Source organism: Pseudomonas syringae group sp. 26L6, from assembly GCF_032587815.1.
Taxonomy (GTDB): Bacteria; Pseudomonadota; Gammaproteobacteria; order Pseudomonadales; family Pseudomonadaceae; genus Aquipseudomonas; species Aquipseudomonas amygdali.
The window spans coordinates 229,568-285,567 of the sequence record NZ_JAWHPJ010000018.1; the positions used below are offsets into that span (position 1 = coordinate 229,568).

At 59.1% G+C, this 56,000-nt stretch carries 57 protein-coding genes (2 of these 57 running past the window's edge); 38 read left to right on the top strand and 19 right to left on the bottom strand.

Going from position 1 to position 56,000, the window contains the following annotated elements:
• Window positions 1–1,826 carry the 5' portion of a DNA primase gene (gene dnaG, locus RYA97_RS08660; protein WP_057403173.1) on the bottom strand. The gene continues 130 nt to the left of window position 1, outside the view, so the window shows 1,826 of its 1,956 coding nt (coding positions 1–1,826); it begins with the start codon at window positions 1,824–1,826; its stop codon lies off the left edge, out of view.
• Window positions 1,827–2,334: 508 nt separating this feature from the next.
• On the bottom strand, window positions 2,335–2,550 hold the full coding sequence (gene rpsU / locus RYA97_RS08665) for a 30S ribosomal protein S21 (protein ID WP_002551877.1): 216 nt from the start codon (window positions 2,548–2,550) through the stop codon (window positions 2,335–2,337).
• 198 nt (window positions 2,551–2,748) lie between these two features.
• On the opposite strand from rpsU, the gene tsaD reads away from it, so the two are divergent.
• Entirely contained in the window at window positions 2,749–3,774 is a 1,026-nt protein-coding gene (gene tsaD / locus RYA97_RS08670) for a tRNA (adenosine(37)-N6)-threonylcarbamoyltransferase complex transferase subunit TsaD (RefSeq protein WP_316892125.1), read from the top strand.
• A 35-nt stretch (window positions 3,775–3,809) separates the two neighbouring features.
• Here tsaD and plsY read toward each other — a convergent pair whose 3' ends face one another.
• The gene (gene plsY / locus RYA97_RS08675; RefSeq protein ID WP_316892127.1) at window positions 3,810–4,379 is read right to left on the bottom strand and encodes a glycerol-3-phosphate 1-O-acyltransferase PlsY; all 570 of its coding nucleotides are present in this window, start codon (window positions 4,377–4,379) and stop codon (window positions 3,810–3,812) included.
• 74 nt (window positions 4,380–4,453) lie between these two features.
• On the opposite strand from plsY, the gene folB reads away from it, so the two are divergent.
• Both folB and folK read left to right on the top strand, forming a co-directional pair.
• The gene (gene folB / locus RYA97_RS08680) at window positions 4,454–4,807 is read left to right on the top strand and encodes a dihydroneopterin aldolase (RefSeq protein WP_003316242.1); all 354 of its coding nucleotides are present in this window, start codon (window positions 4,454–4,456) and stop codon (window positions 4,805–4,807) included.
• Window positions 4,798–5,322, top strand: coding sequence for a 2-amino-4-hydroxy-6-hydroxymethyldihydropteridine diphosphokinase (folK, locus tag RYA97_RS08685; protein WP_316886426.1), 525 nt, complete (start codon window positions 4,798–4,800; stop codon window positions 5,320–5,322). Before folB ends, folK begins: the two co-directional genes overlap by 10 nt.
• Before the next feature lie 96 nt (window positions 5,323–5,418).
• Here the strand turns inward: folK and RYA97_RS08690 are convergent, their stop codons facing one another.
• The 11 genes from RYA97_RS08690 to RYA97_RS08740 form a co-directional block, all read right to left on the bottom strand.
• Window positions 5,419–6,648, bottom strand: a complete 1,230-nt coding sequence (locus RYA97_RS08690; protein ID WP_316892130.1) for a multifunctional CCA addition/repair protein — start codon at window positions 6,646–6,648, stop codon at window positions 5,419–5,421.
• 97 nt (window positions 6,649–6,745) lie between these two features.
• The gene (locus tag RYA97_RS08695; protein ID WP_002551883.1) at window positions 6,746–8,308 is read right to left on the bottom strand and encodes a SpoVR family protein; all 1,563 of its coding nucleotides are present in this window, start codon (window positions 8,306–8,308) and stop codon (window positions 6,746–6,748) included.
• Window positions 8,305–9,576, bottom strand: coding sequence for a YeaH/YhbH family protein (locus RYA97_RS08700; RefSeq protein ID WP_002551884.1), 1,272 nt, complete (start codon window positions 9,574–9,576; stop codon window positions 8,305–8,307). Before RYA97_RS08700 ends, RYA97_RS08695 begins: the two co-directional genes overlap by 4 nt.
• A gap of 121 nt (window positions 9,577–9,697) precedes the next feature.
• Window positions 9,698–11,620 carry a PrkA family serine protein kinase gene (locus tag RYA97_RS08705; protein WP_002551885.1) on the bottom strand — a complete coding sequence of 641 codons (1,923 nt, stop codon included), beginning with the start codon at window positions 11,618–11,620 and terminating at the stop codon, window positions 9,698–9,700.
• A gap of 284 nt (window positions 11,621–11,904) precedes the next feature.
• Window positions 11,905–12,225, bottom strand: a complete 321-nt coding sequence (gene glpE / locus RYA97_RS08710) for a thiosulfate sulfurtransferase GlpE (protein WP_316886427.1) — start codon at window positions 12,223–12,225, stop codon at window positions 11,905–11,907.
• Window positions 12,222–13,118 (bottom strand): symmetrical bis(5'-nucleosyl)-tetraphosphatase, encoded by an 897-nt coding sequence (locus RYA97_RS08715; protein WP_316892133.1) that lies wholly within the window; start codon window positions 13,116–13,118, stop codon window positions 12,222–12,224. The genes glpE and RYA97_RS08715 overlap by 4 nt, the downstream gene beginning before the upstream one ends.
• Window positions 13,118–13,498 carry a Co2+/Mg2+ efflux protein ApaG gene (gene apaG, locus RYA97_RS08720; protein WP_316892135.1) on the bottom strand — a complete coding sequence of 127 codons (381 nt, stop codon included), beginning with the start codon at window positions 13,496–13,498 and terminating at the stop codon, window positions 13,118–13,120. Before apaG ends, RYA97_RS08715 begins: the two co-directional genes overlap by 1 nt.
• A gap of 113 nt (window positions 13,499–13,611) precedes the next feature.
• Window positions 13,612–14,418, bottom strand: coding sequence for a 16S rRNA (adenine(1518)-N(6)/adenine(1519)-N(6))-dimethyltransferase RsmA (rsmA, locus tag RYA97_RS08725; protein WP_004660123.1), 807 nt, complete (start codon window positions 14,416–14,418; stop codon window positions 13,612–13,614).
• On the bottom strand, window positions 14,415–15,404 hold the full coding sequence (gene pdxA / locus RYA97_RS08730; RefSeq protein ID WP_005744001.1) for a 4-hydroxythreonine-4-phosphate dehydrogenase PdxA: 990 nt from the start codon (window positions 15,402–15,404) through the stop codon (window positions 14,415–14,417). Before pdxA ends, rsmA begins: the two co-directional genes overlap by 4 nt.
• Window positions 15,401–16,723 (bottom strand): peptidylprolyl isomerase, encoded by a 1,323-nt coding sequence (locus RYA97_RS08735; protein WP_002551891.1) that lies wholly within the window; start codon window positions 16,721–16,723, stop codon window positions 15,401–15,403. Before RYA97_RS08735 ends, pdxA begins: the two co-directional genes overlap by 4 nt.
• Window positions 16,704–19,484, bottom strand: a complete 2,781-nt coding sequence (locus tag RYA97_RS08740) for an LPS-assembly protein LptD (RefSeq protein WP_002551892.1) — start codon at window positions 19,482–19,484, stop codon at window positions 16,704–16,706. The genes RYA97_RS08735 and RYA97_RS08740 overlap by 20 nt, the downstream gene beginning before the upstream one ends.
• Before the next feature lie 129 nt (window positions 19,485–19,613).
• Here RYA97_RS08740 and RYA97_RS08745 point away from each other — a divergent pair, with 129 nt between their 5' ends.
• From RYA97_RS08745 to RYA97_RS08755, 3 genes are all read left to right on the top strand, one after another.
• The gene (locus RYA97_RS08745) at window positions 19,614–20,639 is read left to right on the top strand and encodes an aminoglycoside phosphotransferase family protein (protein ID WP_054995949.1); all 1,026 of its coding nucleotides are present in this window, start codon (window positions 19,614–19,616) and stop codon (window positions 20,637–20,639) included.
• Window positions 20,640–20,703: 64 nt separating this feature from the next.
• Entirely contained in the window at window positions 20,704–21,375 is a 672-nt protein-coding gene (gene murU / locus RYA97_RS08750; protein ID WP_002551894.1) for an N-acetylmuramate alpha-1-phosphate uridylyltransferase MurU, read from the top strand.
• Complete coding sequence (locus RYA97_RS08755; RefSeq protein ID WP_004660130.1) at window positions 21,376–22,143, top strand: TerB family tellurite resistance protein; 768 nt, start codon at window positions 21,376–21,378, stop codon at window positions 22,141–22,143.
• Between the two features lie 32 nt (window positions 22,144–22,175).
• On the opposite strand, the gene RYA97_RS08760 is transcribed toward RYA97_RS08755, so the two are convergent.
• Window positions 22,176–23,162 (bottom strand): alpha/beta hydrolase family protein, encoded by a 987-nt coding sequence (locus RYA97_RS08760; RefSeq protein WP_316892138.1) that lies wholly within the window; start codon window positions 23,160–23,162, stop codon window positions 22,176–22,178.
• Window positions 23,163–23,276: 114 nt separating this feature from the next.
• Between RYA97_RS08760 and RYA97_RS08765 the strand changes: the two genes are divergently transcribed.
• The 9 genes from RYA97_RS08765 (at window position 23,277) to trpE (ending at window position 33,798) form a co-directional block, all read left to right on the top strand.
• Window positions 23,277–25,289 carry a transporter substrate-binding domain-containing protein gene (locus tag RYA97_RS08765; RefSeq protein ID WP_316892139.1) on the top strand — a complete coding sequence of 671 codons (2,013 nt, stop codon included), beginning with the start codon at window positions 23,277–23,279 and terminating at the stop codon, window positions 25,287–25,289.
• The gene (locus tag RYA97_RS08770) at window positions 25,286–25,915 is read left to right on the top strand and encodes a response regulator transcription factor (protein ID WP_004660136.1); all 630 of its coding nucleotides are present in this window, start codon (window positions 25,286–25,288) and stop codon (window positions 25,913–25,915) included. Before RYA97_RS08765 ends, RYA97_RS08770 begins: the two co-directional genes overlap by 4 nt.
• 315 nt (window positions 25,916–26,230) lie before the next feature.
• Window positions 26,231–27,355 carry an ABC transporter ATP-binding protein gene (locus tag RYA97_RS08775; protein WP_005733265.1) on the top strand — a complete coding sequence of 375 codons (1,125 nt, stop codon included), beginning with the start codon at window positions 26,231–26,233 and terminating at the stop codon, window positions 27,353–27,355.
• Window positions 27,356–27,437: 82 nt separating this feature from the next.
• On the top strand, window positions 27,438–28,472 hold the full coding sequence (locus RYA97_RS08780) for a polyamine ABC transporter substrate-binding protein (protein ID WP_002551900.1): 1,035 nt from the start codon (window positions 27,438–27,440) through the stop codon (window positions 28,470–28,472).
• A gap of 77 nt (window positions 28,473–28,549) precedes the next feature.
• The gene (locus RYA97_RS08785; protein WP_005743992.1) at window positions 28,550–29,797 is read left to right on the top strand and encodes an ABC transporter permease; all 1,248 of its coding nucleotides are present in this window, start codon (window positions 28,550–28,552) and stop codon (window positions 29,795–29,797) included.
• Window positions 29,798–29,808: 11 nt separating this feature from the next.
• Window positions 29,809–30,630 carry an ABC transporter permease gene (locus tag RYA97_RS08790; RefSeq protein ID WP_002551902.1) on the top strand — a complete coding sequence of 274 codons (822 nt, stop codon included), beginning with the start codon at window positions 29,809–29,811 and terminating at the stop codon, window positions 30,628–30,630.
• 126 nt (window positions 30,631–30,756) lie between these two features.
• Window positions 30,757–31,431: a ribulose-phosphate 3-epimerase gene (gene rpe, locus RYA97_RS08795; protein WP_005733270.1), complete on the top strand. Its 675-nt coding sequence runs from the start codon at window positions 30,757–30,759 to the stop codon at window positions 31,429–31,431.
• Window positions 31,428–32,246 (top strand): phosphoglycolate phosphatase, encoded by an 819-nt coding sequence (locus RYA97_RS08800; protein ID WP_004667099.1) that lies wholly within the window; start codon window positions 31,428–31,430, stop codon window positions 32,244–32,246. Before rpe ends, RYA97_RS08800 begins: the two co-directional genes overlap by 4 nt.
• Before the next feature lie 70 nt (window positions 32,247–32,316).
• Window positions 32,317–33,798: an anthranilate synthase component I gene (gene trpE, locus RYA97_RS08805; protein ID WP_316892141.1), complete on the top strand. Its 1,482-nt coding sequence runs from the start codon at window positions 32,317–32,319 to the stop codon at window positions 33,796–33,798.
• Window positions 33,799–34,304: 506 nt separating this feature from the next.
• Here trpE and estP read toward each other — a convergent pair.
• The 4 genes from estP to RYA97_RS08825 form a co-directional block, all read right to left on the bottom strand.
• Window positions 34,305–36,227, bottom strand: a complete 1,923-nt coding sequence (gene estP / locus RYA97_RS08810) for an esterase EstP (RefSeq protein WP_316892144.1) — start codon at window positions 36,225–36,227, stop codon at window positions 34,305–34,307.
• A 105-nt stretch (window positions 36,228–36,332) separates the two neighbouring features.
• Entirely contained in the window at window positions 36,333–36,575 is a 243-nt protein-coding gene (locus tag RYA97_RS08815; protein ID WP_003316268.1) for a pyocin activator PrtN family protein, read from the bottom strand.
• Between the two features lie 121 nt (window positions 36,576–36,696).
• Window positions 36,697–36,945 carry a DUF1654 domain-containing protein gene (locus RYA97_RS08820; RefSeq protein WP_054081685.1) on the bottom strand — a complete coding sequence of 83 codons (249 nt, stop codon included), beginning with the start codon at window positions 36,943–36,945 and terminating at the stop codon, window positions 36,697–36,699.
• A gap of 154 nt (window positions 36,946–37,099) precedes the next feature.
• Entirely contained in the window at window positions 37,100–37,711 is a 612-nt protein-coding gene (locus RYA97_RS08825) for a LexA family transcriptional regulator (RefSeq protein WP_316892272.1), read from the bottom strand.
• 189 nt (window positions 37,712–37,900) lie between these two features.
• Between RYA97_RS08825 and RYA97_RS08830 the strand changes: the two genes are divergently transcribed.
• The 23 genes from RYA97_RS08830 to RYA97_RS08940 all read left to right on the top strand — a co-directional run.
• Window positions 37,901–38,344 carry a hypothetical protein gene (locus tag RYA97_RS08830; protein WP_316892146.1) on the top strand — a complete coding sequence of 148 codons (444 nt, stop codon included), beginning with the start codon at window positions 37,901–37,903 and terminating at the stop codon, window positions 38,342–38,344.
• A gap of 272 nt (window positions 38,345–38,616) precedes the next feature.
• Window positions 38,617–38,811 carry a Com family DNA-binding transcriptional regulator gene (locus RYA97_RS08835; protein ID WP_316892148.1) on the top strand — a complete coding sequence of 65 codons (195 nt, stop codon included), beginning with the start codon at window positions 38,617–38,619 and terminating at the stop codon, window positions 38,809–38,811.
• 2 nt (window positions 38,812–38,813) lie between these two features.
• Window positions 38,814–39,986: a cellulase family glycosylhydrolase gene (locus tag RYA97_RS08840; RefSeq protein ID WP_044324306.1), complete on the top strand. Its 1,173-nt coding sequence runs from the start codon at window positions 38,814–38,816 to the stop codon at window positions 39,984–39,986.
• Between the two features lie 122 nt (window positions 39,987–40,108).
• Entirely contained in the window at window positions 40,109–40,498 is a 390-nt protein-coding gene (locus tag RYA97_RS08845) for a hypothetical protein (RefSeq protein WP_003411734.1), read from the top strand.
• A complete protein-coding gene (locus RYA97_RS08850; RefSeq protein WP_003372736.1) occupies window positions 40,479–40,817 on the top strand; it encodes a hypothetical protein in 339 nt (112 codons plus the stop codon). The genes RYA97_RS08845 and RYA97_RS08850 overlap by 20 nt, the downstream gene beginning before the upstream one ends.
• A gap of 46 nt (window positions 40,818–40,863) precedes the next feature.
• The gene (locus RYA97_RS08855) at window positions 40,864–41,454 is read left to right on the top strand and encodes a hypothetical protein (RefSeq protein WP_316892150.1); all 591 of its coding nucleotides are present in this window, start codon (window positions 40,864–40,866) and stop codon (window positions 41,452–41,454) included.
• The gene (locus tag RYA97_RS08860) at window positions 41,451–41,639 is read left to right on the top strand and encodes a DUF2635 domain-containing protein (protein ID WP_002551914.1); all 189 of its coding nucleotides are present in this window, start codon (window positions 41,451–41,453) and stop codon (window positions 41,637–41,639) included. Before RYA97_RS08855 ends, RYA97_RS08860 begins: the two co-directional genes overlap by 4 nt.
• Before the next feature lie 18 nt (window positions 41,640–41,657).
• A complete protein-coding gene (locus RYA97_RS08865; RefSeq protein ID WP_316892152.1) occupies window positions 41,658–43,154 on the top strand; it encodes a phage tail sheath subtilisin-like domain-containing protein in 1,497 nt (498 codons plus the stop codon).
• A gap of 60 nt (window positions 43,155–43,214) precedes the next feature.
• The gene (locus tag RYA97_RS08870; protein WP_003316279.1) at window positions 43,215–43,562 is read left to right on the top strand and encodes a phage tail tube protein; all 348 of its coding nucleotides are present in this window, start codon (window positions 43,215–43,217) and stop codon (window positions 43,560–43,562) included.
• Entirely contained in the window at window positions 43,559–43,855 is a 297-nt protein-coding gene (locus RYA97_RS08875) for a phage tail assembly protein (RefSeq protein ID WP_003316280.1), read from the top strand. The genes RYA97_RS08870 and RYA97_RS08875 overlap by 4 nt, the downstream gene beginning before the upstream one ends.
• A 130-nt stretch (window positions 43,856–43,985) precedes the next feature.
• The gene (locus RYA97_RS08880) at window positions 43,986–46,130 is read left to right on the top strand and encodes a phage tail tape measure protein (protein WP_316892154.1); all 2,145 of its coding nucleotides are present in this window, start codon (window positions 43,986–43,988) and stop codon (window positions 46,128–46,130) included.
• Window positions 46,127–47,512, top strand: a complete 1,386-nt coding sequence (locus tag RYA97_RS08885) for a DNA circularization protein (protein ID WP_016982697.1) — start codon at window positions 46,127–46,129, stop codon at window positions 47,510–47,512. The genes RYA97_RS08880 and RYA97_RS08885 overlap by 4 nt, the downstream gene beginning before the upstream one ends.
• A gap of 3 nt (window positions 47,513–47,515) precedes the next feature.
• Window positions 47,516–48,643: a phage baseplate assembly protein gene (locus RYA97_RS08890; RefSeq protein WP_316892155.1), complete on the top strand. Its 1,128-nt coding sequence runs from the start codon at window positions 47,516–47,518 to the stop codon at window positions 48,641–48,643.
• Window positions 48,640–49,152, top strand: coding sequence for a phage baseplate assembly protein V (locus tag RYA97_RS08895; protein ID WP_316892156.1), 513 nt, complete (start codon window positions 48,640–48,642; stop codon window positions 49,150–49,152). Before RYA97_RS08890 ends, RYA97_RS08895 begins: the two co-directional genes overlap by 4 nt.
• Window positions 49,149–49,547: a phage GP46 family protein gene (locus RYA97_RS08900; protein ID WP_004663819.1), complete on the top strand. Its 399-nt coding sequence runs from the start codon at window positions 49,149–49,151 to the stop codon at window positions 49,545–49,547. The genes RYA97_RS08895 and RYA97_RS08900 overlap by 4 nt, the downstream gene beginning before the upstream one ends.
• A complete protein-coding gene (locus RYA97_RS08905) occupies window positions 49,537–50,577 on the top strand; it encodes a baseplate J/gp47 family protein (RefSeq protein ID WP_003372716.1) in 1,041 nt (346 codons plus the stop codon). Before RYA97_RS08900 ends, RYA97_RS08905 begins: the two co-directional genes overlap by 11 nt.
• On the top strand, window positions 50,565–51,164 hold the full coding sequence (locus RYA97_RS08910; RefSeq protein ID WP_316892157.1) for a YmfQ family protein: 600 nt from the start codon (window positions 50,565–50,567) through the stop codon (window positions 51,162–51,164). The genes RYA97_RS08905 and RYA97_RS08910 overlap by 13 nt, the downstream gene beginning before the upstream one ends.
• Window positions 51,165–51,174: 10 nt before the next feature.
• Window positions 51,175–52,638, top strand: a complete 1,464-nt coding sequence (locus RYA97_RS08915) for a phage tail protein (RefSeq protein ID WP_316892159.1) — start codon at window positions 51,175–51,177, stop codon at window positions 52,636–52,638.
• A 7-nt stretch (window positions 52,639–52,645) separates the two neighbouring features.
• Window positions 52,646–53,212, top strand: a complete 567-nt coding sequence (locus RYA97_RS08920) for a tail fiber assembly protein (protein ID WP_316892161.1) — start codon at window positions 52,646–52,648, stop codon at window positions 53,210–53,212.
• 354 nt (window positions 53,213–53,566) lie between these two features.
• Window positions 53,567–54,064 carry a tail fiber assembly protein gene (locus tag RYA97_RS08925; RefSeq protein WP_003372704.1) on the top strand — a complete coding sequence of 166 codons (498 nt, stop codon included), beginning with the start codon at window positions 53,567–53,569 and terminating at the stop codon, window positions 54,062–54,064.
• A 242-nt stretch (window positions 54,065–54,306) separates the two neighbouring features.
• Window positions 54,307–54,852 carry a glycoside hydrolase family 19 protein gene (locus RYA97_RS08930; RefSeq protein ID WP_316892163.1) on the top strand — a complete coding sequence of 182 codons (546 nt, stop codon included), beginning with the start codon at window positions 54,307–54,309 and terminating at the stop codon, window positions 54,850–54,852.
• Complete coding sequence (locus RYA97_RS08935; protein WP_316892165.1) at window positions 54,849–55,358, top strand: lysis system i-spanin subunit Rz; 510 nt, start codon at window positions 54,849–54,851, stop codon at window positions 55,356–55,358. The genes RYA97_RS08930 and RYA97_RS08935 overlap by 4 nt, the downstream gene beginning before the upstream one ends.
• 409 nt (window positions 55,359–55,767) lie before the next feature.
• A protein-coding gene (locus RYA97_RS08940) for an aminodeoxychorismate/anthranilate synthase component II (protein WP_058408573.1) crosses the window boundary here: on the top strand, window positions 55,768–56,000 show its 5' portion. The gene runs 367 nt beyond the window's last position; the window shows 233 of its 600 coding nt (coding positions 1–233); its start codon is at window positions 55,768–55,770; its stop codon lies off the right edge, out of view.

A 56,000-nucleotide genomic window follows, 5' to 3' on the forward strand; every position in this document is an offset into this window, starting at 1 on the left:
CGTTGGCGAGCGGATAAGCTAGTTATAGTGTCGAAAAACTGTTGTTCAAGGTTGTCGGCCTCAATCAGCCATTCCTTTTCTGCCAGAGCGCGCAGCAAACGGCCCTGTTCAGTCCCGTGCCACCTCGCTATCAACTGTAACGACCGCAGGTTGGGATTCTTTTGCCTGGCTTCGATAAGGGCGACCAGCAGTTGCGCGTTAGATTGGTCTTCTGCAGCGAAATGGCTGGCATTTTCGACCTTTTCGGCCAGTTCAGGGTGATGCAGCAAGGTTCTCAGTGCGGCCTGCATGGGTGGCTCGACAGCGGTCGGTACACGCGGCGTTCGAGGTTCGAAGTCCTGACGCTTACCTTTTTTGCCCCAGGATTTGTTGTCCCATTTTTTTTGATTCTGACCGCCTGTTTTCTTTGGCGTCCATTCCTGCTGTGGCTCATAACCGCCTTGAGGCTGGTAATCGGCAAAGTCAGGCATGGCGTCGTAATCGACATAGGGGTCGTAGCTCGGTGGCGCATCCACCGGCGCGCTCTGTACCAACTGACTGACGGCCTCGCCGGTAAGCCCGGTAATTTCGGTCAGGCGTTGGCGCATCAGAATGCGCAGGTTCGCCCCAGGCACTTTATCGATGAGTGGCGCCGCGAGGGTGGCCATGTGCGCCTTGCCTTCCAGCGAGCGTGGGTCAGACTCTTTGGTCAGTTGCTCGAAAAAATAATCGGCCAGTGGCTGGGCGTGCTGATTGATGCGTGCCTTGAACGCGTCGGTGCCTTCGGAGCGCACTAGCGTGTCCGGGTCTTCGCCCTCGGGAAGAAACAAAAAGCGCGCCCGACGCCCGTCCTGCAGGTTCGACAGGGTGGCTTCCAGTGCCCGCCACGCGGCATTGCGCCCGGCCTGATCGCCGTCGAAGCAGAACAGCACGTTGGGCACGACCCGGAACAGTCGTTTCAAATGCTCTTCGCTGGTCGCGGTACCCAGCGTGGCCACGGCATTGCGCAAACCTTGCTGCGCCAGGGCGATGACGTCCATGTAGCCTTCAACGACGATGATTTCATCGAGGTTGCGATTGAATTTGCGGGCTTCGAACAGCCCGTACAGCTCCTGGCCCTTGTGGAAAACCGGTGTTTCCGGCGAGTTCAGGTATTTGGGCTTGTCATCACCCAGCACGCGCCCGCCAAAGGCGATGACGCGTCCGCGCGAGTCGCGTATCGGAAACATCACCCGGTCACGGAAGCGATCATAGCGTTTGCCGGTTTCGGCGTTCTCGATCAGCAGACCGGCATCGATCATGACCTTTTGCTGCAGTGAGTCGCTGCTCAGGTGCTTGTACAGGTTGTCCCAGCCTGGCGGAGCAAAGCCCAGGCCAAAGTCTCTGGCGATTTCACCGGACAGCCCGCGGCCTTTGAGGTAATCCACCGCTGCCTTGCGCGATGGATGGCTTTTCAACGCCTGGCGATAGAACTCGGCGGCGGCGGTCAGCAGTGGGTAGAGCGGGGAATCGGTTGGCTGGCGGGGCTTCTGGCCTTTTACGCCCTGTTCGCGAGGCACTTCCATGCCTGCTGCTTTGGCGAGGTCTTCGACAGCCTGGGGGAAATCCAGATTGTCGTGATCCATGATGAAGCCGAGCGCGTTGCCGCCAGCGCCGCAGCCGAAGCAGTAATAGAACTGTTTGTCCGGGCTGACGCTGAAAGAGGGTGTTTTTTCTTTGTGGAACGGGCAGCAGGCGGTGTAGTTCTTCCCGGCTTTCTTGAGCTGCACGCGCGAACTGACTATATCGACAATGTCGGTGCGGTTCAGAAGGTCGTCGATAAAGCTCTGGGGAATCAGCCCGGCCATGGCGTTCTCATCATTCAAGCGTGGTGCAAAAGTATCGGGAGACTCTACGAGCGTTCCGTCAGCCTGTCAGCCGTCTTTTTGAAGACGTGGGCAATCAACGGGCACGTCTTTGCATCCGATGGTCGGTGTGGGCCTGAAAGGGAAATAAACTTGAGCCTGCGGGCAGGTCATAAGGCTTCACGCTGGGTGTCCACCTGAGGGTGACAAAACCCGGATACATAAGCCTGGGTGCACGGAAGACGCTGCCTTGGCTGAGCTTCTTGCGAAGTCATCAAGGCATACTCGTCTTATCATCGACCGGTCTGCTGCCCGAGTGGGCATGGCCGATGTAGCCTGTGAACAGGCTGGACGTGCTTGATTGAATGTCTGAGTCGCATCGGCGGCCTGGACGAGGTCAATCAATCTAGCTAACGCGCAATCCAGTTAACGCAAAAAAGCGAAGCTGGAACTGCCGACAGCCCGGCTGGTTGGCCGGGCAAGGCAGAAGCTTGCGACGAAGGTCTGTAAATTAATACAGACGAACGGCGCGGCGCTGTTCGCGCTGGACTTTCTTGGCGTGGCGTTTGACAGCAGCTGCTGCCTTGCGCTTACGCTCCGAAGTCGGCTTCTCGTAAAATTCGCGGCTACGAACTTCAGCCAGAACACCGGCTTTTTCGCAGGAGCGCTTGAAACGACGCAGAGCTACGTCGAAGGGTTCGTTCTCTTTAACTTTGACGGCTGGCATCCAGAGCTACCTTCATTCATTACCGGGGTCAACGCTTAGTGCAAACACTGCACAAAAGTACGTCGGTTTTTAAGGGTTGCGGATGTTAACCCCTCATTGAGAGGAATGCAAAGCCTCTGATCGAAAACCGCTGGTCGGCACCTCGGTCGACGACTATTATGCGCGCCTTCAAATCTGCCCCCTACAAGGCGCAACCCCATGCTAGTACTGGGATTAGAAACCTCCTGCGACGAAACCGGTGTCGCGTTGTACGACAGCGAACGCGGTTTGCTCGCGGACGCATTATTCAGCCAGATCGACCTGCATCGCGCCTATGGCGGTGTGGTGCCGGAGCTCGCTTCGCGCGATCACGTCAAGCGCATGCTGCCGCTGATTCGCCAGACACTGGCCGAGGCGGACTGCGTGGCCACTGACATCGACGCCATTGCCTACACGGCCGGACCGGGTCTGGTAGGTGCATTGCTGGTCGGCGCCTCGTGCGCTCAGGCGCTGGCATTCGCCTGGGATATCCCGGCGTTGGGCGTTCACCACATGGAAGGCCATTTGCTGGCCCCGATGCTGGAAGAAAACCCGCCGCAGTTCCCGTTCGTCGCGTTGCTGGTGTCCGGTGGGCACACGCAACTGGTACGCGTCGATGGCATCGGTCAGTACGAACTGCTGGGCGAGACGCTGGACGATGCAGCAGGCGAGGCGTTCGACAAGACCGCCAAAATGATGGGCATGCAATACCCAGGCGGCCCGGAGATTTCCAAGGCGGCGATGCAGGGTGTGGCGGGGCGTTTTGTCTTTCCCCGGCCGATGACTGATCGTCCCGGGCTGGAATTCAGTTTCAGCGGGTTGAAAACTTCTGCGCTCAATACCTGGCAGCAATGTCAGGGCGCTGGAGACGACAGCGAGCAAACCCGCTGCGACATCGCTCTGGCGTTCCAGCAGGCGGTAGTGGAGACTTTGACCATCAAGTGCAAGCGTGCGCTCAAACAGACCGGCCTCAAGAGCCTGGTCATTGCGGGCGGCGTCAGCGCGAATAAGGCGCTGCGGGCTTCGCTGGAAAGCATGCTCGGCGGCCTGCGCGGCCATGTTTACTACGCAAGGCCCGAGTTCTGTACTGATAACGGCGCAATGATCGCCTTTGCGGGCTGTCAGCGTTTGCAGGCAGGGCAGAAGGAGGATTTGAGCATCAGCGTGCAGGCGCGTTGGCCCATGGAGCAGTTGCCGGGGCTGTGATGACAGGCGAGGGTGCGATGATTTCAGGTTGCCCTTCAGAAATGTCGTTCGCGCCCGGCGAGCAGGTCGCGTAGATTGCCGCGATGGCGCCAGACGATGAGCAGCGTCAATACGCTCATCGGCAACAGCGCATGAGGTTCTTGCCATGCCAGTAATGGCAGGGTCAGCGGTGTGGCAATCAGGGCGGCAAGCGAGCTGGTACGCGTCAGGTAAAGCGTCAGCAGCCAGGCCGCTATCGCCAGGGCGGCTGCGGGCAGGTACAGCCCCAGCAGCACGCCGGCGGCTGTTGCGACACCTTTGCCACCACGGAAGCGAAAGTACACTGGGAACAGGTGGCCCAGCACTGCGCAGACGCCGATCCAGCCCTGTTGCGCGATGTTCAGGTTCCAGGCGCTGGCGATCAGGATTGGCAGCAGGCCTTTGCAGAGGTCGCCAAGCAGGGTCAGGATGGCCAGTTTTTTTCCGGCCAGACGCAGCATGTTGGTAGCACCGGCATTGCCCGAGCCACTGGCGCGCGGGTCTGGCCTGCCGCTCAGGCGGCTGAGCAGAATGGCGAAGGACAGCGAGCCAAGCAGGTAGGCGAAGGTGGCCAGTAACCAAAACATGCGAACCATTCCGGGCGAGGATGCCCTGATTCTAACGGCGCATCGCGCCCTTGTCGTGCAGTGGAGAGTAGTGCTTGGACAGAGTTTTCATCGAGGGCCTTGAGGTCGATACGGTCATTGGCGCCTATGACTGGGAGCGCGGCATTCGTCAGTGCCTGCGTCTTGACCTCAGCTTCGCCTGGGACAATCGCCCCGCAGCTGCTGGGGATGATCTGAGCAAGGCCCTCGACTACGCCAGTGTTTCGACACGTATTCAGGCATTCGCCGAGCAGGCACAGTTCCAGCTGGTGGAGACCTTCGCCGAGCGACTGGCTGAAGTGCTGATGGGTGAATTCAATATTCCTTGGCTGCGCCTGAAACTGACCAAGCCGGGTGCTGTCGCGGCCGCTGCCGGTGTGGGCGTGGAGATCGAGCGCGGATGTCGCTGACGCGGATTTTCCTCGGCCTGGGGAGCAATATCGAGCGCGAGCGTCATCTACATGCCGGGCTGGATGCGCTGGATGGCTTTCTGACTGACCTCAGCTGCTCGCCGGTTTTTGAAAGCCATGCGGTGGGCATCAAGAGCGGGCCATTCTTCAATCTGGTGGTGTCGGCGTTGACCGATCTGCCGTTGATGGAGCTTGATCGCCGCCTGAAATTCATCGAGGCCGATAATGGCCGCTATGCCCCGGATCGCAAAGGGCTGCCGCTGGATATCGATGTGCTGTTGTATGGCGAGCAGGTCGGCAATTTCGACGGTTTGATTTTGCCGAGAGCGGAAATTCTGAAGAATGCCTTTGTGCTGTGCCCATTGGCATTGATTGCCCCTGAGCGTCTGCATCCGGGTGTGGGGATTGCCTTCAGCAAGCTCTGGGCTGACGCGCAGATCGATCAGCAGCTCTGGCCTGTGGCTTTTGAATGGCGCGGCTTGGGCCTTACGCCTGAGAGTCTGCTGCGTAGCTGAGTGGGTTCGTGGTTCTCGGGTGCTGAAGATCGGACGCAGAGCGTCCAGGGCTGTGCTCCCACGCTGGTGGGTGGGAGCGATAGTAGTCAGTTAGAGTCAGGCGACGTGCTCCGCCTTATAGATTTTCAGCGCCTTGAGGCGTTCGTTCTTTAGCGCGTCGCCCAGTTCCTTGCCCTTGAAGCCTTTCTCCAGCAGCGGCTGTACTGACACCGCTCGAGCGGCCTGTGCTGCACCGCGCAGGTAATCAGCCTGTGGATAACTGCGTTGTTCGAAGCCGTGACGTCCTCGCGCGTCCATCTCGCACGCCGCAATGAACTCTTCAAAACGCTGCGGGCGACGGTAGACGTCGAAACTTTGCAGCAGCTCCAGCAAAGTCGAGGGTTTCAGTTCCAGCGCCCGATGGCCGTGGGTGTGGTACTGGCCGACCAGTAGCGCCAGTTCCTGGCATTCCCTGGGTACCCGGAAACGCTCGTTGACCGCTTTAATCAGGCGCAGGCCGGTATGTTCATGGGCGATGTGCCTGGGCCATTCGGCTTCTGGCGTCAGCCCTTTGCCCAGATCGTGCAGCAGGCAGGCCCAGCGTACGGTCAGCGGGTGTTTGTGAATCGCAGATTGCTCTAGCACGCTGAGGACGTGTACGCCGGTGTCAATTTCCGGATGATGCGCAGCGGGCTGCGGCACGCCAAACAGCGCTTCAACCTCAGGCATCAGTTCCTTGAGTGCGCCGCAGTCGTGCAGTACCTGGATGAACACCTGAGGCTGCTCTTCCATGAGGGCGCGTGAGATTTCCTTCCAGCTTCGTTCGGCAGTCAGCGCCTTGAGTTCGCCGGATTCACTGAGCTGGCGCATCAGCCCCAAGGTCTCGGGTGCGATGGTGAAACCGTAACGTGCGTAGCGCGCTGCGAACCGGGCCACGCGCAAGACCCTAAGCGGATCTTCGGCGAATGCGGGGGAAACGTGGCGCAATATTCGCGCTTCAAGGTCTTTCTGACCGTTATACGGGTCGGTCAGGTTTCCGTCCTTGTCTTCGGCCATGGCATTGATCGTCAGGTCGCGCCGAATCAGGTCCTGCTCAAGCGTTACCTCGGGGCTTGCGTGAAAAACAAAGCCTCCATAGCCCACGCCGCTTTTGCGCTCGGTGCGCGCCAGCGCGTATTCCTCATTGGTCAGCGGGTGCAGAAACACCGGGAAGTCTGTGCCGACCGGGCGATAGCCCTTGACCAGCATGTCCTCAGTGCTCGCGCCGACCACGACCCAATCAATATCAGTGACAGGTTGACCCAAGAGGCGGTCGCGTACAGCACCGCCCACTTTATAAATCTGCATAAAAAGCCTCCGTAAGCGCGACAGGATAAACCTTGTGCCGTGCTTGCGGAGGCTAAAGCTGCATGAGCAGCCGTTTAAACAGCCTTTTCCCTAACGCCTAAAGATGGACGACCGCCATATCAAGCCGGGGATACTCACTGTCGGCATGCTCGCCTTTTGGAGGTACATGATGGGTCTTGACCACCTGATCGCCCTGCAGGGTTTCGAGATGGATATCAAAGCCCCACAGCCGGTGCAGGTGCTTGAGCACCTCGTCTGTCGAATCGCCCAGCGGTTTTCGGTTGTGCTGTTGGTGGCGCAGGGTCAGCGAGCGATCGCCTCGGCGGTCGATGCTGTAGATCTGCACGTTGGGCTCCCGATTGCCCAGGTTGTATTGCGCAGCGAGGATCTCGCGAATGGTCCGATAACCGTTTTCATCATGAATGGCAGGCACCAGCAGGTCTTCCTGCTGGTCGTCGTCCATGATGCTGAACAGCTTGAGGTCGCGAATCACCTTGGGCGACAAGTATTGGAGAATGAAGCTCTCGTCCTTGAAGCTGGTCATCGCAAACTTGATCGCCGTCAGCCAGTCGGTGCCGGCAATTTCCGGAAACCACTGCCGGTCCTCATCGGTAGGGTTTTCGCACATCCGGCGTATGTCCTGATACATGGCAAAGCCCAGCGCGTAGGGATTGATGCCGCTGTAGTAGGGGCTGTCAAAACCGGGCTGGAAAATCACGCTGGTGTGCGACTGCAGAAACTCCATCATGAAGCCGTCGGTGACCAGTCCTTCGTCGTACAGGTCGTTCATCAGCGTGTAATGCCAGAACGTTGCCCAGCCTTCGTTCATCACCTGGGTCTGGCGCTGTGGATAAAAGTACTGCGCGATCTTGCGCACAATGCGCACCACTTCGCGCTGCCAGGGCTCCAGCAGCGGCGCGTGTTTCTCGATGAAATAGAGAATGTTTTCCTGCGGCTCGGCAGGAAAGCGTGCGTTGTCCTCTTTGCTGTTTTTTTCGGCGTTCTTCGGAATAGTGCGCCAAAGATCGTTGATCTGGCGCTGAAGATGTTCTTCCCGATCCTTCTGACGCCGCCGTTCCTCTTCAGCGGAAATCGGATACGGACGCTTGTAGCGGTCCACGCCGTAGTTCATCAACGCGTGGCACGAGTCGAGCAAATCTTCCACGGCGTCGATGCCATGCCGCTCCTCGCATTGCATGATGTACTGCTTGGCGAACACCAGATAATCAATGATCGAGCTGGCGTCGGTCCAGGTGCGGAACAGGTAATTGCCCTTGAAGAAGCTGTTGTGGCCATAGCAGGCGTGCGCAACGACCAGCGCCTGCATGCAGATGGTGTTTTCTTCCATCAGGTAGGCAATGCACGGGTCCGAGTTGATCACAATCTCGTACGCCAGCCCCATCTGGCCACGCGAATAGGATTTTTCAGTGCTGAGAAAGTGCTTGCCGTATGACCAGTGATGGTAGCCCAGGGGCATGCCCACCGAGGCGTAGGCATCCATCATCTGTTCGGCAGTGATCACCTCAATCTGGTTGGGATAGGTGTCCAGAGCATACCGTTCGGCAATTCTGCCGATCTCACGGTCGTAGGCCCGGATCAGTTCAAATGTCCACTCTGACCCCGTGGAAAGGGGTTGGCGCTTCTGCTCTCTGGCGGTCATGACACTAACCTTCGCTGGAAGAGTTCGCGGAATACCGGATAAATATCACCGGCAGAGACCAGCTGCTGCTGGGCGAACGTGTCGGCGTAGTCTTCACCGATACGCTCGTATTCGTACCACAAGGCCTGGTGCTCACGCGGCGTGATCTCCACGTACGTGTAGTACTGCACGAAGGGCATGATCTGTTTGGTCAGGATTTCCCGGCAAATGGGCGAATCGTCGTTCCAGTTGTCTCCGTCCGAGGCCTGTGCCGCGTAAATATTCCAGTCGCTGCTTGGGTAGCGTTCGGCCATGATCTCCTGCATCAGTTTCAATGCGCTGGAAACGATGGTGCCGCCCGTTTCCCTAGAATAGAAAAACTCTTCTTCGTCCACTTCCCGGGCGCTGGTGTGGTGGCGAATGAACACAACGTCGATCTTGTCGTAATTACGCTTGAGAAACAGGTACAGCAGGATGAAGAAGCGCTTGGCGATGTCTTTGGTCGCCTGGGTCATGGATCCGGAGACGTCCATCAGGCAAAACATGACCGCTTTGGAGCTGGGGTTGGGTTGTTTGACCAACAGGTTGTACTTGAGGTCGAACGTGTCGAGGTACGGTACGCGACGAATACGTGCTTTCAGTCGATCGATTTCTACTTCCAGTTCCTGAATATCGCCGAAGTTGTCGGGCTCTTCGCGCTTCATACGCTCAAGCTCGACAGTTGCCTCTTTGAGTTTTGCCCGGCTGCTGCCGGACAGCGCAATGCGTCGCGCATGCGCCGAGCGCAGGGTACGGATGATGTTGATGCGTGAAGGGTTGCCTTCGTTGCTGATACCCGCGCGCACGGTCTTGAAGGTGTCGGTACCGGTCAGGTTGCGCTTGACCAGGTTCGGCAGCTCCAGGTCTTCGAACATGAATTCAAGAAACTCTTCCTGAGTAATCTGAAACGAGAACTCATCCATGCCTTCGCCGGAGTTGCCTGCCTTGCCAGGCCCTTTGCCGCCACCGCCGCCTTGAGGGCGAGCGATGTGCTCGCCTGTGGTGAACTCCTTGTTGCCTGGATGAACAACGGTCTGTTTGCCGCCACGACCGTGATGCAACACCGGTTCGTCAATGTCGCGTCCGGGAATACTGATCTGCTCGCCGTGTTCCATGTCAGTAATGGAGCGCCGGCTGACCGCTTCCTCCACTGCCTTTTTAATGTGGTCACGGTAACGCCGCAGAAACCGCTGCCGGTTTACCGTGCTCTTGTTCTTGCCGTTGAGACGTCGGTCGATCACATAGCTCATAGGCTCCTCCGGGGAGCTTCAAGTTGTAAGCTTCAAGCTGCAAGCGAGCGCGCCATCGATCCCGAAGCCGGGCCTCGATCGCTTTTCGCTTGCAGCTGATAGCTTGAAGCTTGCAGCTGCTTTATTGCGATTTCCGCACGCGCAGATACCATTCGGACAGCAGACGTACCTGCTTGTCCGTGTAGCCCCTCTCGACCATTCGTGTGACGAAGTCGTTGTGCTTCTGCTGATCCTCCTTGCTGGCCTTGGCATTGAAGCTGATGACGGGCAGGAGGTCCTCGGTGTTGGAGAACATTTTCTTCTCGATCACCACGCGCAGCTTCTCGTAGCTGAGCCAGGTCGGATTCTTGCCGTTGTTGTTGGCGCGGGCACGCAGCACGAAGTTGACGATTTCGTTGCGGAAGTCTTTCGGGTTGCTGATGCCGGCCGGTTTCTCGATCTTTTCCAGCTCCTCGTTCAAGGCCACGCGATTGAGAATCTCGCCGGTTTCCGGATCGCGGTATTCCTGATCCTGAATCCAGAAGTCTGCATACAGCACGTAGCGGTCGAAAATGTTCTGACCGTACTCGCTGTAGGATTCCAGGTACGCCGTCTGGATTTCCTTGCCGATGAACTCGATGTAGCGGGGTGCCAGGTATTCCTTGATGAAACGCAGGTAGCGTTCACGCGTCTCTGCCGGGAATTGCTCCTGTTCGATCTGCTGTTCCAGTACGTACAGCAGGTGCACCGGGTTGGCAGCAATTTCGTGTGGATCGAAGTTGAAGACCTTGGACAGAATCTTGAACGCGAAGCGGGTAGAGAGACCGTTCATGCCTTCGTCGACGCCCGCACTGTCGCGGTACTCCTGGATCGACTTGGCTTTGGGGTCGGTATCTTTCAGGTTTTCGCCGTCATACACGCGCATCTTGGAGTAGATGTTGGAGTTGTCAGGCTCTTTGAGGCGCGACAACGTGGTGAACTGCGCGAGCATCTTCAAGGTGTCAGGCGCGCAATGCGCTTTGGACAGCGAGCTGTTGAACAGCAGCTTGTCGTAGATCTTGATCTCGTCGCTGACACGCAGGCAGTACGGGACCTTCACGATGTAGATACGGTCGATGAAGGCTTCGTTGTTCTTGTTGTTGCGGAAGCTGTGCCATTCCGATTCGTTGGAGTGCGCCAGCAGAATACCGGTGAACGGGATGGCTCCCAGCCCCTCGGTGCTGTTGTAGTTACCCTCCTGGGTCGCGGTCAGAAGCGGGTGAAGGACCTTGATCGGTGCCTTGAACATCTCGACGAATTCCATCAGGCCTTGGTTGGCCCGGCACAGTGCTCCCGAGTAGCTGTACGCGTCGGCGTCGTTCTGTGGGAATTCTTCCAGTTTGCGAATATCGACCTTGCCGACCAGCGCGGAAATATCCTGGTTGTTTTCGTCGCCGGGCTCGGTTTTCGCTACGGCGATCTGGTTGAGAATCGAAGGGTAGAGCTTCACAACCTTGAACTGACTGATGTCACCACCGAACTCGGCCAGGCGCTTGGTCGCCCACGGCGACATGATAGTGCTCAAGTAGCGTCGCGGAATTCCGAAGTCTTCTTCCAGAATCGCGCCGTCCTCAGTGGCGTTGAACAGGCCCAGAGGCGACTCGAAGACTGGCGAGCCCTTGATGGCGTAGAACGGGACTCTTTCGATCAGTTGCTTGAGCTTTTCAGCCAGGGACGACTTACCGCCGCCAACCGGGCCGAGCAGGTAAAGGATTTGCTTCTTCTCTTCCAGGCCTTGGGCGGCATGGCGGAAATACGAAACAATCTGGTCGATGCATTCTTCCATCCCGTGGAAGTCGGCAAAGGCTGGATAGCGGCGTATCACCTTGTTGGAGAATATTCGCGAGAGCCTGGAGTTGGTAGAGGTATCCACCAGTTCGGGCTCGCCAATGGCCAGCAGAAGACGTTCTGCGGCAGAGGCATAGGCGCTGCGGTCCTGTTTGCAGAGCTCCAGATACTCCTGTAGCGAGAGCTCTTCTTGCCGTGTGCTTTCGAAGCGTTGTTGGAAGTGGCTGAATATACTCATGACGTCACCTCGCTCGATACGTGGAGCCGGCGGCGGATCGTCAGTCGATGCTGGCAGCGACCGCAATGCGGCTGCTGTTTCCCCCCAGAACACCTTAAAAGTAACTACCGATGACCCACGCGCCGGTGTACCGGCTCTCCCCTGAATACGGATGGCCTAGGCTAAGGATAGTTCGGATTCGGAAAGATAAAGAAGGGATGCGCGAGAAGACGGGCTGACCGTTCGTCAGATGGCTCGCGAGCCCGCGTAGAACGCGGGATCAGCTGTCATAAAAATATTTTTTATCAGCCTTGCACGGTTTCGTCAGGGTAAGTGGCGCGCCACAGCTCGAAACCACCGTCGACGCTGTACACCTCGGAGAAACCCTGGCCGACCAGATAGGCTGCGGCGCTCTGGCTGGAGTTGCCGTGGTAGCAGACAACGACTAGCGGCTTGTCCAGATCGGCCTTGGCGATGAAGTCGGCAATCGAGTAATTGTCCAGATGCACGGAGTCAGGAATGTGATTGCTTTGAAAGGTCTGCGCATCACGAACATCGACCAGCACTGCGCCTTGCTCGCGCAGCGCCTGTGCCTGTTCAGGTGGAATACGTTTGAATTCGGTCATTGCGTGGGCTCCTGAGCCTGGGGGTTAGTGGCGGTGCCGGCCTGTGCGCTTGTAACAAGCCCGTTGGCGGCATGGCCGACAGCATCGCAATTGCACTGGTGACGTTCAAGGGTATCAACGTTGAGCAGCGTCATCGAACCGCCCCAGACACATCCGCTGTCGAGGGCAAAGACGCCCGGCTCGTTGCAGCGACCCTCAAGCGCCGCCCAGTGGCCAAAAATGATTTTCAGCTCACGGGTCTTGCGTTTCGGGTGGCTGAACCAGGGCGCATAGCCAGGTATGGCGGTTTCAACGCCTTCCTTGCTCTTCAGGTCGAGCTTGCCATCGCTGGTGCAGAAGCGCATACGGGTGAAGTAGTTGGTAATGACCCGCAAACGCGTGACGCCTTGCAGGTCGTTGTCCCACTTGGCCGGCTCGTTGCCGTACATGCCGTCGAGAAAAGCGCCATATAGCTGGTCTTCCTGAAGTGCCTGCTCGACTTCGGCTGCGTGCTTCAAGGCCTTTTTCAACGACCACTGCGGCGCGATACCCGCATGCACCATGGCAACGTTGCGTTCTGCATCATAGTGCATCAGCTTTTGCCGACGCACCCAGCCGAGCAATTCGTCACGGTCCGGCGCTTCAAGGATTTCGCGCAGCGTGTCGCCTTTTTTGAGCAGTTCGTGTTTACGGGCGACCGCAAGCAGGTGCAGGTCATGATTGCCCAGCACGCACACCAGCGATTCACGGAGGCCGTACAGGTAGCGAAGTGTTTCCAGCGATTGCGGGCCACGATTGACCAAATCGCCCACCAGCCAGAGTCGATCATGCTCGGGGTTGAAGTGGACGTGCTCGAGCAGGCATTGCAGAGGTTCAAGGCAACCTTGCAGGTCACCAACGGCGTACACCGCCATCAGTGCAGCGAACCCGGGACGGCCAGACGAAAGGGCTTTATGACCGCATCAAAGCGTTTACCGTCTTCAGCCAGCATCTGATAAGAACCCTGCATATTGCCCACGCGGGTGGTCATTACCGTACCGCTGCTGTAGGTATGGCTTTTACCGACCTTGATCAACGGTTGCTGACCGACCACGCCCTCGCCGCGCACCTCTTCGACATGGCCGTCGCCGTCGGTGATGACCCAGTGACGCGACAGCAGCCTGGCAGGTAATTCACCGTTGTTGTGCACGGTGATGGTATAGGCGAAAGCGAAGCGATTCTGCTCGGGTTGCGACTGTTCCGAGAGAAAGCGTGTGACGACGCTGACGTCGACCTTGTAACGAGAATCGGGCATGCAATAGGCCTTGAAATCCATAACGAAAAAAGGGCGTGTGCGGCAGGTAGACAAGTCTAGGACAAGTAAGCGGGAAATGACGACTGGCAGTGCCGTTTACCTGTCCTCAGGGTTCACTCTGTCACAACTTTTTCGCTGAGAGTGTCTGCCAGGCGGACGAATGCAGCCAGGTCGAGTTGCTCGGGACGCAGACTGCCGTCTACCCCGGAAGCGGTAATTTCGTCACTGCTCAGCAATAATTTGAGTGTATTGCGCAGGGTCTTGCGACGCTGGTTGAACGCTTCGCGCACGACCCGCTCCAGCACGCGGTGATCCTTGGCAGGGTGCGGCAATGTTTCGTAAGGGACGAGACGCACAATGGCCGAGTCCACTTTCGGCGGCGGGTTGAACGCCCCCGGCCCTACGTTGAACAGATGCTCCACGCGGCAATGGTACTGGACCATGATCGACAGGCGACCCCAGTCACCGCCGCCGGGACCGGCAGCCATGCGCTCGACCACCTCCTTCTGCAACATGAAGTGCATGTCGCGGATCAGGCTGGCGTTTTGCAACAGATGAAAAATCAACGGCGTCGAGATGTTGTACGGCAGGTTGCCCACGACACGCAGGCTGCGCGGTTCGGCGCCCAGGCTGTTGAAGTCGAACTTCAGTGCATCACCCTGATGCAGGTTGAAATTTGGCTTGTTGCCGAACTGGCCGGTGAGGATCGGGATCAGGTCCTTGTCCAGCTCGACCACGTCCAGCTGTGCGCCGCTGTTGAGCAGCCCTTCGGTCAGCGCGCCCTGGCCCGGTCCGATTTCCAGCAGCCGGTCTTCAGGTTTGGCACGAATGGCGCGCAGGATTTTGTCGATAACGCCTGCGTCGTGCAGGAAGTTCTGACCGAAACGCTTGCGCGCCCGGTGTTGGTATTGCTCGGTCATGAATGGGTCTCGGCCATCTGGTAGGCGGTTTGCAGTGCAACGTGCAGGCTGCCGGTGTCGATGTTTGCGGTGCCAGCCAGGTCCAGCGCCGTGCCATGATCGACAGAGGTGCGGATGATTGGCAGGCCGAGCGTCACATTGACTGCTGCGCCGAAACCTTTGTATTTCAGCACGGGCAAGCCTTGATCGTGGTACATCGCCAGCACTGCGTCGCAGTGCTCCAGATATTTGGGGGTAAACAGAGTGTCGGCAGGCAGTGGGCCGCGTAAGTCCAGGCCCTCGCTGCGCAGGCGCTCCAGAGTCGGTTCGATGATGTCGATTTCTTCACGGCCCAGATGCCCGCTTTCGCCTGCATGAGGGTTGAGGCCGCAGACCAGAATACGCGGGCGGGCAATGCCGAACTTGTTCACCAGATCGGCATGCAGGATGCGTGTCACGCGCTCCAGTCGGTCTGGCGTGATGGCATCAGCCACCTCGCGCAACGGCAGGTGCGTGGTCACCAGCGCCACGCGCAGGTCGCCGGTCGCCAGCATCATCACCACCTGTTCAGTGTGGGTCAGTTCGGCAAGAAATTCGGTGTGTCCGGAAAACGCGATACCGCCGTCGTTGATCACGCCTTTGTGCACCGGGGCGGTGATCATGCCGCTGAACAGCCCATCCAGGCAGCCCTGGCCCGCGCGAATCAGGGTTTCCAGGACGAATGCAGCATTGGCCTTGTTCAGTACGCCGGTTTCTACCGCAGCTGCCAAGGGCGTATCCCAGACGTACAAACTGCCGGCAGGCGCAGGCAGGTCGGGAAGCGTATCAGGGGTGACGTCAAGCAGACTGACCGCCACACCCAGTTGCGCGGCCCGCTCAAGGAGCAGGTCACGGCTGGTGATGGCGATCAGGGGGTATGGCTGAGGCTGCGTGGCGAGCAGCAGGCAAAGGTCAGGGCCTATGCCGGCCGGCTCGCCGGGTGTCAGGGCGAAACGCTTGGGTTTCACTGCGCAGCCTGGGTCGCGCCAGGGAGTTTGATCTCAACGTAGGCTTCGTCACGGATCTGACGCAGCCAGGTTTGCAGCTCTTCGTCGTACTTGCGGTTACGCAGTACGTTCAACGCCTGCTGTTCACGCGCCTGATCGGTAGCATCCGTGGAACGACGACCGAGAACTTCCAGAACGTGCCAGCCATAAGCGGTCTTGAACGGTTTGGACAATTCGCCTTGTGGCGTCTCGTTCATGACCTGACGGAACTCCGGAACCAGAGAGTTCGGATCAACCCAGTTCAGATCGCCGCCATTGAGTGCCGAGCCCGGATCTTCCGAAAAGCTTTTCGCCAGTTCGGCGAAGTCTTCGCCATTCTGGATGCGGTCGTAGATTTTCTCGGCAAGACGCTTGGTCTCTTCTTCGTTACGGATCTCGCTTGGTTTGATCAGGATATGACGCACATGCACTTCATCACGCATTTGTGCCTGCCCCTGGCCGCCACGTTTTTCCAGTAACTTGAGGATGATGAAACCGCCCGGCGTGCGCGCTGGAGGCGTCACGTCGCCGACAGGCATTGCGCTGAGCATGTCACCGAATGGCGGTGGCAGTTGCGCAGCCTTGCGCCAGCCCATGTCGCCGCCTTCCAGTGCGTTTTCGCTGGAGGATGTGGTGGCTGCGAGTCGAGTGAAGTCAGCACCTTTCTTCAACTGGTCATAAATGCCCTTGGCTTTGACCGCTGCAGCCTGGATGGCATCCGAAGAGGCGCTGTCAGGCGTGGCGATCAGGATGTTGGCCAGGTGGAACTCTTCAGACAACTGAGCCTTGCCCTGATCGGAGGCGAGGAAGTTTTTCACTTCCTGCTGGGATACCTGGATACGTTCGGCCACCCGGCGCTGACGCACACGGCTGATGATCATTTCCCGGCGCACCTGCTCGCGTGCATCGTTATAGGACAAACCGTCATGAGCCAGCGCGGCGCGGAACTGCTCCACGCTCATGTTGTTGCGCTGGGCAATGGTGCCAATGGCCTGATTGAGTTCGTCGTCGGAGACACGAATGCCGGACCGTTCGCCCATCTGCAGCTGCAGGTTTTCCAGAATCAGACGATCCAGAACCTGTGGTTGCAGGGCTTCTGCAGGCGGTACACCAGAGCCGCGCTTGGCAATGGTTTGCTGAACCTCACGTACACGCTGGTCCATCTGGCTTTTCATGATCACATCGTTGTCGACGATAGCCACGACACTGTCCAGAGGTTGAACCGCAGCATGCACTGCACCGCTCAGGAGTAACGCGCCCAGCATCAGCGGGCGCAGACAATCAGAAAGCTTGGTCTTCACGTTCACGATAACCTTGAATGCCTTTGTCGAGGAAGCTGTCTACCTTGGCGCCAGTTACACCGCCGAGCCCCTTCAACACGATTTGTAGGAATATGCCGCGGTCGCCTTTCTCGTTCTGAGGCGCTGCCTGACTGAACTCGTCGTAGTCGACCCAATAGCGGTTGACCAGACGCATTTTCCAGCAGCAGTTGTCGTACTCGAACCCGCCGAAAGCTTCGATGGTGCGCTCACGGTTGTAGTCATACTGCCAGCGGCTGATCAGGCTCCACTGCGGCACGATTGGCCAGATGACCGAGAAATCGTGCTGCTGGATCTTGTAGTAGTCCTTCACGTAGTTGGCATCACCCGGACGTCCGTAGTCGCCACCCCCCACGATCCAGCGGCCAGTGCTTTCGTCGTAACGAATCTGGTCGTTGCGATAGCGATAGCCGAGGTTGACGATCTTGTTCGGGTTGTCTTCAGGCTGGTAATGGAACATTGCGCTGCCCGAACGGGTGCTCTTGCTGTCCGGATCCCAGTTGAAATCGGAGTTGAAGCGCCAGTCGCGGTTGAAGCGGTATTCATATTCCAGTGCGTAAGGCGAAACGTTGGCGCGCGCATCATCACGATCAGCGAACACGACGCCAGGCAATTGCACCTTGCGGTCTTCGAAATACAGCGCCTGGCCGATGCTGAAGCGTTGACGTTCAAAGCCGTTGCTTTCAATCCAGCGGTTGGTGATACCCAGCGACAGCTTGTTCTCGTCGCCGATGCGGTCGGAACCGGTGAAGCGGTTGTCACGGAACAGCGAGGCATAGTTGAACGTGCTTTCGCTGGTGTCGAATACCGGGATGTCGGTCTGGTCTTTCTCGGGTACATAGAGATAGAACAGGCGCGGTTCCAGGGTTTGACGGTAATCCTTGCCGAACCAGTTGGTGTTGCGGTCGAAGTACAGGCCGCTGTCGACGCTGAAGATCGGCACGCTGCGGCTTTGACTACTGCTGTATTCCTCGCCAGCCAGAAGCGAGCTTTTGCCCTGACTGTCCAGGTCCAACGCGTACTGGGTGTAGACGTACTTAAGCTTCGGTGTCAGGAAACCATAGGTCCAGTTCATTGGCAGGCTGACGGACGGCGCCAGATTCAGGCGGTCCCCGTTTGCCCGGGCAAGGCCGGTGATGTTGTTGTCCAGGCGTGTCTCGGAGTTGCCATCTTCATCGATGAACGCGCCGCTGCGCAGATCACGTTCGAAGCGAACGGCTTCAGTCTGATAATCAAACTTCAGACCACCCGGGTTGTAAGGCAACGTACCGTTGAGCGTCAACTGTGGCAGGCGGTTGTAAGGCGTAACGTTCGCAACCGTAGCCAGCTTGTAAGCCTGAGCGTTGAGCACTGCCGAGTAGCTGTCGCCACGGTAGGTCAAAGAGCCCTGTTGGTTGAGGAAGTCAGTCCGTTTAACGCCGATCTGATCGGTTTCCAGATCCTGGAAGTAATACGGGTCGCTGATGTCGGTGTAATCAACCTGGGTCAGCCAGCGCGTATCAAGCCCGCCCTTGTGCTGCCAGTTGATCATCCAGCGAGTCTTGTCATAGTCCGACTGCAGCTTGCGGTCGTCATTCTCGTCGTTCAGGTACGCGCCGCCAAACTGGCCTTCGCTGCCTTTGGTCAGGTAGCGGAACTCGCCTTCCATCAGCAGGCCGCGGTCAGCCATGTAACGCGGGTACAACGTGGCGTCGTAGTTCGGTGCCAGGTTGAAGTAGTACGGAGTAACGAGCGTGAAACCGTTATCGCCGCCTGCCGCAATGGTCGGCGGCAGGAAGCCGGACTGGCGACGGTCGTCGATCGGGAAGTAGATATACGGCGTGTACAGAACCGGAATGTCCTTGACCCGCAGGGTAACGTTGGTCGCTGTACCAAAGCCGGTGGCCGGGTTCAGCGTGATGTTGTTGCCCTTGAGCGTCCAAGCGTTGCTGTTCGGCTCACACGAGGTGTAGGTACCGTCCTTGAGCCGGATGATCGCGTTCTCTGCACGCTTGGCGTACAGGGCGTTACCGCGAATGTTCGACTTGTGCAGGACGTACTCGGCATTGTCGACACGGGCTTCGCCGGTATCGAGTTGCAACTCGGCCTTGTCACCGACGATCAGCGCGCCGTTGTCGCGCAGACGGACATCGCCGTTCAGCTCGCCACGGTTTTCGGCCTGATGCAGTGCTGCCTCTTGAGCCTGTACCTGCATGCTGCCCTGGCGCAACACGACATCACCTGCCAGCGTCGCGACCTGCGCTTCCTGTTCGTAACGCGAAGCCTTGGCTCCGACGAACATAGGCGCGTCTTTCATCGGCGTCTTGTCGTCCATGCCTGGGCGGATCGGCTCGACGTAGGCACCCGAGCAATACGGACCGGTCTCGGCCAGTTGTGCTGCGGTCAGCTTTTCGCGAGGAACCCAATCAAGGTGGCTGTAGTCAGCACTACGCGACCTCAGACCTTTGCCCTTGGCTTCGGTAACCAGTTGCGTACCCGCAACCTGCTCACCCGAAGAGGTGCCTTGCGAGGTGACTGTGCCGTTGGAACTGACCGACGTCGTGTCATGCACGGGGCGCGGAGGCAGGTCCACTGCAGCAGCATTGGATTTCGGCGCACAGTTCCAGGCACCCGAAGCAGAGACTGAGCAGTCATACTGTTCCGCGGCGACCACGAACTGAGTGGCCAGAGGTTGCATCGCCAGCAGACTGCCGGTTACGAGCAACGGAAATTTTTTACGAAACGCGGGGGATTTCAATGCCATCTTATTAGTCCGGGCTTCCTGCGCGCCATCTGCCCGCGGGGGGGCCGCACGCCTCTCGATGGGCTGAAAAAGATTCCGGATAATAAAGCATGACCCGCTTGACGGCTAGCGCCGTCGGAGACCCTTGTAATGTCAGATCAAGATATACGCCTGCAATCCCTGAAAGTTTGGCTCGATGAGCAGTTGCCAGCGCTGTTTGCGGCGCAAAATTGGGGCGCTGTACCCCCGGCTACATTGACTGCGGCCAGTAGTGACGCAAGTTTTCGTCGTTATTTTCGCTGGGAGGGCGCTGGCCGAACTTTTATTGTGATGGACGCGCCGCCACCGCAGGAAAACTGCAAACCGTTTGTGGATATCGCTCATTTACTGAAAAAGTCGGGCATTAATGTTCCAGAAATTTATGCCGAAGACCTGACGCAAGGCTTTTTGCTGCTCAATGATCTTGGCCGTCAGACCTATCTGGATGTGATTGACGCTGACAATGCCGATGCCTTGTTCGCCGATGCAATCCAGGCGCTGCTGGCCTATCAGCAACTGCCGATGGACGCGCCGCTGCCCAGCTATGACGTCGCGTTGCTGCGCCGTGAACTGGAGCTTTTCCCCGAGTGGTACGTAAAGCGCCACCTGGGTATCGAGATGGACGAGGCGCAACTGAGCGATTGGCAGCAGGCCAGCGAGTTGTTGATCAACAGCGCTCTGGCGCAGCCCAAAGTGCTGGTGCATCGCGACTACATGCCGCGAAACCTGATGATCAGCGAGCCCAATCCAGGCGTGCTGGATTTTCAGGACGCTGTCTACGGCCCGGTCACCTATGACGTGACTTGTCTGTTCAAGGACGCGTTCCTGAGCTGGCCACAAGAACGCGTCAGCGACTGGCTCAGAATCTACTGGGATCAGGCGCGTGCCGTTGGTATCCCGGTGCAGGAAGATTTTGCAGCCTTTGAGCGCGCCAGTGATCTGATGGGTGTTCAGCGCCATTTGAAGGTGATCGGTATTTTTGCCCGCATCTGCCACCGCGATGGAAAACCGCGCTATCTGCAAGACGTCCCGCGCTTTTTCGCTTATATAGAGGCAGTTTTGTCGCGTCGCCCCGAGCTGGCCCAACTCGGGCAATTGCTTACCAGTCTGCAGCAACCGGTAGAGACCGCTGTCTGATACGCCAGCGACGGCCTGAAAATGGCTATTTTGAAAGAAACCTGATTGTGTTGAAGAGGACTGCATGAAAGCCATGATTCTCGCCGCCGGTAAAGGCGAGCGAATGCGCCCGTTGACCCTGCACACGCCCAAACCGTTGGTGCGTGCCGGGGGGATGCCGTTGATCGAGTACCACCTGAACGCCTTGCGCGCAGCCGGGTTTCACCAGCTGGTCATCAACCATGCCTGGCTGGGGCAGCAGATCGAGGATTATCTGGGCGACGGTCAGCGTTTCGACCTGAGCATCCGTTATTCCCCCGAAGGCCAGCCGCTGGAAACAGGCGGCGGGATTCATCGGGCCTTGCCATTGCTTGGCGTTGAGCCGTTTGTGGTGATCAATGGGGATATCTGGACGGACTATGACTTCAGCGCTTTGCGCGTGCCGCTAGCCGGTCTCGCGCATCTGGTGCTGGTCGATAACCCGGCACATCACCCCACTGGCGATTTCTCGTTGGTCGACGGTCAGGTACGCGATGACGATTCGGCAGGTCAGCGGCTCACCTACAGCGGTATCGCTATCCTGCATCCACAGTTGTTTGCCAACTGTGAGCCCGGTGCGTTCAAGCTTGCGCCGTTGTTGCGTGAGGCCATGCATCAAGGCTTGGTAACGGGAGAGCACCACAGAGGGCGGTGGGTCGATGTCGGCACGCACGAGCGTCTGGCTGAAGTCGAGCAGTTGCTTGCGGAGACCCGCTGAATGCTTTGGCCTGGCACATTGATCGGCGCGGGTGTCGGCTATGCAATTGCCAGCATCCCGGGCGCAATGCTGGGTGCTCTATTGGGGCAGGCGCTGGATCGTCGCCTGAAGCTGCAGAGCTGGGCGCATCTGCGCGAGCGTCTGGGCGGGCGGGCGGCGATACCCGCCGATGGGCTGCTGTTTGTATTGCTGGGCCGTCTGGCCAAGAGTGACGGACGTGTCCTGGCCAGTCATATTAATCAGGCCCGTACCGAAATGCGCCGTCTGAACCTGAACGAGGCGGATCAGTTGCGCGCCATCAACGCCTTCAAGCGTGGTCGTGATGGTGCCGACGGCCTGCGCAGTTATTTGCGCGGTCTGCACGGGCAGCCGGACACCGCCGAGGAGTTGTTGCGTGCCTGCTGGCGCATGGCCTGGGCGGATGGCAAGGCTTCCCGGGTCGAGCGCGAGCTGATCGGGGTATGGGGCATGTGGCTGGGTTGGACAGGCCCACAAGTCGAGGCGCTGGCTGCCGATCACGACCCGATGAAGCGTTCGCCGGTCAGTAGTGGTGATGACTACAAAAGCGCGATGACGCTTCTGGGAATAAAACCGGACACCGATCCTTTAAGCATCAAGCGCGCCTACCGTCGGCTGCTCAGTCGGCATCACCCTGACAAGGTTGCCGGTTCGGGCGCCAACCCTCAGCAAGTACGGGTGGCGACCGACAAGACCAGTCAGCTGCATAACGCCTATCGGGTGGTAAAGGCCCGACGCGGGTTCAACTGAGCCTGCTGTGCGTCGGGCGCTCGGGGTGAAGCTTATTTTTCTTCCTTGGCGTCTATCCAGCCACGAACCCTGCGGAACAGTTGTTCTTGCTCGGTATCTTCATTGCCCACGATATTGATCAGACCAATCTGCGTAAAACCGGGGCCTTTGGCGCGTTTGCTGGCCTGCAGACGTGCTTTGGCGGCCTGGTCCGGCGAGTTTTTGTAGATGAAGTCGGCGGTCTTTATTTTCAGCTGAGGCACCATGTCCAGCAGCGAAGGCGCAGCATTGACAGGCTCGCGCGCAGCAAGCATCACCAGCTTTTGCACGGCAGGCGATGTGCGTTCATTGAGGAATCTGGCTGCCCAATAGGCACCGCTGCTATGGCCGATCAATACGATGCTGCGAGCCTTGTTCTGCTGCGCAAGGCTGATCGCGCTTTCGATCCGCGCGAAAATGCGCTCGGCCTGAGCCTTGTTGAGTTCCTCGTCGGCAGCTGCCTTTGCGGTTGCTGCGGCAGCCAGAGCCTCGGCTTCAGCTGCCGGGTCTTGCGCTTTCGCACTGGCGTCCTTGGGGGATTCCTTGGGTTTGGCAGCGTTCGCGTCGGTCGAGGCGGCGTCGGGCTCGCGTGGCACCAGGCTGTTGTCTATCGCATCCGGCAGGGTGATGCTCAGGCTTGACCAGCCGACATCCGGAAATTTTCTGCGCAGCGGGCCGACGGCATCCGGCCAGTCCGGTGACTCGGCGTCGCCAGGCACAATGATCACCGCGCCCTGGGGCTCGTCACTGTTTGCAGGCTTCCAGAGCGCGAGAAAGCTTTCGTCACCCGCCTGAAGTTGCTGCTGATCCTCGCGAGGCAATTGACGCTCCAGCGCTATCGCGTCTTCCTGCGAGCGGCTGAGCAGCGGTGCCCGTTCTACCGGCGCTTCGGCAGCCGCGTCCTTGGCCGGGGCCGGATCGGCTGCGAGCACAGGCAATGCGCAAGGCAGGACCAATGACAGAAACAATGCAGGAAACGTTGCGCGAAAGGTGTAGGACATCGGATATTCCAAGCCAGAAACTGTCCCGGCAGCCTAATGGGTTGATCGGCTTTTGTCAGGCCTGAGCCTGCGCGGCATATGGCCGTCATATGAACACACGAGAGCGACACATTGATGATTGGTCTTCTGCGCACCGGCTTTATCGGCTGCCTGGCTTTGCTCTTGATGGTTCAGATGGCGAATACGCAGGCCGACGAGCCACAAACGCCTGAACCTGCGCAGTTGAGTTCAGCACAGCGTAGCTGGCTCGATCAGCATGGCCCATTGCGGATTGGCCTGGTACTGCGCGCGCCTTACGCCCAGTTCGATCAGCGTTTGCAGCAGTTGTCCGGCGCTAACGTCGACCTGATGAACGCGCTGGCAGCAACGCTGCCGGTCGAGTTGCTGTGGCGGAACTTTCCTGATCAGGCGGCGCTTGAGAAGGCTCTGGCCAATGGTGAAATCGATGTTGCGCCTGGTTTGATGCAGACCCCGGCGGGCCTGCGTCTGTGGTTGTTTTCCGATCCGTATCTGCGTGTTTCGCAACTATTGATCGGCGAACGTGACGGCAGCACTGCCGTGGACCTCGAGAAACTCGACAGCCTTTCGCGGGTTGCTGTACGCATGCCAGGCCCTGCCGCTGATTACCTGCGCAGCAATTTTCCGCACCTGAACCTGCAAGGCGTGCCGCTGGAGCGTCAGGCGCTGCAATTGTTACTCAGTCAGCAGGCACGCTATGCCGTGGTGGACGAGGCGCAGCTCAGCCGCCTGCTCCGCGAGCCGGAGTTTGCCGGGCTTGCGATAGTGGGGGATATCGGGCTGCCGCAATTGTTGCGCGTGGCTTCACGCCGTGACATGCCGGAGCTGGCCGCCATTGTCAGCGAAGCGTTGCGCGCGATTCCTGCCAAAGAGCTGGAGCAACTGCACGCGCGCTGGATGCCACTCACCCCATCGCATTTCATCGAGTCGACCAAGCTCTGGAAAAACCTGTGCATTCTGCTGCTGGTAATGTTGCTGGCCTGTTTCGCCATCGTGATCTGGCAGCGTCGCCAGCAGCAAGCGCAGGAGCAGGAGTTGCTTTGCGCGCGAGAAGAACTCGCCCGTCGCGTCGAGGGGGAGGAGGCGCTGCGTCTGGCGCAATTCTCCATCGACCAGAGCACTGTCGGCATCCTTTGGGTCAATTGGGACAGTCGTGTGCGTTACGCCAACCGGGCGGCGGAATCCATGCTCGGCTACGCGCCGGGACAGGTGGTCGAGCGCCCGTTGATTGATTTCGAGCCCGGTCTGCACATGGACCGCTGGCTCAACCTGTGGAAGAACGCGCGTTCCCGCGAAGACAGCCCGCAGGTGTTCGAGGCCCATTGTCTGCGCGCTGATGGCAGTCTTCTGCCTGCCGATGTCTCGTTGAGCTTCCTGCGCTTTCACGAGGCGGAATACCTGGTGGTGTTTCTCAGCGACGCCAGCGAACGACGCCGTGCGCATGATCAGTTACGGGAATTATCAGCGCATCTGGAAAGCGTGCGTGAAGAAGAGAAGGCGCGTATTGCTCGCGAGGTGCATGACGAGCTGGGGCAGATGCTGACGGTGCTGAAGCTGGAAACATCAATGTGCGAACTGGCCTATGCTGACCTGGACACCGGCCTTGGTGAGCGACTGGACAGCATGAAGCGTCTCATCGCTCAGCTGTTTCACCTGGTGCGTGATGTTGCCACGGCATTGCGGCCACCGATTCTCGACGCCGGCATTGCGTCGGCCATCGAGTGGCAGGCACGCCGTTTCGAGGCGCGCACGCAAATCCCTTGCCTGGTGCAGGTGCCGGACAACCTCCCGGTGCTTAGCGATGCCAGAGCCACTGGCATGTTCCGGATTCTCCAGGAGGCGCTGACCAACGTCATGCGCCACGCCCAGGCGCACACGGTGGAAATCAGCCTGACGTTGCAGGATGGCATGATGTGCATGAGCATCGCCGATGACGGGCAGGGGTTTGTCGTCGAGTCGGGCAGGGTGGTTTCATTCGGTCTGGTCGGGATGCGCGAGCGGGTGCTGATGCTCGGCGGCAGACTGGAGCTGGACAGCGATGCCGGTGAGGGCACAACCTTGCGCGCCTACATCCCATTGGACCCCGTCGCACAGGAGCGAAGCCAGTGATTCGTGTTTTGGTAGCCGAAGACCACACCATCGTGCGTGAAGGGATCAAGCAGTTGATTGGTCTGGCCAGAGACCTGCAAGTGGTCGGTGAGGCCAGCAATGGCGAGCAACTGCTCGAAACCTTGCGTCATGTGGCCTGCGAAGTGGTGTTGCTGGATATCTCCATGCCCGGCGTCAACGGTCTTGAGGCGATTCCGCGAATTCGCGCACTGGCCAGTCCGCCCGCCATTCTGGTGCTGTCGATGCACAATGAAGCACAGATGGCGGCACGTGCGCTGAAAGTCGGCGCCGCAGGTTATGCCACCAAGGACAGCGACCCGGCGCTGCTGCTGACGGCAATTCGTCGGGTAGCGGCAGGCGGGCGCTATATCGACCCGGACCTCGCCGACCGCATGGTCTTTGAAGTGGGCCTGACCGATAGCCGGCCTTTGCACTCATTGTTGTCGGAGCGCGAGTTCTCGGTGTTCGAGCGCTTGGCGCAGGGCGCCAACGTTAACGACATCGCCCAGCAACTGGCACTGAGCAGCAAAACCATTAGTACCCACAAGGCGCGGCTGATGCAGAAAATGAAACTCAACTCACTGGCCGATCTCGTCAAATACGCGATGGAGCACAAACTGCTCTGAGTCTGAAAACGACACTCCAGTTGAGTGTCGGGTCGGTGCCTTACTCACAACTATCGTGCGACGCTCCGCGTCGGCATGCCGTTCTGGACGCTCTGCGTCCTCTTTTGTGACGCAGAGCGTCACGCACTGCATTCCCACGCTGGGGCGTGCGCAACGATCAGGCTCACTCACATACTCAATCGCGCCATCGCTGTAGGGCAATCCCTACCCCCAGCCTTCCAGCCTGCCTAGGCGATTCTCTCTCGGCTGCCGATTTGCGGGGCATTCAGGCTGCTCTAGGCTTGAGCCCACGCAGACAAAACAAAGGTGTGGGTAATGAGCGACGTCGATACAAGCGCTGGAGCAAATGATGTTCTGGTCAGCTTTCGTGGTGTGCAGAAGAGCTACGACGGCGAAGCACTGATCGTCAAAGACCTTAACCTGGATATTCGCAAGGGTGAGTTCCTGACGCTGCTCGGTCCGTCCGGCTCGGGCAAGACCACCAGCCTGATGATGCTGGCCGGTTTCGAGACCCCGACGGCTGGTGAAATTCTTCTCGGCGGGCGCGCTATCAACAATGTGCCGCCGCACAAGCGCGATATCGGCATGGTGTTCCAGAACTACGCATTGTTTCCACACATGACGGTGGCCGAGAACCTGGCGTTCCCGTTGTCGGTGCGTGGCATGAGCAAGACCGATGTTGGCGAGAAAGTGAAAAAGGCGCTGGGCATGGTCCAGCTGGACACCTTTGCACATCGTTACCCGGCGCAGTTGTCCGGTGGCCAGCAGCAGCGCGTGGCGCTGGCGCGTGCGCTGGTGTTCGAACCGCAACTGGTGCTGATGGATGAGCCGCTCGGCGCGCTCGACAAACAGCTGCGTGAGCACATGCAGATGGAGATCAAGCACCTGCATCAGCGTCTGGGTGTGACCGTGGTCTACGTGACCCACGACCAGGGCGAAGCCCTGACCATGTCCGACCGGGTCGCCGTCTTCCATCAGGGCGAGATCCAGCAGATCGCACCGCCACGCAGCCTGTACGAAGAGCCGAAGAACACCTTCGTGGCCAACTTCATCGGTGAGAACAACCGCCTCAATGGACGTCTGGTCAGTCAGGATGGCGACCGCTGTGTCGTCGAGCTTGAGCGCGGCGAAAAAGTGCATGCGCTGGCGATCAACGTTGGCCAGCCTGGCGGCCCGGTGACCCTGTCGATCCGCCCTGAGCGCATCAACCTCAATGGTCGCAGCGAGAATTGTGCAAACCGTTTTTCCGGCCGCGTGGCCGAGTTCATCTACCTGGGCGACCACGTTCGCGTGCGCCTGGAAGTGGCAGGCAAGAACGACTTCTTCGTCAAACAGCCGATTGCTGAACTGGACCCGACGCTCAGCGTGGGCGATGTCGTGCCGATCGGCTGGCAAGTCGAGCACGTCCGCGCGCTCGACCCCTTGCAGCAAGTGCATTGATCTACCGATAAAAGCAATAACAGAGGCGACCTGATCGCCCATCCCAATCGCTTACCAACACTGCTCGTGGAGAAAAGAACCTATGTTGAAGTCTTTGAAGTTCACCGCCATCACGTTGGGCCTCATGTGCGCCGCGCAGGCCATGGCAGCCACCGACCTAACCGTCATCTCCTTTGGCGGTGCCAACAAGGCCGCTCAGGAAAAGGCCTTCTACGCGCCGTGGGAAAAGGCCGGTAACGGCAAGATCATCGCCGGTGAATACAACGGTGAAATGGCCAAGGTCAAAACCATGGTCGACACCAAGAGCGTTTCCTGGGACCTGGTAGAAGTCGAATCGCCGGAACTGGCCCGTGGTTGCGATGAGGACATGTTTGAGGAGCTGGACCCGAAACAACTGGGCAATGCCGCTGATTTCGTGCCTGGCGCCATCACCACCTGCGGTGCCGGTTTCTTCGTCTGGTCCACCGTGCTGGCCTACAACGCCGACAAGGTCGCCACAGCTCCAAACGGCTGGGCCGATTTCTGGGACACCAAGAAATTCCCGGGCAAGCGCGGTCTGCGTAAAGGCGCCAAGTACACCCTGGAATTCGCCCTGATGGCTGACGGCGTTGCGCCGAAAGACGTTTATAAAGTGCTGGCCAGCAAAGACGGCCAGGACCGCGCGTTCAAGAAGCTCGATGAACTCAAGCCAAACATTCAGTGGTGGGAAGCAGGCGCACAGCCGCCACAGTACCTCGCTTCCGGTGACGTGGTGATGAGCTCGGCCTACAACGGCCGGATCGCTGCTGTGCAGAAGGAAAGCAACCTCAAGGTCGTATGGACTGGCGGCGTGTACGACTTCGATGCCTGGGCCATCCCGAAGGGCTCGAAAAACGCCGATGCCGCGAAGAAGTTCATCGCCTACATGCTGAGCCCCGAGCAGCAGAAGACCTATTCGCAGAATATCGCCTACGGCCCGGCCAACACCCAGGCGGTCAAGCTGCTGGACAAGGAAACCCTGCAGAACATGCCGACCACGCCTGAGAACATCAAGGATCAGGTGCAGATGGACGTAGCGTTCTGGACCGACAACGGCGAATCCCTTGAGCAGCGTTTCACTGCCTGGGCTGCCAAGTAATCAGGCTGCATCACGTCAGATCCGGGCGCTCTCTGCTGTAGGGAGCGCCCTCTCGTTGAAAGATTCCGGAGTTCGCTATGGCCATCGCCGTGCCCCTGACTGAAGGCGCCAGCCCTAACTTGAAGCAACGTCTCGCTCGCGCCGAGCGGGTCAACCGCTGGAAGGCTCAGGCATTGATCGCTCCGCTGGTGATTTTCCTGCTGTTAGTGTTTCTGGTGCCGATTGCTGCGCTGCTCTACAAGAGTGTCGGCAACCCCGAAGTCGTCGCCGCATTGCCGACCACTGTGGTCGAAGTGCAAAAGTGGGATGGAAAAGGGCTGCCGCCCGAGTCGGTCTACAAGGCAATGAGCCTGGACCTGGCCGAAACACGCAAGAATTCCACGCTGGGCGATCTGTCCAAGCGTCTGAACATGGAACTGGCCGGTTATCGCAGCCTGCTGAGCAAGACCGCTCGCGCCTTGCCGTTCAAGACTGAACCGGCCTCTTATAAAGAAGCGCTCGAAGCGCTGGACGAGCGCTGGGGTGACCCGGCCTATTGGCAGGCGGTGCGCCGCAATACCAGCAGCATCACCCCGTATTACCTGCTGGCGGCGGTAGACCATCGTATCGATGACCTTGGGGAAGTCGCGCCTGCGACCCCGGATCAGGCGATCTATCTGGATATCTTTGCCCGTACCTTCTGGATGGGCCTGGTGATTACCGCGATCTGTCTGGTGCTGGCTTATCCGCTGGCTTACCTGCTGGCCAGCCTGCCTGCGCGGCAGAGCAACCTGCTGATGATTCTGGTGCTGTTGCCGTTCTGGACCTCGATTCTGGTACGTGTGGCTGCCTGGATCGTGTTGTTGCAGTCGAGCGGTCTGATCAACAGCGCGTTGCTGGCGATGGGCATTATCGACAAGCCGCTGGAACTGGTCTTCAACCGGGTGGGCGTATACATCTCGATGGTGCACATCATGCTGCCGTTCATGATCCTGCCGATCTACAGCGTGATGAAGAACATCTCACCGACCTACATGCGTGCCGCCATTTCACTTGGCTGCCATCCGTTCACCAGTTTCTGGCGCGTGTACTTCCCACAGACCTACGCCGGGATTGGTGCAGGCTGTCTGCTGGTGTTCATTCTGTCGATCGGCTACTACATCACCCCGGCCTTGCTGGGCAGCCCGAACGACCAGATGGTCAGCTACTTCGTCGCCTTCTATACCAACACCAGCATCAACTGGGGCATGGCCACCGCGCTCGGCGGGCTGCTGCTGTTGGCGACCATTGTGCTGTACCTGATTTATAGCTGGCTGGTCGGCGCCAGCCGCCTGCGTCTGAGCTGAGGAGTGTCACCATGTTGAACCCCTACACATCGCCGATCGAACGCATCTGGTATTACGCCCTGCGCATCATCTGTGCGCTGGTGCTGCTCTTTCTCGTGTTACCGGTGCTGGTCATCGTGCCGTTGTCGTTCAATTCAGGCAGCTTTCTGGTCTATCCGCTGCAAGGGTTCTCGTTGCAGTGGTATCAGGACTTCTTCAACTCCGCCGAGTGGATGCGCGCACTGAAGAACAGCATGATCGTTGCCCCGGCCGCTACGTTGTTGGCGATGGGCTTCGGCACGCTGGCGGCGATCGGCCTGACCCGTGGCAACTTTCCCGGCAAGGCGCTGGTCATGGCGCTGGTGATTTCGCCGATGGTGGTGCCAGTGGTTATCGTCGGTGTCGCCAGTTACCTGTTCTTCGCGCCACTGGGCCTGGGCAATAGCTACACCTCGCTGATTCTGGTCCACGCGGTACTGGGCGTGCCGTTCGTGATCATTACCGTGTCGGCCACTTTGCAGGGTTTCAACCACAATCTGGTACGCGCTGCCGCCAGCCTCGGTGCATCGCCGCTGACTGCATTCCGTCGCGTGACCCTGCCGTTGATTGCGCCAGGGGTGATTTCCGGTGCGCTGTTCGCCTTCGCGACCTCGTTCGACGAAGTGGTGGTGACGCTGTTCCTCGCCGGGCCGGAGCAGGCGACCTTGCCTCGGCAGATGTTCAGCGGCATTCGCGAAAACCTCAGCCCGACCATCGCTGCCGCCGCGACCTTGCTGATCGGCTTCTCCGTGCTGTTGCTGCTGGTACTGGAGTGGTTACGCGGGCGCAGTGAAAAACTCCGAACGGCTCAATAACCGGGCGCCGCAAGTTTCAAGCTGCCAGCCAAGGCGAATCCATTGGCGTGCAGCTTGAGGCTTACCGCTCCAGGCGAAGCTTGGCGTACAATCCGCGCACCGTGATTCTGCTCAAACAGGTGCGTCATGCAGCCCTTCGTTATTGCCCCATCGATTCTTTCCGCTGACTTCGCCCGTCTGGGTGAGGAAGTCGACAATGTGCTGTCCAGCGGCGCCGACTTCGTTCACTTCGACGTGATGGACAATCATTACGTCCCGAACCTGACCATTGGTCCGATGGTGTGCAGCGCGTTGCGCAAATATGGCGTTACTGCACCGATCGATGTGCATTTGATGGTCAGCCCGGTGGATCGCATCATCGGTGATTTCATCGAGGCCGGTGCCACCTACATTACCTTTCACCCGGAAGCGACCCAGCACATTGATCGTTCGTTGCAACTGATCCGTGAAGGCGGCTGCAAGGCGGGGCTGGTGTTCAACCCGGCAACTCCGCTGAACCTGCTGGAGTACGTGATGGATAAGGTCGACATGATCCTGCTCATGAGCGTCAACCCGGGTTTCGGCGGGCAGAAGTTCATTCCCGGCACGCTCAACAAGCTGCGTGAAGCGCGGGCTTTGATCGATGCGTCGGGCCGTGACATCCGTCTGGAAATCGACGGTGGCGTAAACGTCAACAACATCCGTGAGATCGCAGCGGCAGGTGCTGATACCTTCGTTGCCGGTTCGGCCATTTTCAACGCGCCGGACTACCGGGAAGTGATCGAGAAAATGCGTGCAGAACTGGCAGCATCCCGCGCATGAGCGGCTTTGAGCAGCTGTTTGCAGGCAAGTTGCCCAAGCTGATCATGTTCGACCTGGACGGGACCCTGGTGGACTCGGTCCCTGATCTGGCAGTAGCGGTGGATACCATGCTGGCTGAACTTGGCCGGCCAATAGCCGGGCTTGAGTCGGTCCGCGCCTGGGTCGGCAATGGCGCACCGGTGCTGGTACGCCGCGCGCTGGCCAACCACCTCGACCACAGTGGCGTCGATGATGAACTGGCTGAGCAGGGTCTGGAGATCTTCATGCGTGCCTACGCTCAGAAGCACGAGTTCACCGTGGTCTACCCCGGCGTGCGTGAAACCCTGAAATGGCTGCAGAAGATGGGCGTCGAAATGGCCCTCATCACCAACAAACCGGAGCGCTTTGTCGCGCCGCTGCTGGATGAGATGAAGCTGGGGCGTTTCTTTCGCTGGATCATCGGTGGCGACACCATGCCGCAGAAAAAACCTGACCCTGCCGCGCTGTTTTTTGTAATGAAAATGGCGGGTGTGCCTGCCTCGCAAGCGCTGTTCGTTGGCGATTCGCGCAGTGATGTACAGGCTGCCAAGGCGGCCGGTGTGGCCTGCGTTGCGTTGAGTTATGGCTACAACCATGGGCGGCCGATTGCCGAGGAAAACCCGGCGATGGTCATCGATGATCTGCGCAAACTGATTCCCGGTTGCCTGGACATGGACGCTGAGATACTGTTGCCCGACATCAAACGTCCCTCCTCAAGAGAATCCATCGTGGTGGTCACTCGCAAGCTCTGGATGAAAGTCATCAAGGCCCTGGCCCGCTGGCGTTGGCGCGCCTGACTTGATCCTGGCCGGCCTGCCGGCACGTTTGCCTGACTGACCGTTTTGTCCTCAAACCACGAGGTTGCTCATGAACCGTGAAGAATTCCTGCGTTTGGCCGCTGAAGGCTACAACCGCATCCCGCTTGCCCGCGAAACCCTGGCCGACTTCGACACACCGCTGTCGATCTACCTCAAGCTTGCCGACCAGCCCAACTCCTACCTGCTGGAGTCGGTTCAGGGCGGCGAGAAGTGGGGGCGTTATTCGATCATCGGCCTGCCATGCCGCACCGTGATGCGCGTTCATGGCCATCACGTCAGCGTGACCCACGATGGTGTCGAGATCGAAAGCCTGGATGTCGAAGACCCGCTGGACTTCGTCGAGACCTTCAAGGCGCGCTACAACGTACCGACGATTGCCGGGCTGCCACGCTTCAATGGCGGGCTGGTCGGCTACTTTGGCTACGACTGTGTGCGCTATGTCGAGAAGCGTCTGGCCAACTGCCCGAACCCTGACCCGCTGGGCGTGCCGGATATCCTGTTGATGGTGTCTGACGCGGTCGTGGTGTTCGACAACCTGGCGGGCAAGATGCACGCCATCGTGCTGGTCGATCCGGCGCAGCAGGATGCCTACGCACGTGGCGTCGCGCAGCTCGATGAACTGATGCACAAGCTGCGTCAGCCGATCACTCCGCGTCGCGGTCTGGACCTGGACCGGCCTCCGGCTGCCGACCCGGTGTTTCGCTCCAGCTTTACTCAGGGCGATTACGAGGCTGCGGTCGACACGATCAAGCAGTACATCCTCGCGGGTGACGTCATGCAGGTTGTGCCGTCGCAACGCATGTCCATCGATTTCAAGGCCGCGCCCATCGATCTGTATCGGGCGCTGCGCTGCTTCAACCCGACGCCTTACATGTACTTCTTCAACTTCGGCGACTTCCACGTCGTCGGCAGTTCGCCGGAAGTGCTGGTACGGGTCGAGGACAACCTGATTACGGTGCGTCCAATCGCCGGTACTCGCCCTCGCGGTGCCACCGAAGAGGCCGATCTTGCGCTGGAAGAAGACCTGCTGTCCGATCACAAGGAAATCGCCGAGCACCTGATGCTCATCGATCTGGGCCGTAATGACGTTGGGCGGGTGTCCGAGATCGGTACGGTCAAACTGACCGAGAAGATGTTTATCGAGCGTTATTCCAACGTGATGCACATTGTTTCCAACGTCACTGGTCAATTGAAAAACGGGCTGACGGCAATGGATGCACTGCGGGCGATTCTGCCGGCTGGCACGTTGTCCGGTGCGCCGAAAATTCGCGCCATGGAAATCATCGATGAGCTGGAGCCGGTCAAGCGCGGCGTCTATGGCGGCGCGGTGGGGTATATGGCCTGGAATGGCAACATGGACACGGCTATCGCGATTCGTACTGCGGTTATCAAGAACGGCGAACTGCATGTACAGGCCGGTGGCGGCATTGTTGCCGACTCGGTGCCGGCACTGGAATGGGAAGAAACCCTGAACAAGCGCCGCGCCATGTTCCGCGCCGTTGCCCTGGCGTCGCAGCCTGCCGAGGGTTGAGCAGGCGTGCTGCTCTGGTAGTTAGATAGCTATCGTTCCTCATGCTCCAGCGTGGGAATGCCTTGGGTGACGCTCCGCGTCACAGATTTGCGCCGCGCCGCAGTTCTCAGGATAGGAAGCAGAGCGTCCAGAAAGGCGTGCGACGCGGAGCGTCGCACGATAGCCGAGATTATCGTTGGATCATCGTTCCTCACGCTCCAGCGTGGGAATGCCTTGGGTGACGCTCCGCGTCATAGATTTGCGCCGCGCCGCAGTTCTCAGGATAGGACGCAGAGTGTCCAGAAAGGCGTGCGACGCAGAGCGTCGCACGATAGCCTAGATTATCGTTCTTCACGCTCCAGCGTGGGAATGCCTTGGGTGACGCTCCGCGTCACAGATTTGCGCCGCGCCGCAGTTCTCAGGATAGGACGCAGAGCGTCCAGAAAGGCATGCGACGCGGAGCGTCGCACGATAGTGAAACCCCGAAAAAGCGCCACGCACGATAGTGAGGCTGCCCAGCGGACTCTCTAGAAACTCATACTCAACGCAACATTCACCCCTTGCTGGGTCACGTCGTCGTTCTTGCGCCAGTTGTAGTTGCCGCGCAGTGTCAGGTCTTGAGTCAGCTTCTGGCTGACGCCCAGCGTTGCCCGATTCAGGTCGCGTTGCGGTGTGTAACCTTCCAGCGTGAAACCCACTGACTGGACGCTGTTGAGCGCCATGGTCACGTCCTGCTGATCGGTCTCGAACTCCCGTTCATGGGCAACTTCTCCCCATACCTGTGTGCTCGGTGTCACCTGGAACTTGCCCTGCACACCCACGCCTGCACGCCGCGATTTGCGGGTCTGGTCGCTGAAGGTCAGTGCCGTCGAGCGATCACCTTTTTCCGAGTAGCCATCGACATCGATGTGCGCGTAGTCGGCGCTGACAAAAGGCGACAGATGCCAGCGGCTGGAAGCCCCCGCGATGTCGAAGCCGACTCGACCGCTGGCCGCCCACATCTCACCGTCGGTATCGCCTTTTTCCTGACCCTCGCTGACCCCCAGTGCGAACTTGCGCTCGGCATTTTCGTAGTCCAGCTTGCCGCCTGAAACCGCCAGATCACCCCACCAATGGTTGGCCTGATACTGTAGAAACGCGGTGGCGATGTAGCTGTTGAGTTTGTAGTCCGAGTCCCTGGGGCCTGCCTCAAGATTCTGCCGATACGCTCCGGCAACAACGCCGGTGCGCCAGTTTTCGGCAAATCGGTAGCTGCCGCCGATGGTCAGGTTGTAGCCTCTTCCATCAGCATCGGCCGAGCTGTCCTGCGCGTCGAAGTCCATTTTCTGACCGCCTGCGGCGATGATGCTCTGCCACTGGCCGACGCCTTGCCAGTTGCCCCAGTCGCTCAGCCACTGCGCGCGAATCTCGTCCTGATGCATCCGCAGCGTGCCATTGGCCATCTCCGGCAACAGGGTTATTTCCCATGGGGCCGAGAGCAACGAATAGGCGTAGTCGGCCAGCAGTCGTTGTCCGGCTTCCGTCGGGTGGACGCGGTCGTTGAAAAACACTCGGCTCGGATTCGGCGTCGCGCTGGACCTGCCGTTGGCTGCGCTTTCTGTGCAGCTGTCGCCACTGAAGCAGGTACTGACCAGGTTCTCGTTGGGATCGAACCCGAAGCGTGCCGGTTCAGCGAGGACTTCATTGATCAGCAATGGAACATTCAGTGGAATGATCTGGGCATTGATCTGCGCCAGTCGGCTGACCAACTGCTGATTGAAGCCCGCGCTGAGTGCGGAAGTTGCCGAAGCCAGTGGCGAACCGCTCAAGGCTGGCGTTTTACCGATATCCGGCAGCAACCAGACCATGATGTAGCGCGCACCGGCCTGTTGCAGGGCTTGCGCGCTGTCAGCCAGCTGATTGGCGGCTTGCGCTGCGCTGCTGGCACTCACCACGCGACCCTGCAGGAAGTCGTTGCCGCCTCCGGTCAGGTAATAGAGCGCATTGGGGTCGGCGCGAAAACCGTTTGCGGGCAGATAGCCGGTCCGGCTGCGCAGCAGTGTGCCTGTGTTCGGGTCGACAACGGTGGATTGCGAGTTGATCGACTCAAGAATCTGGTCGGTCCGATAGCCGCCGACTGCCCAGTTATTGCCATCCGGGGCGCCCAGCGCAGCATTGACTGGCGACGTGGAGGCCGCCAGATCTCCTGCCGGAACACCGAGCATTCTGCCAATCAGCGTCGATGAGTTCAGATTGAACACTTCACCGCTGCCGTCCTGATACGTGGGGCCGACACGATTGGTGAACCTTAGCGTAGAGCCCCTGGGCCCTGCGGTATCCGGAAACTGCCCGGCATCGGCCAGACTGTCACCGAACACCACCATGGTCGAATAGGGCGCGGCAGCAGCGGTGCCGCAGGCAAGCGATAACAGGCAGGCCGCGAAGGGCCAGCGCCTCGATGTCTTGGTCATGAACGGATCCCGATTGTTTTTGTTTTGTACCGGAAACGTAGCAAGATTTTTCATGGCTGCAAAGTTTGATGAACATTATCGCGCTGCGGCGGTGCTTTTTTGACCTCAGGCAGCCCTGTTGGTCACGATGGCGCTCAGATAGTTGGCCAGGTCATGCAGGTACACGAAGGGGTGACCCTGACGACTGCCGCCTGTGCGGCTGACCTTCAAGTCGATGCGTCCTGCGTTGATCTTGCGCAGCAGATTTCTGTCGTTCGACAGGTGCGAAAAATAACGCTCTCTGACGGCGCTCAGCGAAGGGCACGGCGTGGCGAATTCTTTGCGAAGTTGATCCAGTATTTCGTTCATTCCATGACTCCCTGTGGTTTGCATGTGAGTACTCCCGAGATGGGGTGCAGACAAACAATACGATATGTAGCGCGTTGTGACAATACAGTTTGTATTTTAGATACGATTTGTATTGCTCGTCTCACAGGGAATCGATGTACCAGGACACGCGAGCAGTGCCGTTTTCAGGGTTGCGGGTGACGCTGATACCTTCCGCCTCGCTGATCTGATCCATGATGCGCTCCCAGTGAGCCGCCGATTCGCCAGGCTCCCTGATCAGCAGGACCTGATGCTCGATCTGCGCCTTGTCACTGGTGATAGCGTCCTGAATGCGCTGTGCCAAGGCCAGGTAAGCGTCATGTTGCGAGGTGTCGGGGAACTGCTTGAGCATGAGTGAACTCCTTTTTACTGTATGTGCATACAGTAATTGAGGGGTGTTTCTCACGCAAGCTACAAATGTTTCCTACACGGACACCTGCACGGGACGAAACAGTGGCGCATGAAAAAGCCCCGGTTATCGGGGCTTGGACGTGGCATGCCGGGGGTCAGAGACGCATCGTCATCTGCCTGATGACACCGATCAGTTTGCACTCCTCGGTCACCGCAAGGGTCGGGTAGGCGGGGTTCAGCGGCTTGAGAAAGTAGCGTCCGGCGTCTTCGACCAGTTTTTTGAACGTGGCCTCGTTACTTTCCGGCAGTTTGGCGATGACCAGCTTGCCGGCAGTGGGCTCGATTCCGGTGTCGACCAGAATCAACATGCCTTCAGGAATGCTCTGGCCTGCGGGTGCGGTCATCGAATCGCCACGGACCACCAGCCAGAAGGCTCTGCCCTTGGCTTTATAGTCGCTGATCTCGACGGTGTCCGAATAGCCGGCAGGGTAGGGCTCGACGGCTTCACTCCAGCCACCGGCCTCTACCCAGCTGATGACCGGATAGCGATAGAAACGCGAGGGCTGCACCGTGGGCTCCACGTTGTGCATGCCGGGCTCGCTGGCCGGAATGGAGGTGGTGAGAATCGGCAGGCCGAGCTCGGTCAGGAACCGATTGATAACCTCGATCTTCGGCTCACGCTTGCCATTCAGCCAATGCCCTACCGCGCCGGGCGTCACGCCCATCCGCTCAGCCATCTCTTCCTGGCTGATCTGCTGGGTTTCCATGACCTGTCTTGCGACTTCATACCATTTTCTGTTCATGCGTCGAATCATACAGGCTGTAGGGTGTTGAGCAATATACATAATGTAATGCTTCGTTGTGTCATAAAAATACAAAATGTATTGTAAGGCCTTGGTTCTGCGCAGTGAAAGACGTTGCGCATCGTTTCAGAAAGGTCCTACAGGAGAGACACGATGATCGAGAAAATAGAAGCCGTGATGCAGCATTGGGGTGAACAGCGCATGCGCATTGGTCTGGGCGGCGGACTGAGCAGCCCGATGGCCGGGATCATGGAATGGGGCGCGTACATTCCGCGTCGCACACCCGGCTCGCGCGCACTGGTGGGTAATGGCAGCGGCCTGGACTATATAAGCAGCGAAGTCGAGGCGGCTGTGGCGCAGCTTTCGCGCAGCCCTGCAAAGAGCCGCGGGCCTGAACTGGCGCAACTGGCGACATTGCGTTATGTCGAGTCGTTGCCGGTGCGCGAGCAGATGCGTCTGGTGGGCATCAATGAAGGCGCAGACCGCACCTATCGCAACTGGATCAACAAGCTTCACCAGCAAGTGCTGGGGATTCTCGCTGAGCGCAGCGCTTCCAGAGGCAATAACGCCGTCGCCGACAAGGCTGCGCAAGGGTAAATGAAGACACGGTTTCACGCCGTTTATCCGGGTCGATTGCACAGCTGTGGCCGAACTCGTGTTGAACTCCGGTCAAACTCGACCCACCCCGAAACTGCCCCTTCCCAGCCTTTCCGGAGGGGGGTAAAAAGGTCCCACGATATGCGATTTGCGCCTCAGGGCAGCAGCCGGAAACAGGCTGAACAACAGCCACAACCGGTCACTCGCGACCCACCTCAGACCCCGCCTCGGCGGGGTTTTTCATTGGGCCAGGCACACGGAGGCCAGTGCACATGTTGAAGGACTATCGATGCGGGCAGTGCAAGAAGCTGCTGGCCCGCATGGGTGAGTACACAGAGCTCCAGATCAAATGTTCCCGCTGCGGAACGTTGAATCATGTGAAGGCCGCGAGCCTCGAGTTATCGCCGTTGAGCGACAGAGGTACAGCAGCGTCGTTGCTGCCTCGCAGTGCTAACCAGAGGTATTAATCATGTCCAATAGCAGTTCTGCTGTCAGCCAGCTCAAGAATATTCCGCTGGTAGGTATCAACCTGGGTTCAGTGGCTAACGCCGGGCAGATCGTGCCTGGCGAGGCAGGGACTCATTATCAGTGGCCCAATCGTGGAACCATCACTACCTGGGTCAAGAATCGGGGCGTGCGTCTGATCCGTTTCCCGTTCGAACTTCAGCGCGCTATTCAGCTGTCCACTCTGGACGGCCTGCCAGGTCAAGGGGCGAACCTGAATACCGACTTCGTGAAGCGCTGGAAAGAAATGCTTGGCTGGATTCGTGAAGACTCCAATGGCGAGGCCAGAATCATTCCTGATCCGCACCACTACATGCGTTTGCATCGCTACGAAACCGATGCAAACGGGAACCTGACCGGGCGCATTCTTCCTGCCGCGGAGGCCGGTAATCAGAACGGCTGGAAGGCAACCGAGTCGGTATTGATCAAGGATGGGAACGGTGTCAACGGCACTTTCTGGAGCGCCGTTCACCTGGCCAACTTTCACCAGAAGCTGGTCACCGAATGCGACGATCCAATGGTGCTGGGCTGGGGGTTGGGTAACGAGCCGTATTCGAATACTACGGTGGGTGCCAAGGACTACATTACGTTCCCTGCTCTTGAGGCGCTGTACATCAGCACGATGAATACCGTGCTGCAGGCGTTGCGTAACAGCTCGAAAAAGCCGGTGTTCATTTGTGGGCTTGAGTTTGCAAGCGCCAGAAACTGGGCCACCGTCTCTGCCAACCTTCAGTCGAAGATCGTCGACCCGGCCAATGCCATCGTCTGGGAAGCCCATGCTTACGGCGATTACGATAAAAGCTCCAGCGGTGCCTACGCCAATAACAACGACCTGATCTCGCCGACCGTTCTGCGCGATGAAATCGTGGGTCCGTTTCTGACCTATGCCAAGACCAACAAGATGGCCGCATTTATCGGCGAAACAGGGATTCCGCCAACGGCTGCCGGTCGCACCGCGCTGAAAAACCTGCTCGATAAAGCGAAGGCGGAAAAAGTGCCAGTGACACTGTGGGTCACAGGGCCAGGCACCGATGGCGAAAAGATGAGCCTGGAGGCCAGCAATCAGGCGGAGACCGTCGCACTGGTCACACCGTACTTTGCCGAGCGCATTGCCCTGTGGGGTTATGCACAGGCATGACGGTGCAAGTCATTCCGTTCTGACCCAACAACGGAGCCCCGCATCAAGGGGCTCTTTCCAGTTTATTCAGGCTTTCGATTTTCGAGGGCCTTGAGAGTCCACCACCCTATTACGGAGCACCAATGGACCCAACCGACCTAGGCCCAGGCACAGCTACCTGGCTGGGCGGCACGGGCACAATTCTGCTTGGCGGCTTTCTTTGGCTGCGCAAGTTTCTTTCCAGAGATGCAACAGACCGGGCGATGGACAACGCGGACATCGGTACGGTGCGCCGCCTCAATGAGCTGCTCGACTCCGAGCGCCAGGCGCGCAAGGAAGCCGAAGCGCGGGCTGATCAGTTCGCCAAGGAGCGCAACGAGCTCGCCGCAGCGGTTGGGCGGATGGAGGGCAAGATCGAAGCCCTGACCAGCCACATCGTTCAACTCACCGACAAGGTCACCACGCAAAGCGCCGAAATAGCCCGGCTGCGATCCCAACTCGGAGGTGCAAACGATGCACAGATGCGCAATTGATTTCATCGCTCGCCATTGGTGGCGGCGCCTGGAGGTCTGGCTGATTTCCGTGCTGCTGATCGCCGGCTGCCTGATGCTCGGTTTTCAGGCCGGGCAGTGGTCGGCGAATGCCGAGCATACGCAGCAGCTGGCCGAGGTTCGCAATGCCTACGACGCAGCGCTGGGCAAGCGCGACCGGCGCCTGGACAGGCTGGCCGAAACCACCACCCAGGCGGCAGACAAGGTCGAGAGTGCTGCATCAATTGCCAATCAGGCCGCTCATACGGCCAGCCGTGCTGCAGACAAGGCTGATGAGGCGTTGGGCAAGGCGAACCAGTAGGCGTTTCCCACGCCGCAATCAACCTTCAACACACGCGGAACCCCTCATGAAGATAACCCCGATAGTTGCCCAATTGCAGGCGACCTGCCCGAGCTTTGCCGGGCGAATCAGTGCCGGTATCGACTGGGCGGCGGTCGCCCTCGGTGATCAGCTCGCCCACCCGTCGGCGTACGTGATTGCCACCGGCGATCAGTCCACCGCCAACGATTTGCAGAACGTTATTCGCCAGAACATCACCGACCGGATTGACGTGGTGGTGGTGCTCGACGGCGGTGACAAGCGCGGGCAGGAAGCCAGTGAGCAACTGCACACCCTGCGCGCTGAGTTGTGGCGAGCGTTGGTGGGCTGGAACCCGGATCGCGATTACGACGCGATGCAGTACACCGGTGGCGCGCTGGTGCAGATCAGCGGCGACCGGGTGACGTATCGCTTCGGCTTTGCAGCGCAGTTTCAACTGGGCCGCAACACCTCCGATCAGCCTGCCGAGACCTGGCATGAAGCGTATCTGGACGGTTTGCCCGGATTTACCGGCGCCACCCTCGAGATGGACTGCGTTGACCCCGCAGATCCGAACCTGAAATCCCCCGGCCCTGATGGCCGTATCGAAGCGAAATTCACAATAGAGGTAACACCATGACTCAACGCATCACTGTAGTACCGGCCGAGGGCCGCACTGTGCCGGATCCGGAGGCGGGCGATTTGCTGCCTGTCGAAGGGCGGCAGGTGACCTTCAACGCCTGGTGGCAGCGTCGTCAGAACGACGGCGACATTACCCTTCAAACCGAGCAATCCACCACCACCCATCAAGCCTTCACGGCTTAACCAAGAGGAAGCCAAACAATGGCTATCAGCTTTAACAACATTCCATCCGATGTTCGCGTGCCGCTGTTTTATGCGGAGATGGACAACTCTGCCGCCAATAGCGCGTCGGCCAGCATGCGTCGACTGATCGTTGCGCAGGTCAACGACGATGTGTCCGGCCCCGAACTGGGTTCTCTGGTGCTGGTGCCGAGCGTGGCGCTGGCGAAAAACATCGGCGGTCAGGGCTCCATGCTGGCCTCGATGTATGAAACCTGGCGCAAGGCGGACCCCACCGGCGAAGTCTGGTGCCTGCCGCTGCTCAATACCGAAGGCGCCAAGGCCGGCGCGAAAGTCACCCTCAGCGGGGCTGCGACCGAAGCCGGTTTGCTGAATCTGTATGTCGGCGGCATGCGAGTGCAGGCCACTGTCGTTAATGGCGCAACCGCTGCCCAGGCGGCCACTGCACTGTCGGTGAAGATCAATGCTACGCCGGATCTGCCAATCACCGCAGCTATTGAAGCGGGTGTGCTGAGCCTTTCCTGCAAATGGAGCGGGGCAAGCGGCAATGATATCCAGCTGGAATTCAACCGACTGGGTAAAACCAATGGCGAAGTCATTCCGGCTGGCCTGACGGCGGCAGTCACGGCCATGACCGGCGGCGTGGGTACGCCTGATCAGCTCAAGGCACTGGCTGCGCTGGGCGATGAGCCGTTCGAGTTCATCTGCATGCCCTGGACCGACACTGCCACGCTGGATGCCTGGAAAGCGGCAATGGACGACAGCACCGGTCGCTGGAGCTGGGCGCGTCAGTTGTACGGCCACGTTTACAGCGCCAAGCGCGGCACGGTCGGTACGCTGGTGGCCGCAGGTCAACTGCGCAACGATCAGCACATCACCCTGCAGGGTGTCGAAAACGGTGTGCCGCAACCGGTCTGGCTGCAAGCCGCTGCCCTGGCTGCGCGCACGGCGGTGTTCATCTCTGCCGACGCCAGCCGTCCGACCCAGAGCGGCACCATGCCTGGCATCGATCCGGCTCCGGCCAGTCAGCGTTTCACCCTGACCGAGCGTGAGTCGCTGCTGCGTTACGGCATCGCCACGGCGTACTACGAAGGCGGTTACGTACGCATTCAGCGTTCGATCACCACCTACCAGAAGAACGCTTACGGCCAAGCTGACAACTCGTACCTGGACAGCGAAACCATGCACCAGTCGGCGTTCATCATCCGTCGTCTGCAAGGCATCATCACCAGCAAGTACGGCCGCCACAAGCTGGCCAACGATGGCACGCGCTTCGGTGCCGGCCAGCCGATCATCACGCCGAGCACCATCCGTGGCGAGTTGATTGCGCAATACGCACGTCTTGAAGAAGAGGGTCATGTGGAGAACGCCGAAACGTTCGCCCAGCACCTGATCGTCGAGCGTGACGGCAATGACCCAAGCCGCGTGAACGTGATGTTCCCGCCTGACTACATCAACGGCCTGCGCGTGTTCGCGCTGCTCAACCAGTTCCGCTTGCAGTACGACGAAGCGGCATAAACCTAACCAACCCTTTCAAGCCCGCCTCGTGCGGGTTTTTTCATTCTGGAGATAAACAACATGGGTCAGAAAGTTGCGGGTACCTGCTACATCAAAGTGGATGGCACCCAATTGACCATCAGCGGCGGCGGCGAAGCGCCTTTGATGAACATCAAGCGCGAGACCGTCGTGCCTGGTTACTACAAGGAAACCGAAAAGGCCGCCTGGTTGAAATTCACCGCCGTGCATACCGCGGATCTGCCGCTCAAGCTGCTCACTACCGGTGTGGATATGACCATCACCTGTGAGTTCAAGAACGGCAAGACCTACGTCCTGTCCGGCGCCTACCTGGTCGATGAGCCGAGCAGCAAGGCTGACGACGGCACCATCGAACTGCAATTCGACGGCAATCAGGGGAGCTGGCAATGAGTGAAGTCATCGACCTGGCCAGCCCGATCGAAGCGCACGGCGAAACCCTTTCGCAACTGACCTTCCGGCGCCCTACGGCGCAGGAAGCGCGGGCTATCAAGGCCCTGCCGTACAGGATCGACAAGAACGAGGAAGTTTCCCTGGATCTGGACGTGGCGGCGAAGTACATCGCCGTCTGCGCCGGCATCCCGCCCTCGTCGGTCAATCAGATGGACCTGTGCGACATCAATACGTTGAGCTGGAAGGTCGCGAGTTTTTTCATGGCAGCGGCATCAGCAACCTCGAAGGACTGATCGCCGTCGTTTACGACCTCGCGTACTTCTGGAAGACCGATCCCGAACTGATGATGTCCAGGGAGCTGGACGTCATCACCGAATCGATCTTGCAGGCGCAACGCATCAACCAGATCCTGCAGGGGGAGTGATGGCAGACACTATCAGAACGCTGATTACCGGCGTCGACCAGCTGTCTCCAACGCTGGCAACTATCCGCAACAATGTCAAAGGCCTCGAGACCAGTCTGGGGGCCATAGACCTTGGCAAGGCAGTCACGGACAACGCTTTGGCGGGGCCTTTGATTGCCGGGGTAAAGGCAGCGATCGGTTTCGAGACCAGCATGGCCGGCGTGAAACGCTCGGTAAGCTTTGAAACACCGCAGCAGTTCCAGCAGATGGGGTCCGATATTCTGGACCTCAGTGAACGGCTGCCGGAAAGCGCCAATGGCATCGCGGCGATTGTTGCTGCCGGTGCCAAGGCCAATGTACCGCGTGAAGAACTGACCGGGTTTGCCAGCGATGCCGTGAAAATGGGTGTCGCATTCGATCAGACGGCGGCCGAGTCGGGCGACATGATGGCCTTGTGGCGGTCATCGTTTCAGATGACTCAGCCGCAGGTCGCGGCGTTGTCCGAGAAGATCAATGTGCTCGGCGGCAACAACCTGGAAAAGAAAATCGCCACCATGGTGACTGCAATGGGCCCGCTTGGGCCGGTTGCGGGCATGGCCTCCGGGCAACTGGCGGCAATGGGCGCCACGCTGGCCAGCGTCGATGTGCCGGCCGATGTGGCCGCCAGCGGTATGAAGCGATTCATGCAGTCGTTGACCGAAGGGGGCGCGGCGAAAGCCGGGGCGTTCGAAGCGTTGCAGCTCGACGTCAATCAGCTGACCCAGGGCATGCAGAGCGACCCGTCCGGGACCATTGAAAAGGTCCTGACGGCGGTCTCCAGTGTTGACCCTGGCAAGCAGTCGGATGTCATCACGCAATTGTTCGGCGCGGAATCGCTGGGTGCTATCACGCCACTGCTGGCCAATCTGGATGTGCTCAGGTCCAACCTGGCCAAGGTCGGCGAGGGCGTGCAGAACAGCGGCACTATCGAGAAGGAATTCGCCGACAACTCACAGACCACGGCCACGGCCATCAAAGAGATGACCAACCGTGTCGATCGTCTGGGCATCAACATCGGCAGTATGTTTCTGCCGGCGATGAACGAAGCAATGGCCGTGATCGGGCCGATGATTTCTCAGGTCGCCGCGCTGGCGGCCGAACACCCTGGCGTGATCAAGGGTGTGGTGGCCGCTGCGATTGCGTTCGGTGTATTGCAAGTTGCGGTCATGACCGCGACGACCGCCATGAGCGTACTTAGCGCGGTGATGGGCCTGTCACCGCTGGCCCTGATCGTGCGCGGCCTGGCGCTGGCGGCAGGTCTTCTGATTGCCTACTGGTCGACCGTCGCGCCTTATTTTCAAGCTGTCTGGGAAGCGATTCGTGGGCCGGCCATGGCGCTTTGGGACGTACTAAAGGCGGTATTCGCCTGGACGCCGCTCGGTATGATCGTCGCCAACTGGCAACCGCTGTCCGAGTTCTTTGCTGCGCTTTGGGACGTTATCAAGGCGCTGGCAACCCCGTTTTTCGACTTCCTGCAGACGCTGTTCGCCTGGACGCCGTTGGGCATGGTCGTGGCCAACTGGCAGCCAATCTCCGAGTACTTCGCCGGGCTATGGGAAACCATCAAGGCCGAGGCGCAGCCGTTTACCGATGTGCTGGCAACGCTGTTCAGTTTTTCGCCGCTGGGCATGGTCATCGAGAATTGGCAGCCGATCAAAACCTGGTTCGCAGGTCTGTGGGCGGACATCAAGCCATTCATCGAACCGATCATGAGCTGGTTTGGTGGCGACACTGATAAGACCGTGCTGCAGAGGGCGACCGAGAAGGCCAATCAGTTCGCGGAAGAACAGCGGATACGCAATGCAGGCCCGGGCGGCGGGACCGGTGCGTTTCTGGCGGCCGGTGCCGTCGAGAACGTTCGCATGAATCAGCAGTTGCTCAATCAGGCCACTGGCGTGCCGTCGACCAGCCAATTGCTCGGCGTACCCACCCCGCTGGCACCCGGCAGCCTGTTGTTGCAGCAGGGCACAGGCGGGGCCGGTCCGCGACTTGAAGGCGAGCTCAACATTCGCTTTGAAAACGCGCCGCCGGGCATGCGTGCCGGGCAAGTGCAAACCAACCAGCCGGGTTTGACGATATCGCCAAACGTCGGTTATCGAACCCTCGGCGCAGGAGCCGGATCATGAGTACATGGCGTGACAGCCTGCTGCCAGCGTCTTTTCGGGGCGTCGGTTTTTTCATTGAAAAAGCCGTCGTTCCGGCAGGCCGCAAGGGGCAGTTGCATGAGTTTCCACAACGCGACGAGCCTTATTTCGAGTCGCTGGGCAAACAGTCGAAAGTGCATACGCTGACGGGGTTCATTGTCGGTCCCGACTGTTTCGAACAGCGAGACAGACTGCTGCAGGCACTGGAGCAGGAAGGTGCCGGCGAGCTGGTACATCCCTGGCTGGGTCGCGTGCAGGTTCAGGTTGGCGAGTGCGGCGTCACACACAACCTGAGCGAAGGCGGACTCGTCCGGCTGGACCTGAAATTCTATCCGGCCAACCCGCTCAAGTTTCCCGTGTCGACGCTCAATACGCGACGGCAGTTGCTGGGCGCGTCCGAGAGCCTGCTGGATTCGGCGCTCAGGCGCTACCGCTCGGTGATGGCCACAGTGGACGCGGTACGTATCAACATTCAGGCGCTGCGCAGCGCCCTGTCGGGTGTGTTCGCAACCATTCAGCGGCAGTTCGTACCGTTTATGGCGATCTATTCGGATGTCACCGCGCTGGTGCATTCGCTGGTCAATGCGCCGTTGACGGTCAGCACGCTGTTTACCACGTTCTTCGCCAGTTTCGACGGTGACAGCCAAAGAGCCAGAAGAGCGAGCGGCACCAGCAGTTCCGGCAGCTCGGTCACCGGCAGTTCAGCAAGCGCTTCCGCGAGCGGCAATAGCGGCGGCACGTCCAACAGCATTGCATCAAGGTCCAGCGGCAACGGTGGGGCGTCTTCTGTTGAAACGGTCGATTACCGGTCTGTGATTTCCGAGGCCACACAACAGGCAGAGGCGGTGTCCGGTATCAATCTGGTCAGCCAGGGCAGCGGTCGTGATACCAGTGTGACGGCTCAGGCCACTGCCAACCTGGTTCAGGATGCGCTGTTGGTCAAGGTGGCGAGAATCGTCGCGAGCATGCCGATTGCGACGACGGCCACGCCGCTCAACGTGGTGCCCTCGCTTGATCAGCAGGTGACGCAAGCCCTGCAACGCGTGGATGTGCCGGTTGCCGATGACGTCATCGAACTGCGCGACACGCTGAGTTCGGCCATCTGGGAAGCGTCGTTGAAAGCCGATCCCGAACATTATCTGGCGCTCAACACGTTGCGTCAGGCGTTGATCAGGCACCTCAACGCGGTGGCGGCCTCCGGTGTACGTCTGGTGGACATGAAGGTCTCCGAGCCTTTGCCCGCGCTGGTGCTGGCCTATCGCCGATTCGGTGACGCCAGCCGGGCGCAGGAAATGGTGCAGCGCAATCGGCTGGCCCACCCGGGTTTCGTACCGCCAGGCACGCTGAAGATCGCACAGGAGTGACCCATGATCGACCCTAACGTTGTCACCCTGACGGTTGACGAGCACGACTATGCCGGCTGGAAGTCGGTGGAAATCTCTGCCGGGATCGAGCGTCAGGCGCGCAGCTTTGACGTGAGCATTACCTGGCAGTGGCCGGGCACTGAAATCTCGCATCCGATCACGCCCGGCGCAGCGTGCGAAGTACGTATCGGCGGCGAGTTGATTCTGACCGGCTGGGTGTTTGCCGCGCCGATCAGCTATGACGGTAAGCAAATCACGCTAAAGATTTCCGGACGCTCGAAAACCGCCGACCTCATCGACTGCTCGGCCATCAACAGGCCGAGCCAGTGGAAGGAGGTGGGGGTGTTGAAGATCGTTGAAGCGCTGGCTGCTCCTTATGGTTTGTCGGTGATCAGCGAAATACCGGAGACCTCGAAGATGGCCGATCACACCATCGAGCCTGCCGAAACCGTGTTCAAGTCTATTGACCGGCTGCTGACCCTGTTCCGGATTTTTTCCACCGATGACGAATACGGCAATGTGGTGCTGGCCAGGCCGGGTAGTCGCGGGCAGAGCGCAGACGCGCTCGAACTCGGCAAGAATGTGTTGAGCGCCGTCATCGCGCGGGACTTTTCCGGGCTTTTTTCCGAGTACCGGGTCATTGGTCAACAGACCGGTAATGACCAGACGTTCGGCAAGGACTCGTCGGAGGTCTCGGCAGAAGTCACGGATGACCGGCATGACGACCCCGCGCATAAAAAGCGTCTTCGCGTACTGGTCGTTCATGAGGATGCGCCGATCACACCGAAGCTCGCCCTGAGTCGCGCCAATTGGGAGCGTGGTCAGCGGGCCGGCAAGGCACTGCTCACCACCTACAAGGTCCAGGGCTGGCGGCAGTCCAACGGGGCGCTCTGGCGGCACAACACCATGGTCCGGGTGATTGATCCGGTCATCGGTTTCACAAGCCGCAACATGCTGATTTCAGCCGTGACCTACTCGCTGAGCGACCAAGGCACGATCACCACACTGGTGGTCGGTCCGCCTGAAGGTTTCCAGGCCGAGCCAGGTGACCCCAACAAGCGCAGCAAGGTGCAGGTCAATCAGGACGCTTACTCCTGGCTGCTGCCCATCGACGAGGAAACAACCTCATGAGCTTACTCAATCGCATGCTGGTGCGCGGCACGGTGGTGCTCGCCAGGGCCAGCAGCAAAATGCAGACGCTTCAAATGCGCCTCACCGCCGGAGAGGTCAAGGACGACATGGAGCACTTCGAACCCTATGGCTTCACCAGCAACCCGCTGGCCGGCGCCGAGGGCATCGCCGCCTTCATTGGTGGCGACCGGTCGCACGGTCTGCTGCTGGTAGTGGCCGACCGGCGCTATCGCCTCAAGGGCCTGGAGTCGGGCGAAGTAGCGATCTACACCGACGAGGGCGACAAGATTCACCTCAAGCGCGGCAAGGTCATCGACATTGAAACCGACACCTTGAACATCAAGGCCGCGGTAGCGGTGAACTTCGACACACCGCAGATCACCCAGACCGGAAAGATTGTTTCCAAAGGCGACCAGCTTGCCGCTGGCATCAGTCAGATCAGCCATCTGCATGGCGGTGTTCAGGCAGGTAACGGCCAGAGCGGACCGCCCGCTGGAGGTGCCGGATGATTATTGAAGGCTCTCTGCAGGCGTCCTTGCTGCGCTCGGTGGTCATCAGCCTGTTCACCTGGCGTCGCGCCGAAGCGGACGACCCGTTCGACGATGCCGAGCGCTATGGCTGGTGGGGCGACACCTACCCGGCACAGGCCAATGACCGTATCGGCTCCAGGCTGTGGCTGCTGCGCAGGGTCCGGCTCACTGCGCAGACCCAGCGCGACGCCGAGTTCTATGCGCGCGAAGCGCTTGCCTGGCTGATCGACGACGGTCAGGTCAGCAACATCAACATCCTTACCGAACAGGTTCAGAGCAATCGCCTGAACCTGGGCGTCGAGCTGGTCGTTTCGGACGGTCAGATCGTGCGCTTCAACCCTTCTGAACAGTGGCAGGTGATTTATGCCGTTTGAAACACCTACGTTACCGGCGCTGATCAACCGAACCCAGGTCGACCTCGCCGACGAAGCGCTGCGTCAGTCCGATGCTCGGGTACTGTCCCGTGCGCACAGCGGCGCGGCCTACGGACTATATGGCTATCAGGACTGGATCGCCGACCAGATTCTGCCGGACACCGCCGACGAGGAAACCCTTGAGCGGCAGGCCATCCTGCGCCTGAGGCAACCGCGCAAGGTGGCACAGGCCGCTACCGGCACGGTGCGCTTTACCGCTGCAGCCGGCGCGGTGCTGGATGCGGACACTGTGCTGCAGTTCAGTGATGGACGCTTCTACCGCGTGACCAAAGGCGTCACCACGGTTGCGGGCAATAACACCACCACGGTCGAAGCAGTCGATGCCGGTGTTCTGGGTAATGCGGATGCCGGTCTGGTCATGACTGCCGTGCAACCGGTCGAAGGCATCGACAGCACCTTCACCGTCATTGCCGACGGACTTTCCGGCGGCATCTCGCAGGAAAGTATCGAGTCGTTGCGTGCGCGTGTCGTGCGCTCCTACCGGGTCATCCCGCATGGCGGCAATCAGGATGATTACGTGACCTGGGCGCTGGAAGTGCCGGGCGTGACGCGCGCCTGGTGTGTGCGCCGGTTCATGGGGCCGGGGACGGTGGCGGTGTTCTTCATGCGTGACGACCAGGCCGATCCCATTCCTGACGCCGAGCAGCTCGCCGCGGTCGCTGCGTATATCGAGCCGCTGCGTCCGGTCACCGCAGACGTATATGTGCTGGCGCCGGTGCAGAAACCGGTGGTCTACACCATCCGGCTCACACCGGACACCTCCGCTGTGCGGGCGGCGGTCGAAGCGCAACTGCTGGACCTGCACAACCGTGAGGGCGGACTGGGCGAAACCCTGTTGCTCACGCACATCGCCGAGGCCATCAGCCGCGCGACAGGCGAAACCGATCATGTGCTGGTTTCACCCGTGGCCAACGTTACTGCTGCAGCCAACCAGTTACTCACGTTCGGGGGCATTCAATGGTCGTCATAAGAACTGCCGAGCACTACGCCGGGCAATTGCAGGCGCTGTTGCCACCCGGGCCTGCGTGGGACCCGGAGCGCGTACCGGAATTGCAGCAGGTCATTACCGGCCTGTCCCGCGAGTTCGCGCGCATCGATGGCCGCGCGTTCGACCTGCTCAACGAGATGGACCCTGCAACCGTCAGTGAATTGGTACCGGACTGGGAGCGGGTCATGAACCTGCCGGACCCATGTCTGGGGCTCAAACCGTTGTTCGCAGACCGGCGTCTTTCGGTGCGCCAGCGGCTCGTGGCAACAGGAGGGCAGAACGCGTCGTTCTACATCGACATTGCCATCAGCCAGGGCTACCCCGATGCCACCGTGACCGAACACCGAGCGCCCCGTATGGGGCGTTCGCGTTTTGGCCAGGCGCACTTCGGCACCTGGAATGCGCAGTTCATGTGGACCCTGAACACCGGCGGCCGCCAGCGGCTGGGACGGCGCTTCGGGGCCAGCTACTGGGGAGAGCGGTTCGGAGTCAACCCCGGCACCGCCATCGAGTGCTTGATCCGTCGAGCTGCACCGGCGCACAGCGTCGAATTCGTTAATTTCAACTGAGGAACACAATGTGGATTATCCCAAGAGTGTGCCAAGCGTAGGCTTGGTCAGCGGCAAGTTTGTAGATGAAAACCCGGCAACCGGCACACCCGGCTCGCTGATCCCTGCGGCATGGGGGAATTCGGTGACGCAGGAGATTTTGAATGCGATGGCTGCGGGAGGTGAGCAGCCTGACGAAACCAGAACCGATCAACTGGCAACGGCAATTACCCAGATTGGTTCGCAGGTCAGGCAGGCCTATAAGGGTGTCGGTGTCGGATATGCAGCGTCCGAGACGCTTATGCCGGGAGTGGCGGGGAATTGGCACAGGATCAACGTCGCAGGCATCACGCTGACGCTGCCCTCCAAGGCGAGCGTGACGGTCGGCAAGTCCGTAACTTTTCATAACGCATCGTCCGGGGCGGCAACCATCAAGGCCAGCGGTGCCGAGGTTATTTCACAGTTCGGCTCTGGCAGTAATACGTTACGGCTAAACGCGGCGGAATGGGTCGAGCTTGTTTTTAACACTGACGCGATCTACATCACAAAGCGCGGCAAAATGACAGAGGTAAAGGAAGTCGACTCTCAGAAAGTGTTCTCTTTCAATACCGATACTGTTTTTACAAGAGACCAGATGGAGTTGCTGCTACTGGATGCCTCTGGCGGCAATCGTACGTTCACACTGCCCTCCTCAAACGCGGCACTAGGCGCCAAGGACGTTATTGTTCGCAGGATAGACAACAGTGGCAACCGGTTGACCGTTAATGCAACTGCCGGGGAAAAAATAAGGTTTCACACCCATTTGAATGCTGCTGGTTATTCCTTTCTGGTTCTGATGGGAGCTGGCGACTGGTGGCATCTGCGCAGCGATGGTGCTGGAAGCTGGTGGCCAATAGGGCGATATGACAGCACTCCTTTGGGACGGCCTGTTTTCGAGACAACGACATTGTTCAGCCCAGGAGGATATGGAGCGTTGAACGGTGGGCTTCTTAACCGCGCCGACTGGCCGTGGCTCTGGGACCATGCGCAGAAATCCGGGATGGTTTACACCGAAGCAACTCGTACCGGGAAGGAAGGTGGTTGGAGCAGTGGAGACGGCGCTCTGACCTTCCGAGGGCCTGAAGGTAGGGGCGAGTTCCTGCGGGTACTGGATGAGTCTCGTGGCGTCGATACGTCGCGTGTCGCCGGATCTTGGCAGGATGGCACTTGGCTGAGGACGGTGGCTCAGGAGTGGAGCGGGTCTGACATAGAAACGGGTACTTACTTGTTGGGCAATGGTCATGCCCAGGCAGATGGACGCCTCAACTCCTCAGGCCCTAATGGCTTGATGCCGATCGGTGCATTAGTTCCAGCTGGAGGTTCTGGGTATCTCCGTGAAACGACAGATAACGGCGCGACGGGAGCCGCTATGAGAGACGACCAGCAACCGATGAACAACTGGATTCGTTTCCGTAGCCGCAACCTGGCCTATCCCGGCCGTATCAAACTGATCTGAGGACGTTATGCCTACTTACTTGATAGATGACTCTGGGGCCTTGATAGGGCCTGTTGAATTACCGGTTGTTCCTGGACTGGGCGAGCAAACGCCCAGCAATGCTGTAAGCATGACCGAATTGCTCAGCGAACCGAACACAGGATTTGCCTGGACACTGATAAACGGTGAGCTGCAGCAGGTCATAGATCGCCGTGGCTTGATGTATCGAATAAACGACGGCTCGGTAGAGGAGTGGAGCAGCCTCGGTCTGCCGCCTGAACGGCTTACCGCCAAACAATGGCCCGGCAAGTATTACGTTTGGCGAGAGGGTGAATGGGTTCTTGATACCGAAGCGCAGAAGACCGCTTTGGTGTCCGCCGCTCTGCTGGTTCGTGACCAGCGTTTGCAGGAAGCAGCTACACGTATCGCCCCGTTGCAGTATGCCGAAGAACTGGGAGATGCTACCGAGGCGGAGAAGGCAAGTTTGCTCGAATGGAAACGCTATAGCGTAGAACTGAACCGGATCGAGCAAACCCCGGATTACCCTCTCCAGGTCAAATGGCCTTCACCGCCCTCCGATGCAACTGCCCTGTAAACATGACCGCGAGAGCGGTTTTTTTTGCCTGTTGCCTACTGAACAGCTAGCCCCGGTAGGGCGCGAGTACAGACGAACTGCCCCGCTCTGAGGGGGAGTTGTTTTATTCGTCATTTAATCTCGCTTTTGAACAGGAGAGCTTTATCGGCTCATGGGGTGGGCTAGTCCCGCAAGCCCTTGAGAGGATCAATGCCTCTTGGCCCACAACAACAACTCAACATCATCCCTGACGCCGGCCCCACCGCCGGCGTTTTAGTTCCTGTCCTTAAACGAAACAGGAGGTCCACTGACGCCCGCAAGCGTCAATCATTCATAAACCCATACTTTCTCAATAGAAAAATCAAAGGTATTCCTATGTACACAGTAATAAGCGCTCGTGATCCACGTTGGTCCGATATGACACACACATACATTAATCTGTGGGTGTTGTTTGCAGAGTTTAAAGACACTTACGGCGAGGTGCCTTTTAGTGCGTCTCCCAACGACTCCGCTGCTCATGGAGTCGATCTGTTTAACCGTGCCCTCGCCGGTGAGTTCGGCCCGGTTCTCGAGCCGACCGAGGAGGCGGTCTTGCAGCAGGTGACGAGTCAGCGAAATAACTTGTCAAGTAACGCTACCTATCGAATCCACTCGCTGCTGGACGAACTGGATATTCTTCAAGACGCCATAGCAATGAATCTGGCGACCGAAGAGCAATTGAAATCCGTGCCAGCAATAAACGCTGAGCTGTACGCGTTCCGTCTTTATCGCGTGCGGCTTTCCCTGATTGATACATTGCCAGGTTATCCAAGGAAATTCGACTGGCCCGTAGCGCCTGCGCAACCTTTTGTGTATGTGCCACCTTCTGAGTAGTTGGCCATTTGGCAGGGCGAGCGCGAAAACGAATTGCACCCGACGCCGGCTCTGAAGCTGGCGTTACTGTTTATGCTTTCGATATCGCCGCGACCAGCCGACATGACTGCTGCTAACGACTCAGGTAACGACGCCTCGCAATGATGGGGCGTTTGTTACCCCTAATGCGCGTCGCTTTTGAGTCACGAGAGCTTCGTCGATTGGGGACACTGACGAGCTTCATAAGCAAGGCAGGAGTAACCATGCCTATCAACCAGCAACAACTACTGCAAATCCTCCCCAACGCCGGCTCTCAAGCCGGCGTTTTTGTTCATGCGCTCAACGCAGCCATGACCCGCTACACCATCAACACCCGCCTGCGTATCGCCGCGTTCATCGCTCAGATCGGGCATGAATCCGGGCAGCTTCGTTATGTGCGCGAGCTGGGTAGCGACAGCTATCTGGCCAAGTACGACACGGGCCAGTTGGCGCTGCGTTTGGGCAATACGCCAGAGGCAGATGGCGACGGTCAGTTGTATAGGGGCCGTGGGCTGATTCAGGTGACGGGGCGGACCAACTACGAGGCGTGCGGGGAGGCGCTCGGACTGGACTTGCTTGCTCAGCCGCAACTGCTCGAACGACCCGACCACGCGGCCATGTCGGCGGCGTGGTTCTGGGATCGGGCCAATCTCAATTTGCTGGCGGACAAGGGCGACTTGCTGATGATCACCCGGCGTATCAACGGAGGCACCAATGGCCTGGCAGATCGGCAGGCGCTTTACCAGCGGGCATTGGAGGTGCTGCCGTGAAAGTGCTGGAGATGCGATTCCTGATCCTCGCATTCGTGCTGGGGTCAGGGCTGGGTACATGGGTCGCCTGGCAGTGGCAGGCGGCTCACTATGGTCTGCAACTGTCTACGCAAACGCTGGCTTGGCAGCAAGAGCGCGAGCAGGCGGCGCTGGCGGTCGTCGACTGGCAGAACGCTGAACAAGCGCGAAGGCGGGCGCTTGAACTCCGTCTGCAAGATAACGATACAACCATTCATAAGGAATTGAGCGATGCACAGACTTCTCAGGCTCGCTTGCGTGATCGTCTGGCTACCGCTGATTTGCGGCTGTCAGTCCTCCTTGCCAGCCCCACCGGTGGCGATGGAATGCCAACCGCCTCCGGTTCCGGCGGCGTGGTTCATGGAAGCTCGCGAGGCGAACTTGACCCAGCGGCTGCTGGACGAATTGTCGCCATCACCGACTACGGCGATCAGGGATTGATCGCTTTGAAGGCCTGCCAGGCCTACGTGCGCGAGATTGCGCACTGATGTTCCTCTCGGCTCCCCACCCTCGGCCATCGTGCCCCTGCCTCAATCCCGCCTCCACACGGAGGCGCGGCCCTCTTTTCAGCCTTTAACCGCTTTTCAATCGGCGCAGCCCGGTACATTCATATTGCACCGGTCGGTTCGGTACGCTAATGTCCCGAAACGTACCGATGAGACCCCTTCCGTGACGACTGTCAGCAAACTCTTGATGCGCGTTATCAAGGCTCACGCCCGTTGGCGTTGGCGCGCCTGACTATTTCCTTGCCGGCCCTGCCGGACCCGTACCTGTATGCCTTCGATTTTGTGATGTTTTTCTCCGTCCCCCGGCCTTATGGCTGACGAGGGGATGCATGAGTGAAGCAGAATCCGGAAGGCCTGAATCAAGTCAGTAAATCAAAAGGTTGATAGCAAAATGCTGCTGATGATCGATAACTACGATTCGTTCACCTACAACGTCGTGCAGTACCTCGGTGAGCTGGGGGCCGATGTCAAAGTCATTCGTAACGACGAACTGACCATTGAACAGATCGAAGCCCTGAACCCCGAACGCATCGTGGTCTCGCCCGGCCCGTGCACACCCAATGAAGCCGGTGTCTCGCTTGAAGTGATCAAACATTTCGCGGGCAAACTGCCGATTCTGGGTGT

Coding starts and splice junctions, on each gene's coding strand:
- RYA97_RS08715 (WP_316892133.1), bottom strand. CDS start 13,118: ATGGCGGTGTACGCCGTTGGTGACCTGCAAGGTTGCCTTGAACCTCTG.
- RYA97_RS08875 (WP_003316280.1), top strand. CDS start 43,559: ATGAGTGAAGTCATCGACCTGGCCAGCCCGATCGAAGCGCACGGCGAA.
- RYA97_RS08785 (WP_005743992.1), top strand. CDS start 28,550: ATGGCCATCGCCGTGCCCCTGACTGAAGGCGCCAGCCCTAACTTGAAG.
- RYA97_RS08850 (WP_003372736.1), top strand. CDS start 40,479: ATGCACAGATGCGCAATTGATTTCATCGCTCGCCATTGGTGGCGGCGC.
- glpE (WP_316886427.1), bottom strand. CDS start 12,225: ATGACCGAATTCAAACGTATTCCACCTGAACAGGCACAGGCGCTGCGC.
- RYA97_RS08695 (WP_002551883.1), bottom strand. CDS start 8,308: ATGACCGCCAGAGAGCAGAAGCGCCAACCCCTTTCCACGGGGTCAGAG.
- murU (WP_002551894.1), top strand. CDS start 20,704: ATGAAAGCCATGATTCTCGCCGCCGGTAAAGGCGAGCGAATGCGCCCG.
- RYA97_RS08820 (WP_054081685.1), bottom strand. CDS start 36,945: ATGCTCAAGCAGTTCCCCGACACCTCGCAACATGACGCTTACCTGGCC.
- trpE (WP_316892141.1), top strand. CDS start 32,317: ATGAACCGTGAAGAATTCCTGCGTTTGGCCGCTGAAGGCTACAACCGC.
- RYA97_RS08740 (WP_002551892.1), bottom strand. CDS start 19,484: ATGGCATTGAAATCCCCCGCGTTTCGTAAAAAATTTCCGTTGCTCGTA.
- plsY (WP_316892127.1), bottom strand. CDS start 4,379: ATGTTTTGGTTACTGGCCACCTTCGCCTACCTGCTTGGCTCGCTGTCC.
- RYA97_RS08930 (WP_316892163.1), top strand. CDS start 54,307: ATGCCTATCAACCAGCAACAACTACTGCAAATCCTCCCCAACGCCGGC.
- folK (WP_316886426.1), top strand. CDS start 4,798: ATGTCGCTGACGCGGATTTTCCTCGGCCTGGGGAGCAATATCGAGCGC.
- RYA97_RS08890 (WP_316892155.1), top strand. CDS start 47,516: ATGATCGACCCTAACGTTGTCACCCTGACGGTTGACGAGCACGACTAT.
- RYA97_RS08845 (WP_003411734.1), top strand. CDS start 40,109: ATGGACCCAACCGACCTAGGCCCAGGCACAGCTACCTGGCTGGGCGGC.
- RYA97_RS08835 (WP_316892148.1), top strand. CDS start 38,617: ATGTTGAAGGACTATCGATGCGGGCAGTGCAAGAAGCTGCTGGCCCGC.
- RYA97_RS08905 (WP_003372716.1), top strand. CDS start 49,537: ATGCCGTTTGAAACACCTACGTTACCGGCGCTGATCAACCGAACCCAG.
- RYA97_RS08815 (WP_003316268.1), bottom strand. CDS start 36,575: ATGAACGAAATACTGGATCAACTTCGCAAAGAATTCGCCACGCCGTGC.
- RYA97_RS08705 (WP_002551885.1), bottom strand. CDS start 11,620: ATGAGTATATTCAGCCACTTCCAACAACGCTTCGAAAGCACACGGCAA.
- RYA97_RS08690 (WP_316892130.1), bottom strand. CDS start 6,648: ATGCAGATTTATAAAGTGGGCGGTGCTGTACGCGACCGCCTCTTGGGT.
- RYA97_RS08880 (WP_316892154.1), top strand. CDS start 43,986: ATGGCAGACACTATCAGAACGCTGATTACCGGCGTCGACCAGCTGTCT.
- rpe (WP_005733270.1), top strand. CDS start 30,757: ATGCAGCCCTTCGTTATTGCCCCATCGATTCTTTCCGCTGACTTCGCC.
- RYA97_RS08865 (WP_316892152.1), top strand. CDS start 41,658: ATGGCTATCAGCTTTAACAACATTCCATCCGATGTTCGCGTGCCGCTG.
- estP (WP_316892144.1), bottom strand. CDS start 36,227: ATGACCAAGACATCGAGGCGCTGGCCCTTCGCGGCCTGCCTGTTATCG.
- RYA97_RS08885 (WP_016982697.1), top strand. CDS start 46,127: ATGAGTACATGGCGTGACAGCCTGCTGCCAGCGTCTTTTCGGGGCGTC.
- RYA97_RS08700 (WP_002551884.1), bottom strand. CDS start 9,576: ATGAGCTATGTGATCGACCGACGTCTCAACGGCAAGAACAAGAGCACG.
- RYA97_RS08855 (WP_316892150.1), top strand. CDS start 40,864: ATGAAGATAACCCCGATAGTTGCCCAATTGCAGGCGACCTGCCCGAGC.
- RYA97_RS08830 (WP_316892146.1), top strand. CDS start 37,901: ATGATCGAGAAAATAGAAGCCGTGATGCAGCATTGGGGTGAACAGCGC.
- RYA97_RS08870 (WP_003316279.1), top strand. CDS start 43,215: ATGGGTCAGAAAGTTGCGGGTACCTGCTACATCAAAGTGGATGGCACC.
- apaG (WP_316892135.1), bottom strand. CDS start 13,498: ATGCCCGATTCTCGTTACAAGGTCGACGTCAGCGTCGTCACACGCTTT.
- RYA97_RS08860 (WP_002551914.1), top strand. CDS start 41,451: ATGACTCAACGCATCACTGTAGTACCGGCCGAGGGCCGCACTGTGCCG.
- RYA97_RS08755 (WP_004660130.1), top strand. CDS start 21,376: ATGCTTTGGCCTGGCACATTGATCGGCGCGGGTGTCGGCTATGCAATT.
- RYA97_RS08920 (WP_316892161.1), top strand. CDS start 52,646: ATGCCTACTTACTTGATAGATGACTCTGGGGCCTTGATAGGGCCTGTT.
- RYA97_RS08760 (WP_316892138.1), bottom strand. CDS start 23,162: ATGTCCTACACCTTTCGCGCAACGTTTCCTGCATTGTTTCTGTCATTG.
- RYA97_RS08840 (WP_044324306.1), top strand. CDS start 38,814: ATGTCCAATAGCAGTTCTGCTGTCAGCCAGCTCAAGAATATTCCGCTG.
- RYA97_RS08900 (WP_004663819.1), top strand. CDS start 49,149: ATGATTATTGAAGGCTCTCTGCAGGCGTCCTTGCTGCGCTCGGTGGTC.
- RYA97_RS08825 (WP_316892272.1), bottom strand. CDS start 37,711: ATGGAAACCCAGCAGATCAGCCAGGAAGAGATGGCTGAGCGGATGGGC.
- RYA97_RS08765 (WP_316892139.1), top strand. CDS start 23,277: ATGATTGGTCTTCTGCGCACCGGCTTTATCGGCTGCCTGGCTTTGCTC.
- rsmA (WP_004660123.1), bottom strand. CDS start 14,418: ATGACCGAGCAATACCAACACCGGGCGCGCAAGCGTTTCGGTCAGAAC.
- RYA97_RS08780 (WP_002551900.1), top strand. CDS start 27,438: ATGTTGAAGTCTTTGAAGTTCACCGCCATCACGTTGGGCCTCATGTGC.
- RYA97_RS08745 (WP_054995949.1), top strand. CDS start 19,614: ATGTCAGATCAAGATATACGCCTGCAATCCCTGAAAGTTTGGCTCGAT.
- RYA97_RS08925 (WP_003372704.1), top strand. CDS start 53,567: ATGTACACAGTAATAAGCGCTCGTGATCCACGTTGGTCCGATATGACA.
- RYA97_RS08800 (WP_004667099.1), top strand. CDS start 31,428: ATGAGCGGCTTTGAGCAGCTGTTTGCAGGCAAGTTGCCCAAGCTGATC.
- rpsU (WP_002551877.1), bottom strand. CDS start 2,550: ATGCCAGCCGTCAAAGTTAAAGAGAACGAACCCTTCGACGTAGCTCTG.
- RYA97_RS08910 (WP_316892157.1), top strand. CDS start 50,565: ATGGTCGTCATAAGAACTGCCGAGCACTACGCCGGGCAATTGCAGGCG.
- RYA97_RS08790 (WP_002551902.1), top strand. CDS start 29,809: ATGTTGAACCCCTACACATCGCCGATCGAACGCATCTGGTATTACGCC.
- RYA97_RS08895 (WP_316892156.1), top strand. CDS start 48,640: ATGAGCTTACTCAATCGCATGCTGGTGCGCGGCACGGTGGTGCTCGCC.
- tsaD (WP_316892125.1), top strand. CDS start 2,749: ATGCTAGTACTGGGATTAGAAACCTCCTGCGACGAAACCGGTGTCGCG.
- RYA97_RS08775 (WP_005733265.1), top strand. CDS start 26,231: ATGAGCGACGTCGATACAAGCGCTGGAGCAAATGATGTTCTGGTCAGC.